We start from the raw sequence: 57671 nt of genomic DNA on the forward strand, positions 1-57671 counted from the left end.
GCTTTCTCGCTCATCTACCGCCTTCCGAACGGATGCTTGCGGTGGCCTTCCTTTGCCTTGTGGCTCTCATGCGCCCGCTCCTTGGCATCCGCCTTCGCGCTCTTCGCCTGCCTCCGCTCGAGGATGCTCCTGAGTGCCTCTTCATCCTCTTCGGTAAGGTCGTCAGGCACGGTCACACGCACGACGACGACAAGCGAGCCTCTTGCCTGGCTTCCCTGGCGCGGCATGCCGTAGCGCGGGATGCGGATCTGCTGGCCATACTGGCAGCCAGAAGGAACATCGACTTCGACCTTCTCGTCTGGAAGGATGCCGCCGATCTCCATCGTGCAGCCAAGCATTGCAGAGATTGCGTCGACATCCTCGGTGCAGTAGAGGTCGTCACCCTGGCGCTGGAAGCGCTCGCTGTCTTCGATATCGATGCTCACGACGAGGTTGCCGCCTGGAGCGCCGCGGAGTCCTGCCTCGCCCTTGTCCTTGATCGTCACGGTCTGGCCCGCATGGATGCCTGCCGGAATCTCGATCTTCACGCTCTCATGCGAAGGCGTCCTGCCCTGCCCCGAGCAGGTCTCGCAGGGGTGGTCGATGACCTGACCCGTGCCGCCGCACTCAGGGCAGACCGTCGTCGACTGCATCTGTCCCAGAATCGTGCGCTGCACGGTCGTGACGTGTCCGGTGCCATGGCACTTCGGGCAGGTCGTGGTCTTGCCGCCTTCGGCAGCGCCGGTGCCGTTGCAGTCGTCGCAGGGTGCGAGCCTCTCGTAGGAGATGGTCTTCGTGCAGCCTTTGGCAGCCTCTTCGAGCGTGATATGGAGCGTGATGCCCATATCGCGGCCGCGCGAGCGCTGCTCGCGGCGGGCCTGGCCGCCACGGCCCTGGCCGCCGAAGAACGAGCTGAAGATATCGTCCATGCCGAAGCCATTGAAGACGTCCGACATGTCCACGTAGTCGGATCCGAAGCCAGAAGGCCCGTCAGGCGTGCCATAGCGGTCATAGTTCGCGCGCTTTGTCTCGTCAGACAGGATGGTGTAGGCCTCGTTGACTTCCTTGAAGCGTGCTTCGGCATCCGGTGCCTTGTTCACGTCTGGATGCAGCTCGCGCGCCTTCTTCAGGAATGCACGCTTGATGGTACGGGCGTCAGCATCATGCTCGACCCCGAGAATCTCGTAGTAATCCTTGTTCGAACTCACACTCACCATACTCCCACAGCACAAAGCGAGGGGCGCGCTTGCGCCCCTCTGTAACTACCATGCAAGGTGTACCCACCAAAGCCGTGCGTCTTGCACGCGATAGGATACCTATCATTCGCTTCTATCAGTAGTGCGGCACCATACGCGATCCATAGCCCGAAGCGCCGAGGCTTGCCGTGCACGAGACCATGGCCGTGATGAAGATGGCAATGAAGAGGCCCTGCACCGCCCCGTTCATCATCGCAGATCCCGCATTCTTCCACCACGTCTTGCCGTGGCCCGTGACGCCGCCCGAGGCAGCAAAGATGAAGCCGATGAGAGCAAGCACGACAATGAATATCCAGAGGCCGGAAAGCACGTCCATGAGGGCGCCGAAGACAAGGAACGGGATATCGAAGCCGAGCACCTGGAAGCCCATGGCCTGACGCGGCGTCAGGCGCTCTGCTGGCACGCCGACGCGGCAGACGAAGTCTCCTGATGTCTCGCCATTCGTGCCGGCGTTGCCCATGCCCTTGATACGGACCTCGTCCCCGTCATGCGATCCTGCCGGGATATCGACGACGAGCTCGGATGCCGTGAGGACGCGGCCCGAGCCTCCGCAGTCCGGGCAGGGGTCGACCACGACCTTGCCTGTGCCTTCGCACTCGGGGCAGACCATGTCCATCACGCCGAAGCCGAAGAGGCTCCCCAGATCGAGGTCGATGTGTCCTGTGCCGTGGCAGGTCGGGCAAGTCTCTGGATGCTCTGCAGCAATGGAGCCGGTACCGTGGCAGTGCGTGCAGCTCGTGTAGTGCTGGTAAGTCACGCCACGCTTGACGCCGCGCTTTGCCTGCTCGGGGTCGAGCTCGATATGGTAGACGAAATCGGCACCTGCCTGCGGGTTGAATGCACGCGACCTCTTGCTCTGCGTGCGCCTGCCCGAATAGCCATAGTTCATGCCGCCAAAAGGCCAGCCGCCCCAGCCGGCGAAGGGGTCGGTGCCATAGGGGCTGGCATATCCCTGTGTGCCAGGGGCAGCTCCCTGCGAGAACATGGAGCCGGAGCGCATCGCGTCATAGCGCTTGCGCTTCTCCGGATCGGAGAGCACGGCGTAGGCTTCGGAGACTTCCTTGAAGCGCTCCTCTGCGTCAGGCGCCTTGTTCACATCGGGGTGGAGCTTGCGCGCCTTCTGCTGGAACGCCTTCCTGATCTCATCAGTCGATGCATCCTTCGAGACCCCGAGGATTGCGTAGTAGTCCTTTTCGTTCATGGATGCCATGGCTAGGCTCCTTGCTCAGTAATTCTCTCATCGATATGCACATGGCCTGATTGTATCCACGAAGGAGGCCATAAAGACACGGAACGGCAAAGCTTTGCAGCTTCAGGGCCTATAAAACAGCTTCTCTACACCGCAAGCGTGCGTGTCGGAGCCGCTCCCGCAAGATCCCAGAAGAGCTCGAAGAGCTCGTTTCCAAGAAGCCAGCCCCGTTCTGTGACCGCCAGGCCCTCTCCCAGAAGCCCTTCTTCCTGGGCCGTCTGGATAGCACGATCGAGCGTTCCTCCAAGCTCTGCACGTGCAGCAGCAAGGAGGCTTGCGTCAATCGGCTCGGACATGCGCGCCGCCAGCATGAGGTCCTCGGCGAGCGCCTGGCGCCGGTCGAGAAGCTCGATCGAGAAGTGGAGGCGCTGCAAATGCCCTTCTGCATAGTCCGGCCTTGTGGAGGTATTCCTGAGCCGCACGCGATAGATATCATCTGCGATATCGGGAAGCTGCGGCAGGCACGTGCGCAGCCGCCTATAGGCTGCTCGCGAAAGCATTCCAGAAGCGCCGGTGCCAATGCCGAGATAGTTCCTGCCGGTCCAGTAGGCCTTGTTGTGGCGGCACTCATGGCCCGCCTTCGCATAGCTGGCGACTTCGTAGCGGTGGAATCCGTGCGTGCAGAGGGTCTTCTCTGCACGCTCCATGCGCCTGGCCTGGATGTCGGGATCGTTCCAGGAAGGGAGCTCCTCGCCGCCATAGCGCCGCCCGAAGGCCGTTCCCTCCTCGATCATCAGAGGATAGACGCTCACGTGGGAGACGCCCTGTGCAAGCACATCGCAGACGCTCCTCTGGAAGATCTCGTCGGTCTCCCCAGGAAGTGCGCACATGAGGTCGGCTGAGACTGAAAGTCCCGCCGATACGGCTGAGGAAAGCGCCTGGAGCGCCTCTTCAGCGCTATGGATCCTCCCGAGTGCCGCCAGCACTCCGTCGTCTGTTGACTGGACGCCGAGCGAGATGCGCGTAAGCCCTGCTTCCTTGAGGGATGAGACGAAATCCGCTGTGAGGGAATCGGGGTTGGCCTCTGATGTGAGCTCCAAGACGCCGAAAGATGAGAGCCGCTCCACGATGGGCAGAAGGCGTGCACCGAGATAGCTCGGCGTCCCGCCGCCGATGTAGGCTGTCTCGGTCCCCTCGAGAAGTCCCGCCTCTTCGAGACAGGAGAGCTCATGCAGGACAGAAGCGGCATAGGCATTCATGAGAGGATCCTCTGCACGCGTCGCCCAGGAGGCAAAGTCGCAGTAGGCGCACTTCCTCGCACAGAACGGGATATGCACATAGAGGGCAGACGCCGCATCTGCCTCTGTGTGCTCTTCCCAGACACTGCTCTCACGCACGGTCTTGGCCTGCTTCTGGGATCGTGGCACCTGCCGCCTCGATGAGCTCGAGGTATTCCTCTGCGCTCCGGCAGTGCATGGCACGCTCGCGCCATGCGGCTGCATTCGGAAGCCCCTTGAGATACCAGCCGGCAAGGCTCCTTGCCCGCGCAAGATGCGCATCCGTTGCCTCCAGGAGGCGCACATGGAGCGAGAATGCGGCAAGACGCTCCTCAAGGCTGTGCGTCGGTGCAGCATCCTCTTCAGCATCGCGGAAGATCCAGGGGTTGCCGTAGGATCCGCGTGCAACCATCACCGCAGCGCAGCCACAATCCGAAAGCATCCTGCGTGCCGCTTGTGCTGCAAGCACATCGCCTGAGCCGATGACCGGAACCGAGACAGCAGCTGCCACATCGGCAACGGTCTCCCAGGAAGCCTTGCCGCGGTAGAGCTGCTTGGCATACCTGCCATGAACCGCAATCGCAGAGACTCCTACCTCCTCCATAGCCCGTGCAAACGGCACGGCAAGCTCCTCGCCCATATCGAATCCGCGGCGGATCTTGGCAGTGACGGGCACTTCCGTGTGCTCGCACACTGCACGGACGATCTTGGCCGCCGTTTCAGGGTCGCGCATGAGGGCAGAGCCTTCGCCCTTGCGCGTCACCTTCGGCACCGGGCAGGCCATATTGATATCGATGAGGGCAAGCTTTGATCCGAGCCGCTCGCTTACAGCCTCTGCCGCCTCTGCGAACTGGTCTGGCTTCGAGCCGAAGAGCTGCACCGCGATATCGGGCTCTGCCTCTTCGGGCACGACAAGCTCCCACGTCTTCTCTCCGCCGTAGTGGATGCCTGCGACAGAGACCATCTCGGTATAGGCAAGGCCGGCACCGCCTGCGCGTGCCATGAGCCTCCAGGCCGCATCCGTGACTCCTGCCATGGGAGCCATGAGGAAAGGATGGGACGCGAGGCGCTCGCGCAGGCTCTCCCCTTCTGCAAAAGGCTCGATATGGGAGGAGAGGCCGGCAGATGCTGCCCTATCTTCCAGAAGCTCTTGCGGTCTCATGCTCATTCGTCGTCCACCTTGAGGACGGCGAGGAAGGCTTCCTGCGGCACTTCGACCGTGCCGATGGCCTTCATGCGCTTCTTGCCTTCCTTCTGCTTCTCGAGGAGCTTCCTCTTGCGCGTGATGTCGCCGCCGTAGCACTTGGCAAGGACGTCCTTGCGGACTGCCTTCACGGTCGAGCGGCTGATGATCTTGTTGCCGATGGCACCCTGGATAGGCACCTCGAACTGCTGGCGCGGGATGATCTCCTTGAGCTTGTCGCAGAGCCCTCGTGCAAGGTCGTAGGCCTTGTCCCTGTGGACGATGAAGGAAAGGGCGTCGACCTCCTCCCCTGCAAGCAGGATATCGAGCTTCACGAGGTCGGAAGTGCGGTAGTCGCCGATCTCATAGTCGAGCGAGGCATAGCCCTTCGTCCTGCTCTTGAGCTGGTCGAAGAAGTCGAGGATGAGCTCTGCCAAAGGAATATCGAAGTGGAGCTCGACCGACTTCTCGGAGAGATAGACCATGTCCTGCGTCGTGCCTCTATGGTCGACGACAAGCTGCATGACAGGACCCATGTACTCGGGCGGGACGATGACCTTGGCCTTGAGGTAGGGCTCCTCGATGTGGTCGATGCGGGTCGGTTCGGGCAGGTCCTGCGGGCTCGTGATCTTCTCCATCGTGCCGTCCGTCTTGAAGACGTGGTATTCGACAGAGGGGCTTGTCGCTATGAGCGAAAGGCCGAACTCGCGCTCGAGGCGCTCCTTCACGACCTCCATATGGAGCAGGCCCAAAAAGCCGACACGGAAGCCGAAGCCCAATGCGACGGAGTTTTCCGGCGACCAGGTCAGGGAGGGGTCGTTCACCTTCAGCTTCTCGAGGGCATCGCGCAGGTTCTCGTAGTCCTTCGTGTCGATCGGGAAGAGGCCCGTGAAGACCATGGGCTTTGCCTCGTGGTAGCCAGGGCAGGCCTCGGCGCAGGGATTGTCTGCATCGGTGATCGTATCGCCCGTGCGCACCATCTCGGGGTCCTTGAGACCCGTCACGACGTAGCCCACCTCGCCGACAGAGAGCTCATCGAGCGGCGTCTCGAGCGGACGCTTGCAGCCGACACCGTCTGCCAGGAACTCGTCTCCGATCGCCATCATCTTGAGATGGTCGCCCTTGCGGATGTGCCCATCGAAGACGCGCACCGTCGCGACGACACCACGGTACTCGTCGAAGTAGGAGTCGAGGATGAGAGCCTTCAAGGGCGCATTCTCATCTCCCTTCGGAGGAGAGATCAGGTAGACGATCGCCTCGAGCAGGTCATGGATGCCCTCTCCTGTCTTGCCGGACACGAGCACGGCATCCTCTGCAGGAATCGCAAGGTCGTCCTCGATCTCCTGCTTGACTTCCTCAGGGTGCGCCGACGGAAGGTCGATCTTGTTGATGCACGGCACGATATCGAGCCCGGCATTCATGGCAAGCGTCGCATTCGAGACGGTCTGTGCCTCGACGCCCTGCGTCGCATCGACGACGAGCACGGCTCCCTCGCAGGCAGCAAGCGAGCGCGAGACCTCATAGGTGAAGTCCACGTGTCCCGGCGTATCGATCAGGTTGAAGAGATACGTCTCACCGTCATCTGCGTCATACATGACGCGCACGGCGTTCGACTTGATCGTGATGCCGCGCTCCTGCTCGATGTCCATGGAGTCAAGCATCTGCGAGGTGAGATCGCGCTCCTCGACCGTATGGGTCAGCTCGAGGATGCGGTCCGATATCGTCGACTTGCCGTGGTCGATGTGCGCGACGATGGAGAAATTGCGGATATGGGAGGTATCTATGCTCATACGTCCTTCATGCCCTGCCTGGGCCCAGCATGGCTGCAGCATCATCTGCTGCGATTATCTGGGCAGCTATGGATATTTCCAGATGTCAGGGCACATTCTAGCAAAGTGCACGTGATAGCTCGCTCGAGAGTCTGCTATACTCTCGTGGTTGACCTCGCCGTGTCCGGGTGCGGAACCCCACTTCCGACCCAAAGAGAGGCCTCATCTCAAAGCACTGAAAGGAACCGCACCGTGGCAAACATCAAGTCGCAGAAGAAGCGCATCAAGCAGGCAGAGAAGGCCCGCGTCCGCAACCAGGCAGTCCGCTCCGAGCTCAAGACCTACGTCAAGAAGGTCCGCGAGGCTGTGGCAGCAGGCGACGCCGAGGCTGCACAGACCGCTGCCTACGCAGCGAACCGCAAGCTCGACAAGGCTGCATCCAAGGGTGTCATTCACAAGAACCAGGCTGCCCAGCGCAAGTCGGGCGTCCAGAAGCTCGTGAATACCCTCCAGAAGTAAGCTTCTTCATTCCAGGCAATGCAAAGGCCCCGGTGCGTGCTGGCACCGGGGCCTTTCTTTTGGACACTAGCCCTGGGCGATGCCGATGACAAGGCGTACCATTGCATCCCTGGGATCGGCTCCGCTCTTGAGGCCGGAATCTGCCTTGGCACAGGACTTCAAGGCAGAGACGAGCTCTTCGATCGTGAACCTCCTCGCCCAGCCCCTGAGATTCTTCACCTGCCAGTCCTGCTTTCCGAGCTCTGCGGCAAGGCTTGCTCCGCTTCCCCGCTCATCGAGACACTTCGCACAGATGAGCTCGCGTATCCTGCCCTCGAGATAGCTCAGAGATCCGATATAGCTTCCCTGGTCCATGCCGGAAAGCAGCTCAAGCGCGCCCTTCACGTTGCGGGCCGACACCGCATCGGCAAGCTCCCAGGGCTTGATGCCCTCCGTGCGCACGATATGCGCTTCGACGTCCCGAAGCGTCACATGTCCTGGCTCGGATGCCAGATTGCCGAGCTGGGAGATCTCGTTTCTGAGCAGCATGAGCGAGGTGCCGGAGCGCTTCACGAGCTCCTCTGCCGCATCGCGGTCGAGCGTGATGCCTAGCTGGGGTGCCACCTTCTGAACGAGCTCTCCTGCAAGCTGCCAGGGCTTCGGCGGCGTGCAGTCGATGACAGAATGCGCACCTGCTGCCTTCACGGCCTTGCAGAGCGCAGAGCGCGTGAAGCCCGATCCCTTGGGAAGGGCACCCACAACGAGCATGAGCACGGTCGTCGGGTTCGGATTCTTGAGATAGGAGACAAGCATCTCCTGAACGGGCTTGGCGAGCCTGTCTGCCTCCGAGACGATCACAAGACGGAAGGCATCGCCTGCAGGCATCGCATCGAGGCTTGCCTTGAGCGTATCGGGCTCAGCCACAGATCCGGCTGCAAGCTCGTCGAGATTGAAGGCAGCAAGGCCTGGATCGAGCTTTGCCTTCATGCGCCGTATTGCCTCTTCGCGCTTGATCTCGTTCGTGCCGATGACAAGATAGACCGGCAGGAGCGTACTCGCCTTTCCCATGGCTCCCCTTTCTGCTCTTCTCCATTCTGACGGAATCAGCGCTCCGTGTACACCACATAGCCTTCCTCACGGGGACGTATCTCGACCGTGCCGACATCCTTCGTGCAGAGGAAGCGTGTGCCTGTCCCTTCGAGCGTCTCGATGCACTGCTCCGTCGGGTGGCCATATTTGTTGCTCTCGCCGGCAGAGGCCACGGCCAGCTCGGGCGCAAGCTCCCGTGCCTCGCCTGCATCGATCGAAATCTCCGATCCATGGTGCCCTACCTTCAGGACATCGATGTCGCCGACCTCATCTGCAAACTGCCTGAGCTCGTCTTCCTCTCCATCGCCCGTCAGAAGTGCTCTGAAGGTGCCGCCTCCTTCTGGATGCTCGAGCACGAGCTCGATGGAGTCGCCGTTCTCCTCCCCTGTGACATCCGTCTTTGGCCAGACCATACGCATCGTGAAGCCGCCAGCATGGAGCACAGAGCCTGCAGAGATCTCCTCTGCATCCTTTCCGGTCAGCTCCTCTATCTCTCCTCTGAGCGTCTCGCTCATGGAGCCCTTGACGCCCTCGGCGACATAGACCGTGCCGACCGGAGCGACGCTTCCCAGATCCTTCACCCCGCCTGTGTGGTCGTCATGCAGGTGCGTGAGCACCACCGCATCGATATGGAGCACATGCGACTTCTCGAGCGCCTCTGCGACCGCGCCTTCAGGTCCCGTGTCAATGAGAACCGCCGCGGCTCCTTCCTGCACGAGAATCGCATCTCCCTGGCCGACATCAAGGATGGAAAGCCGTGCCGGCGCGAAGAAGCGCCAGGAGACGATGAGGCAGGCAAGCCCGAAGGCGCAGGCGATAGCGGAACGCCGGAGCCAGGCCGAAGAGAGCTCGGGCCAGGCAGCAAGCCAGAGCGCAAGAAATGCCAGGACGACAATCTCTGGCACCGCTGTCGTAGCTGCAACCGAGATGCTTGCATAGGGCAGATGGGCAAGGAACCTGACGGCAGCAAGCGAGAATCCGGCAAAGAGATCCGCTCCTGCCATAAGCAGATGCGAGAGCCATGGGAGCGGGAGCATTGCAAAGGCGAGAAGCGCCAGTGCGATCATGCAGGAGAACGGAAGCGCAAGGACAAGATTTGCGAGAGGCGCCACGAGCGAGAATGTCCCGAAGACTTCTGAGGTGAGTGCCGCTGTGACAAGCTGGGCGGCAAGCGTCGCTGCAAGAAGCGCAAGCACATTCTGGCGCAGCTTTCCCAAGGCGCGCATGAGGCGTCTCGGCACACGATGGAGCCAGGGAAGCTCAGGCACGAGGAGCGTGAGCGCGTAGGCCAGATAGGATGCAAAGAGGCAGAGCCCGCAGACCGCGTAGACGCTCAGGAGAAAGCCGATATCGGCAGCGGATGCAGGAGATGCCCAGACGAGGATGAGGCCCACGAGAGAGACCGCTGAGAGCGCATGGCTCCTTCTGCCGGCAAGCACCGCTCCTGATGCAGCGCAGGCCATGAGCCAGGCACGCATCGCAGAGACCGGCAAGCCGCAGAGAACGACAAAGATGCCGGTGAGGGTGATGGAGAGCACGATGCGCCACTTCGGCGAGAGCCGGAGCCACCCGAGGACGACCGCCAGGGCAGAGGCTATGACAGCAAGATGTCCACCCGAGACAGCGACAAGATGCGAGACGCCGCAGGCAGAGAAGAGATCGGAGAGCCCCTCTTCCTGGAGCGGCGCCTTGAAGCCCAGGACCGACCCCACTTCGAGCGCCCGCTCCGGCGTATCCGATCCAAGAAACGCGTCTTTGCCTGCGGTACGAATATGCTCTACCAGTGCGCGCAGTCCTTGAGGCTCATCCCTGCCGGTGATGCGTACCATCTTGACCGTGCAGCAGATGCCCTGTGCAAACGAGCTTCTCCCATAGTCATCGTCCGCAAGCGGCTTAACGCGCCCGATGCAGCGCACACGCTCCCCCGCTGTGAGCTCCCGCGAGCCAACAAGCCAGACATCGCCGACAGTGTGCCCATCCTCCTCGGCCGCAGCGCGGCAGCGCCAGCCGCTCGTCCCTTTCGAGCTGTCTCCCTCGACGACGAAGACAAGCTTCGAGGCGCTTGTTGCCTGAAGTGCCTCTGCCGCATCCTCCGTCCTGGCACAGAAGGCAGCAGAGGAGATGAGCGCCACGAGCGTGCAGGCAAGAACTGCTGCCGCAAGCATCTTCTGCCTGCGCAGGAACAGGAGCGCACCTACGACGAGCGATACGGCTACAGCTGCCTCCACCTCTGCACCTATGCCGTCCCACGGCAGGCACAAGAGCGCGAGCCTCGAGGCATAGATGGCAGAGAGCAGCGCCAGAAGCGTTTCAGGCAGAAATGGCCGCTCAGGCGGCTTCTGCTCCCTATACACAGATGTTCGCCTCGAGCTTCGCGTACTTCTTCTCGCCTATGCCGGAGACACGCATGAGGTCCTCCTTCGAGCTGAAGGCGCCATGCTCTTCCCTGTCCTGCACGATTGCCTTGGCAGTCGATTCGCCGACGCCAGGAAGCGTCTCGAGCTCCTCGGCTGTGGCGGTATTGATGTTCACGAGGCCCGAAGATGCAGAATCGGAGGAAGAGGACGCCAAGGTGCTGGATGTGCCCGAAGAGCCGGCAGCAGAAGTGGAGCCTGAGGCAGTGCCAGCCGCTGAGGCAGCAGAGGAGGATGCCTCTCCTTCCTTCGGCACATGGATCTTCATGCCATCCTTGACAGCCTGCGCGAGATTGACGCTTGCGGTGTCTGCATCGTCCAGAAGCCCGCCTGCTGCCTCGACCGCATCCTTCACGCGCTCGGTCGTGCCGGCAATGTCGTAGACGCCAGGATGTGCCACCGCTCCGTCGATATCTACAAGCACCGGACTTGGTGCCTTATCCTCCGAGCTGGCATCCGTGCTTGCAGATGCTGCATCTTTCGTCTCCTCTGCTGCAGGCGTCGAAGAGCTCACGGCTGCACTCTTGTCCACCGTGAAGGCGGGGGTCCTGATCGCTGCTGCAAGCGCCAGGAAGAGCGCCACCGCAGAGCCTGCCGCGATGAGCGCGCAGGCTGCCTTCCTGTTTCCAAGATTGAGCCGCGGCATCCGTGCCTTGAGCCTCGATGCTGTTCTGTCCTGAAGCCTTCTCTGTGCCATGAAAAAGTCGCCTCCCTCTCCAGACTGGATGAGGAAGGCGATATGACAGACAGGATTGCGTTCTTCGGGCTGCCAGACATCTGGCAAAGATCTTGCGGAAGGTCGCAGAAGGCCAGCTCAGCCCTCTGACACGATGCCCTTCTTCTCCCACTCGGCAGGTGCGAGCTCCTCATGGCGAACACGAAGCTTGCGGGGAGGACGGTAGCTTGGGCACTGGTCGAAGTCCACATACTCGATGTGGTCGACGAGATCCTCGATCATCGCTTCATGATCGAATGAATCCCAGGCCTCATGCACCTCGTCACGCTTTGCATGCGTCTCGGGACGGCGCGGCATGAAGAGCGTGCAGCAGTCAGGAGCCGTCTGGCAGCTGATATCGTAGGTGCCGATCTGCTGTGCGCGCTCGATGATCTCCTGCTTGTCGGATCCGATGAGGGGACGCAGCACCGGCATGGATACGGTCTCATCCACAGCAGCGATGTTCTCGAGCGTCTGTGAGGCGACCTGTCCAAGCGATTCACCCGTGACAAGTGCCTTGGCACCCTCTATGCGAGCTATGCGCTCAGCGACGGAGAACATGACACGGCGGTACGTGATGATGCGGAGCTTCTGGTCGACCGCAAGAGAGATCTCGCGCTGGCGCGCTCCGAAGGGCACCACGTAGAGACGGCCGACGACGCCGGAAGGCGCGAGGGCCTTGACGATATCCTGCGTGAGCCATTCGCTCGTATCGGACACCATGGGCCTGCCGGAGAAGTGGATGGGCACGCAGATGGCGCCACGGCGTCCGAGCATCCAGGTCGCGACCGGCGAGTCGAAGCCAGAGGACAGAAGCGTCACAACCTTGCCGGCAGTGCCGACAGGAAGGCCGCCTGCTCCCCTCTCGGAGACGGCGTAGACATAGACCGAGCCCTGCACGACGTTCACGTGGACCGTGACATCGGGGTTGTGGACGTCGACCTTCTTGTCAGGGAAGGCCTCGCAGAGGGCTGCGCCCACCTGGCGGTTGATATCGAGGGTATGGACCGGATAGTCGGTCGAAGACTTGTGTGCATGGACCTTGAAGGTGGAGAAGCTCCCTGCCTCGCCGAGAGAGACGATGGCAGCCTGGGAGTACTCCGCGAGGTCGCGTGGGCACTCATGGGCAAGCGAGACGCGGGCAACGCCCGGAACCTTGCCGATAAGGTCCTGGTAGTCGCGGGTCGCTCCGCCCTCGAAGGTCACGAGGATATAGCCGCAGATGCGCTTCACGCACTTGAGGGGCGTGTCGCGCAGGGCGCACTTCAGATTCGTCACGAGCTGGTTCTCGAAGATGGAGCGGTTCTTCCCTTTGAGGCCGATCTCGTGGTAGTGGACAAGACAGACGCGTTCGCTCATCAGAAGACCGACTTGTTTGCGCCCTTGATGGCCTCGTCGAAGTCATCCTTCACGAATCCGAGGGTGCCATCCTCGATCTCCTTCATTGCGATGGAGACAGGATCCTCGCCGGAGACGACGGTCGTTATATCGTCGAAGTCCTGGACGTCGACGACACGCAGATGCTGGCCGCGGATCATGTTGTTGATATCGCAGGCACGCTTCGATGCCATCGAGCAGAGCAGGAACGGGTTGTGCTCGGTCTTGTCGAGCAGGTTGTCGATTTCAGGCTTGATGACGGACATTAATGGGAACCTCCATCCATCTCGAACCGGCGCATCACAGAGCCAAGCTCCTGTGCCGCACGGTCAACAGTGTCATTGACGATACGCACATCGTACTGGTCCGCGAGCTCCATCTCGTGGCGGGCATTCTTGAGCCTGAGCTCGATCGATGCCTCATCCTCGGTGCCACGTCCACGCAGGCGCTCCTCGAGCACCTGAAGCGAAGGCGGCTCGATGAAGACGAGCACGGCATCCGGATAGACCTTGCGGACGTTGAGCGCTCCCTGGACATCGATCTCGAGCACGAGCGAATGCCCCTTAGCAAGGAGACGCTTCACTTCGCTCACAAGCGTGCCATAGAGATGCCCATGGACCTCTGCCCACTCGACGAACTCCCCTGCCGCGATGCGGCGGCGGAACTCCTCGTCAGACAGGAAATAATACGATGTGCCGTCGACCTCGCCGGGCCGTGGACTTCTTGTAGTAGCCGAAACCGTCAAGCCCAGGTCCGGGCGCTGCTTGCGGAGCTCCGCAAGCAGCGTGCCCTTTCCTGCGCCCGACGGTCCGGAAATGACAAAAAGTCGTGGTGTCGCGCCCACTACTTGGAGAGCGCTTCGATGAGCTGCTCGCGCTGGCGGGCACCGAGGCCCTTGACGCGGCGCGTGGAGGAGATGCCGAGCTCAGCCATGATCTTGGCTGCCTTGGCCTTGCCATAGCCCGGCAGGGACTCGATGAGAGCGCTCACCTTGAGACGGGCGGCAATAGGATCGTCGGAATCAAGGACCTCCTCAAGCGTGACCTGGCCGGTCTTGATCTTCTCGCGGAGCTCTGCACGTGCGTGGCGCGCGGCAGCTGCCTTCTCCAATGCTTCCTTGCGCTGCTCGTCGGTAAGTTGAGGGAGAGCCATTGTTCCTCCAAACTAGAAACGCATGCAGGCACCTCTTCTAGGTGCCGAAGCTGCTTCAAACCCATCATGCGATACTATAGTCTCGCAATCCATCAGGCATTTTGCAAGTGCAGATATGCCAAACATCGGGCTTTACGCAGGGACTTTACACAACTCCTACGAAATTCGCCCCGCTCTGAAGAAGCTTCTATGCACAGAGCTCAGAGACGATGGCTTCGAAGGCTGCTGCCGGGTCTTCAGCCTGCGTGATCGGACGTCCGACAACGAGCTTCGAGGCACCGGATGCGATAGCAGACGCCGGCGTCGCGATGCGCTTCTGGTCGCCTACGGCAGAGCCTGCGGGGCGCACACCTGGCGTCACGACGAGCGCATCAGGTCCCAGAAGCTCGCGGAGCTCATGAGCCTCCTGCGGAGAGCAGACCATGCCATCGGCTCCTGCACCATAGGCAAGCTTTGCAAGACGTGCAACCTCATTGGCAACAGAATCAGCCACGCCGATCGAGGCAAGGGCTGCCTGGTCCATGCTCGTGAGGACCGAGATCGCGATGATCTTCGTGCGCTCGTCGCGGTCCTTCGCTGCCGCCTCGACACCCTCGCGGGCTGCCTTCACCATCTCGGCACCGCCCAGGGCATGGACCGAGAGGATATCTGCACCTGCACGCGATGCTGCCTCGGCAGCGCCCCTGATCTGGTGCGGAATATCATGGAGCTTGAGGTCCATGAAGACCTTGAGGCCGCGCCTGTGCATCTCGGAGACGATCTCCGGTCCGCAGGCATAGTAGAGGGTCATGCCGACCTTGACCCAGCCCGCATGGCCAGAAAGCGTATCGGCGAGGGCAAGCGCCTCGTCGCGTCCGCAGTCGAGGGCGGTTATCACGGCATTGCGTGCTTCAGCTTCGCTCAGCATCTGCATGCTCCTATCACTTCGTGGATATCTTTGACACCCTGGGACTCTGCCCAGGCTTCGAGCTCGGAAAGAATGCGCGGTGCTGCCACAGGGTCGACGAGGTTGGCTGTGCCGACCGAGACAGCGGTCGCTCCTGCCAGCAGGAACTCTGCCGCATCCTCGCCAGTCATGACGCCACCGACGCCGTTGATCGGAATCTTCACGGCGTGTGCCGCTTCCCAGACCATGCGCACGGCAATAGGATGGATGCAGGGGCCAGAGACGCCAGCCGTCGGCCGCGAGAGCCTGCTCCTGTATGTCCTCACATCTATTGCCATGCCCGGAATCGTGTTGATGAGCGTCAGGGCATCGGCGCCTTCTGCCTCGCAGGCACGGGCGATATCGGCGACATCGTGCGGCGCAAGCTTCACGAGGATCGGCCGCTTCGTATGCGGGCGAAGGGCACGGACGACTTCAGCTGCCGCTTCAGGCGTGGCACCCATGGCAGCGCCCCCGCAGGCGATGTTCGGGCAGGAGATATTGATCTCGAATCCCGCTGCGAAGGGCGCAAGCTCTTCGAAGAGGTCGAGCGCATCGATGTATTCCTGAATCGAGTGTCCTGCGACCTGGCAGATGACACGGCAGCCGCGCTCATCGAGCCCGGCGAGATATTCGCCATACTCCTCGACGAAGCCCTTGACACCCGGGTTCTGGAGCCCGACCGAATTCATGATGCCCGAGGTAATCTCAGCCAAGCGCGGTGCAGGATTTCCTGCCCACGGCTCGGCGGCGACACCCTTGCAGGTGATGGCACCAAGCTCGGATACATCGAAGAAGCTCTCGAACTGGCGGCCATTGCCGAAGGTGCCAGAAGCGGTGCAGATGGGGTTCTGCATATGCACGCCGCCAAGATCGACATCCATCTTGACCTTTGTCATTTCCAGAGCACCTCCTCGGCATCGAACACGGGACCATCCTGGCAGCAGGCACGCACGGTGCCATCTGCCATCTGGACGCTGCACGTGTTGCAGGCACCGAACCCGCAGGTCATCATCCGCTCCATCGAGACCTGGCAAGGAATATGCGCTGCTGCTGCGACCTTCGCGACGCCTGCCATCATGGGCTGGGGCCCGCAGGTCATGACGACGTCGTAGCTATGCTTGCCCACAAGCTTCTCGGCAAGGCCTGTCGTGAAGCCGTGGTAGCCATAGCTTCCATCATCCGTTGCCAGGAACACTTCGCAGAAGCCACCACGGGAAAGCGCGCTCTCATAACCTGCCCCGCCATCATTGCCGCTCAGAGCCTGCGCTCCCTCCTTCCAGAGGAAGCGTTCGCTCTTGGCGCCCATCACGACATCGCAGTCGATGCCGCGTGCCTGGAGCATGCGGGCCGCAGCAAAGACAGGGGGAGCGCCGACGCCGCCGGCAACGAGAAGCGCACGCTTGGCGCCTTCTTGCGGCATCCTCCAGCCATGTCCGAGCGGAGCCAGAAGCGTCGAGCCCTCGCCCGGCTCGAGCGAGCAGAGACGGCGCGTTCCTTCGCCCACAGCAGCTACGATCATGCAGATCCAGCCACGCACCGGATCGGTACGGTAGAAGGAGAGCGGGATGCGCAGGATATGGGAGGGGTCGCCCGGCACGGCGACATTCACGAACATGCCGGGCTTGAGCCCCTGTACGAGCTCACCTTCCGTCTCGAGGCAGATGTCCCAGATATCCTCTGCCGCCTCATGCTTCCAGACAAGCGTGTATGGCGCGAGCTTTGGTCCTGCTGCCGCGCTCATGCGGGCGTCACCACACCGTCAGTGAGCGTGCGCTTGCCGGCGCAGAAGACATCGGATGCGGCACCGGTAAGATGCCAGCCGAGGAAGGCAGAGTTCTTCGCCTTGCCCTGCAGCCAGTCCTCGGTGACCTCGATCTCGGCAGCGGGATCGATAAGGGTAAGGTCTGCCGTGCTTCCTGCCTCGACCTTGACCGGCTCGAGCGTGAGCACCTTCCTCGGGTTCACAGCCATGACCTCGACAAGGCGGCTCCAGCTCATCTTGCCCGGAAGGACGAGCTTCGTGAGCATGAGCGGAAGCGACGTCTCGAGGCCGACGCAGCCGAAGAAGGCAATCTCCCACTCGCAGTCCTTCTCATGCGGTGCGTGCGGTGCATGGTCGGTGACGACGCAGTCGATGGAACCATCGCAGATGCCCTCGACGAGGGCCTCCATGTCGGCCTTCGTGCGCAGGGGCGGATTCATCTTGAGGTTCGTGTTGTAGGTCGGCGTGATGTCATCCTCATTGAGGAACAGGTGATGCGGCGTGACCTCGCAGGTGACAGGAAGTCCTTCCTTCTTGGCAGCGCGTACGAGATCGAGGCCCTTGGCCGTCGAGATATGGCAGACATGGAAGCGGCAGCCCGTGAGCTTTGCAAGCTCGATGTCGCGATAGATCTCAAGCTCCTCGCCGAGTGCCGGCCAGCCGAACATGCCGAGGCGGGTCGATGCCTTGCCTTCGTTGATGACACCGTTCGTCGTGAGCGAGTCGATCTCGCAGTGGGCAAGCACGGCACGGTCGAACTGCGACACATACTCCATGCATGTCCTCATCATGCCGGCGCTCTGCACGCCGTGTCCGTCATCAGAGAAAGCAGCTGCGCCCTCCACGACCATATCGCCAATCTCGGAGAGGGCCTCGCCCTTCTCGCCACGCGTGAGTGCTCCGATCGGGCGGATATGCACAAGTCCTGCATGCTTGCCGCGGTCGATCTGGTAGCGGATCTCGGCTCCTGTATCGGTCACCGGGTCCGTATTCGGCATCGTTGCGACATCCGTGAAGCCGCCATGTGCTGCAGCACGGGAACCGGTATCGATGGTCTCCTTGTACTCGAAGCCAGGATCTCTGAAGTGGACATGCATATCCACGAGGCCCGGCACGAGGTACTTGCCGGACGCATCGATGACCTCAGCGTCAGCAGGCGGCTCGAGGCCCTGGCCGACCTCTGCAATCTTGTCTCCATCGATAAGGACATCGGCTACGCCGTCAAGTCCGACCTGTGGGTCGACCACATGCGCGCCTCTAAGCAGAAATGCCATTGTTCTCTCCTCCCAGGAGCAGGTACATCTCGGCCATGCGGGTAAGGACGCCGGCATTGACCTGGTTCAGGATGCGCGAACGGCTGCAGTCGGCCACATCCGCATTGATCTCCATGCCGCGGTTCATGGGACCCGGATGCATGATGATCGCATCGTCCTTCATGCGGTTCACGCGGGTCATATCGAGGCCGTAGAGGCGGTTGTACTCGCGCCTCGACGGAATGGCAGCACCTTCCATGCGCTCGAGCTGGACACGGAGCATGTAGATGACATCCATATCCTCGATCACATCGTCGAAGTGTGCCGTCTGGGGGCAGCCGAACCAGTCGGGATCGTCGACCTGGAAGGTCGGAGGACCGACGAGCGTGACCTCGGCACCCATGGTCTTGAGAGCGGGTGCCAGAGATCCGCAGACGCGGGAGTGGGCGAGGTCGCCGACGATTGCGACCTTGAGGCCATCGAGGTGTCCGAAGTGCTTCCTCATCGTATAGAGGTCGAGCATGGCCTGGGTCGGATGCTGGTGCTTGCCGTCGCCAGCATTGATGACGACAGCATCGGTATTCTCGGTGATGCGCTGCGGCGTGCCGGCAAGGCGGGCACGGCAGACGAACATGTCGACGTTCATGGCGGAGATCGTCTGGATCGTGTCGGCAAGCGACTCGCCCTTGACGACAGAGGACGTGGATCCGCCCATCGAGAGGGAGTCTGCCGAAAGACGCTTCTCGGCGAGCTCGAACGAGCTCTTCGTGCGCGTCGACGGCTCGAGGAACAGGTTCACGATCGTGCGACCACGAAGTGCCGGGACCTTCTTGATCGTTCGGGAATTGTTGACGGACTCGAATGCCTGGGCGGTATCGAGTATCTGGGTGATATCGTCAGCCGTCAGGCTGTACGTATCGATGAGATTCTTTACAGACAGCATCAGTGAACGCCTCCATCGCTGGGTTCGTCTGCCTTGTTCCAGATCTCCACAGCGGTGTGGGAATCGAGCGGCTCTATGCAGACGCGGACATCCTCTTCACGGGAGGACGGCACATTCTTTCCGACATAGTCGGCACGGATCGGAAGCTCTCTGTGGCCACGATCGACCATCACGGCAAGCTGCACCGACTTTGCGCGGCCGTAGTCCATGAGGGCATTGAGGGCAGAGCGCACCGTGCGGCCCGTGTAGAGCACATCGTCGACGAGGATGATGTCCTTGCCCTCCACGCTGAACGGGATGTTCGTCGCATGGACCACTGGGGCAGAGTTGATGCCGAAATCGTCACGGTAGAAGCTGATGTCGAGCGAGCCGAAGGGCGGCTTCACATGCTCGATGTCCTCGATGGCATCGACAAGACGATGCGCAAGGATCTCGCCGCGGCGGATGATGCCGACGACAGCAATGGTCTTGGCTCCCTCGTTGTGCTCGATGATCTCATGCGCAATGCGCACGATGGCGCGGTCCATGGCCTGAGCATCCATGATGACCGCTTTGGGTTCCTGCTCCATGAGTCTCCCTCCGATAAAGCAAAAGGTGCCCGTCCGCCTGATGGCGGCACAGACACCCCCTCTTTTCGCTTCATGGAGAGATTCCATAAGGAAACCGCTCTTTATGTAGCGCCTTTCGGGCATCTCGTACCGCGCATTAAAGGCTAGAGACAGGATACTCCCTACCTTAGTCCGGCACAACAGAAAACATCATCTTCAGAACGGAAAAGCGTGTCCCATCGCATCGTCCCCATCGCTCTCTATGAAAGGAGCCCCGCAGCAGAAGCTGCAGGGCTCTGTCACATCCATTTCAAGACTGGCTATGCATCCATGTGGAGGTAGCTCTTCCAGAATTCTGCGCTCGTGAGATAGGGCTTTGCCTCGTGGTAGGCCTTAGCAACAGCATCGCCTCTCGTCGCGTAATCTGCCATGAGCGTACGGTAGCGCTCCTTGAGATCTTCCCAACGCTTGCGGTCCATGCGGCGCACATGGGCATGCGTGCCGTCGATATCGTAGGCAACGAGAACGGAATGGCGTGCCGTCATGGCCGACGGATAGGCACCGTGTGAATAGTTCACGGCTACCGGTTTCGGATCGAGCATCCAGTCAGGCAGATCATGCCTGTCATGCGGCACAGACTCTGCAAGCTTCAGCACGATATGGCGCCTTGCTCCTTCGCCGAAGACCCAAGGGTTCGAGCTTGCGGGTGCCTCCTTGCAGGCTTCCTGGTCCTCCTCGGAGAGCTCGGAGATCGGCAGGAGCTTCTCGTTCTTGGCACCCTGGCGCTTGATGATGTCCTCGCCAGAAGCCGTCTCGATGAAGGTCGGACCCTTGAGGTAATCCTCGAGGCCGTCGAGCAGGAGCTCGCATGCCTCATAGTCCATGGCACGCAGATAGATATGGAACGTGCGGTCGAACCTCATCATGAACGTGCGCCAGTAGGGCAGCTCATCCACGGCCATCATGATCATGAAGTTCCTGGTGTACTGGTAGCAGTCGACAGAAGCCCTGAAGCGGCCCTCGAACTGCTCATGCCATACGCATATGCCATCCATTGCCATGTACTTCGGCTGGCAGCGGATGCCGTATTCGACATCGTCGCAGCGCACGAAGACAGGGAGCGGCAGCCCGTTTGCACGTATCGCCTTTGTCGGGATGCAGGAGTACCACCAGGCACCATAGGCACGCGGCACTTCCACGTTGACGGACTCGTTGTGGGCGATGCCTTCGTAGGTATCGACCTCGATCTTCGTGTCCTTGATGCCGTGGTAGCGGCCATCGCGTCCGACCTGTGCTACATCCTCGAACTGGATGTTCGGCTGGCCGATATTGAGCATCGCACCATTGATGAAGGCATCCTGGTAGCGCTCGTTCGCAAGGGAGAGCAATGCATAGGTACGCTTGAAGCTCTCAGGCAGCACGCGCACATCGTCGTCCATGAGAAGGACATGCGTCGCATTCCAGTCGAGCCCCGCAATCATGCCACGGACAAAGCCGCCTGAGCCGCCGACATTCGCATTCGGGATGACCGTGACACCCTCATCTGAGAGCGCCTCCGCATCGAGCGTACGGCCGTTGTCGATCACGAACATATGGAAGCCGGAAGCGATGGGATCCTTCGAGCCCAAGACTTCCTTCTTCACGGCAGCGATATTGCGCGTGATATAGGCTTCCTTCTTGAATGTCGTCGTTGCAAGCGCAAGCCTCACTGGTCTTGGCACATCCTCATCGACTTCGGCAAGATAGCATCCGCCAGCAAGCTTCGTCGTGCCTTCAGAATGAATGGCAAAGCCTTGGATGGCGGCATGCTCCTTTGGAAGCGGCACTTCGACGACCTGTATGCCTTCGGAGGCACCGACCTTGAGGATAGGACGCTCAGAGCGCTTGGGTGCCTTCATGCCGGCAGAAAGACCTGTGGCATAGACCTCGCAGGCATCTCCCGAAAGCTGGAGCTCTAGGGTGACGTCGGTGACAACGGTATAGCGGTGCCACTTCTCTATCGAAAGGCCATTCAGATATGTCGTGAAATCGACCGTCCCCGAAATCTCGAGCGCACCTTCCTCCTTTGCATAGGCTGCCTTGCCTTCTCCATCCCTCCAGTAGAGACCAGGATAGGAAGCAGAGAATTCGTCAGGAGCGATCAGGATGTTGGCGAGCTTGTAGTCGATCATCGGAAACCCGGTTTCTGGAATAGGAGCTACTTGAGATTGCGGTAGGCCTGGCACACCTCATCGACAGGACCGAGCATGCGCTGCTGGCCCTTTTCGATCCAGAGGACCCTCGAGCAGATGCGCTCGACCAGATCGATGGAGTGGGAGACCAGAAGGACCGTCGTGTTGTCGTTCTGTACGAGCTCGTTGATCCTCTTCTCGCACTTCTGCTGGAACAGGAAGTCGCCGACAGAAAGCGTCTCATCGACGATCAGGATGTCAGGATCGGTGATCGTAGCGATTGCAAAGGCGATGCGTGCGACCATGCCGGAGGAGTAGTTCTTGAGCGGCATCTCCATGAAGTCCTTGAGCTCGGCGAATTCCACGATGTTGTCGAACTCCTGGTCGATGAACTCCTTCGAATAGCCGAGGAGGGCACCGTTAAGATAGATGTTCTCCTGAGCCGTGAGCTCCGGGTCGAATCCGGCGCCGAGCTCGATCAGTGGCGCAATCGTGCCATTTACCGTACAGGTACCCTCCGATGCTTCAAGGACGCCAGCGATGATCTTGAGCATCGTCGACTTGCCAGAGCCGTTCGTGCCGACAAGGCCGAATGCCTCGCCCTTGTGCACATCGAACGTGAGGTGGTTGAGGGCACGGAACTCCTTGAAGGAGAGCTCGTGCTTCATGATTGCGATGAAGTATTCCTTGAGGGAGTTGAACTGCTCCGACGCGATATTGAAGATCATCGAGACATCGTCGACACGCACTGCGATATCGTCAGGAAGCTTTGTATCAGCCATGGGTCTCCAATGCCTAGATATAGAGGATGAACTTGTGCTCGTGGCGATGGAATACCACATAGCCGAGCGCGAGCGAAGCGACTGCCCAGATGGCACAGCGGACCACGAGGCTCGCCGTCGGCAGGGTCTGCCAGAGCAGGATGTCACGTATGAACGTGACATAGAGGTAGATCGGATTGAATGCCTCGAAGACCTGCATCCAGTGCGGAAGGATGCTTGCGGGATAGAAGAGCGGCGTAGCATAGGTCCAAGCTGTGAGGACGACGCTCCAGAGATGGATGACATCGCGGAAGAAGACCGCAAGGGCAGACAGCAGGAGCGAGAGTCCGATCGAGAAGACGACGAGCAGGCCAAGCGCGACCGGCAGAAGGAGCGCGAGTGGCGTCAGAGGAATCTGGAAGAAGAGCATGACGATGAAGATGGCAATGAGAGAGAAGACATAGTTCACGGCTGCAGAAAAGACCTTCTGCACGGGGAACACATAGCGGTTGATCTTGACCTTCTTCAGAAGCGATGCTGCGCCGATGATGGACGTCAGTCCCTGGCTTGTCGCATCGCTCATGAGCTGGAAGGCGGTGTTGCCGAGAATGAGGTAGAGCGGATAGCAGCCAATGGAATCGTCTGCATAGCGCATGAACGTGGAGAAGACCGCAGACATGACAATCATCATGAGGAGCGGGTTCAGGACGGACCACGCCACGCCCAAGACCGAGCGACGATACCTGAGCTTGAAGTCCTTGCTCACAAGCTGCTGGATGATGAAGCGGTCGCGCTTCGCAGGAGGATACCAGGCATCCTTGCCCGATATGCGTTTCCCGCTCTTTGTAGCTGCGCTGGTAGCCAAGATGCCTCCGTTGCTACGCATTGTTTAATTACATCAAACTATTGTAAATATGCTAGCACAGCCCCTGTACCCACCGATATGGCCTGTCGGCTGAGTGCACACAAGCTCGACGTTTCTGCAGGCAGCTTATAGAATTCTCGAACACCGAAAGGCAGGAGTGTCGGGTTGCCAGAAACCTGGAGCAGACCATCTATGGCAAAAGAGCCGGACATGAAGTCCGGCTCCGAATTCTCTGGCTCCCCGGGTAGGGTTCGAACCTACGACACACTGATTAACAGTCAGTTGCGCTACCACTGCGCCACCGGGGAATATGTGACTGCGCCGTTGCGCAAGTACTCAGTATAGGGATTCTCAGATTCGATGCAACAACTATTTCAGAAATTCTCGAGAGCCCTGCGATTGCCTTGCCCTGGGTGGATTGAATTTGTAAGCGCAACACTGCAATCCGAAGCGCAACGGTTGCAGCAAGTCCTGCAAAATGTGCCGGAAGCGTTGCGGCAAGGCGTGCAATTCGGCCTTCCGGAGCATCCGGGACGCCGGATGGCATGCATTCCGGCCATGGCAATATCGGCCCCCTCTCCAGGATTGCACGACTTCATGCAACGGAGGGGGCCGGACGGATTCGCTGCTGCCGGCTCCGGCCGACGTATTCCTTTCGTCCGCTGCCTCCGGCTGCGCACCGCAGGCAGCGCATGCGGCTATGCTACCTCAGATATGCATGCGGGACGAGCGCGGGCCTGAGCACCACGCGCTCCGCAGGGATGCGCACGATCCCGAGCCTTCCGAGCGCCCCTTCCGGCAGGAGCGACCCCAGCTCGCCGAAGGGGCATCCGCCTATCGACGCGAGCGGATACGAGTTGACATGGCTGCAGGCGAGAGCCACGTCTGCGTCCGTGAGCGCGTCCATGTCCACATGCCCCTTCGGGAATATCCGCCTCAGCTGCTCGTGGTTGCGCTCGGCCTCGGACTTCTGGTTGGACTCCTGCGGGTCGCACCAGAAGACGCGGCATCTCCTCTCCCCGGGCTCGAGGCAGCTGCGCTCCATGCCCTCCCGGTCGTCGAACTCCGTGCCCCTGTCGAGGAGCATGATGCCGAACGCCGCCTCGAAGGCCGCACGCGACCCCAGCGCCCTCTCGATGCGGTCGAGCGCCGCGACGGTGGCCGAAGGGTCCGCATGCCTCTTCCTGAGATAGAGCTGGAAGTGCCTCGCCACGATGTGCAGCGTGAGGATGTCGTGGGCATCCTGCTGCCTGCCGCAGACGGAGTCTCCCTGCACGACCCTGGCCCTCTCCTCCAGGGGCAGCGCCAGGAAGTCGGAGTACTCGTGCCCGGACCTGTCGATGCGCGGCCTGCCCTGGTCCCTCTTCCTCTTCCTGGGCCTGAGCCTCGCCTTCCTCGGCAGCTCGACGCTGGATATGTCCAGGATCCCGTCCGCCTGGTAGTTGTAGAGCGAGCGCAGGCAGACGCCGAGCCCGTCCCCGAGCTCGGTGCAGATCGCCTCGAAGCTCCATCCCTGCCCTACCAGGGGCGCCACCACCGCATTCAGCCGCTCGAGCTCGTCGGCGGTGAGGTCTATGCCCTCGCGGCTCGAGGCGAGCCTGGCATCGTGCGCCGCCTGCGCCTCCTCTGCGCGGTACCTGCTCCTTGGATAGCTGCACGTCTGCCGCTTCCTGCACCCTTCGGGGCAGACGTAGGGCCATCTCTCCGTCACGGGGCACATCAGCAGCTCGAAGTCCGGGCATGCATCTATGCAGCTCCTCGTCCTGCAGTCCCTGCAGCGCACTGCCCGGCTGCTGCATCCTGCGCATGCAGTGCCCACCCTCGGGCACTCCTTCCTGCGCGCGCAGCGCACCGACAGGTTCGCTCCCGGCGCCCTCTTCTTCTCCTTCAGGGTCCTGTTCGCCTTCACCTCCCTCGTCACGGTGGAGGGGCTCACGCCTGCCTCCCGGGCTATCTTCCGTGCGGAATCGCCTCTCCGTATGCCTTCCTCGATGATCACCCTGCTATCCTTGTCCATGTGCTTCCTCTTGCCGTCTCTCATCGCTGTCTCCCTTCCGGCGGGAGCCAGCAGCAGCAAAAGGGATGCTAGAGGAAAGCGGGGGCAGGATGGATGCGGAATCCGTCCTGCCCCCAATTTCTTCTGTGGCCGCTGCACGACTTGGTGCAACAGGATTGCTTTTCGAAATTCAATTCACGTTGCCTTGCCCTGAGATTGCACTGAGGAAGCAGCACTTCAATGCTGTCGTCCCTGGCAGCTATACTGACACAAATCCGCTCCATCCTCTTGGCAGATAGGAGGCTTCCATGCATGTCCTTGTCATTCCCGATGTCCACCTGAAGCCCTGGATGTTCGATGCAGCTGATGCGGCAATAAAGCAGGAGCCTCCTGATGCAATCGTGCAGCTCGGAGACCTGCCTGATGACTGGGGCATGCAGCGACGCCCTGAGGCATACGATGCCCTCTATGAGCGTGCAGAAGCCTTCCTTGCTGCCCATCACGATGCTTACTGGTGCTATGGAAACCATGACATGTCGTACTTCTGGATGCGCCTGAGTCCGGCATGGCAAAAGGCAATGTGCTCAGGCATGTGCAGGAGCGCTCCCGCGCATTCTGGGACAAGGTGCCTCAAGACCGCAAGGCATTTGTCCATCGCATCGACAATGTCTGCTTCTCGCACGCCGGCATCCTCCAAGACTTCATCGAGGACGAAGGCCTCGCTTCCGCATCTACGGATGATGCTCTTGCCGCTATCAACCAGATGGGCAGAGACGAGCTCTGGCAGGAGTTCTCTCCCCTCTGGGCTCGTCCTCAGGGAATGGCAGATCTCGATATCCTCTACCGCCCCCAGGAGCTCTTCCAGGTTGTCGGACATACCCCGGTGAAGTACGTTCGCGAAGAAGGAAATCTCCTGAGCTGCGATGTCTTCTCCACCTATTCGTGGGGAGGCCCCATCGGCACCGAAGAGTTCTCGCTCGTCGACACCAAGAGCTGGACCTTCAGGACAATCAAAGCTGGAGAGCTGAGATAGAAAAAAGAGAGCCTGTCATCTGACAGGCTCTCGGACAGTTCTGGCTCCCCGGGTAGGGTTCGAACCTACGACACACTGATTAACAGTCAGTTGCGCTACCACTGCGCCACCGGGGAATGTGTTGCTCTCAAAGCGCACTAGCTAGTATACGGAAAGCTCGTTTCAATGCAAGCGTGCATTTCGAAGAATCTGTGCTATGCAATGCTTCAGCAACATTCTGCACACGCGCTCTCCGCATTTTGGTGGCTACTCCGCAAAGTTCCTCCAGGCAAGGCTCACCGAACCGACGCCGAGATGAAGCGAGACAACTGGTCCTCCATCACGCACATGGATCGTCGTCTCAGGAAGCTCGCGCCTCACCTCATGCACAAGCTCTTCGACCGCCTCATGCGCCTCGCCGTATCCTGTGACGGTCACGGAGTTCTTCCGTGCTTCTTCCGGAATCTCGGCTATGAGGGCACGGGCTGTGCCGCGCATGCCGTGGGCGACGCAGACATCCTTGATGCCGCCCTCCTGGAGCTCCATGACAAGGAAGCGGTCAAGGTTCGAAGGAACGGCGCGCCTTGTGGCACCGAGACGCCCCGATTTCCTGAGAACCTCGAGATCCGGCACTGTGAAATCGATGCCCTGACGTGCACGCTCCGCTTCGAGCTTCTCACCGACCGTCTCCAGGCCATAGCCCAGGCTCACGAGCTTGCGTGCCTGGCGTACGAGGAACTCGAGCCCGCCCGAAGTCGTCCAGGAGTCGATGATGCGCATGCGCTCCGGTGCCTCTCCTTCACGGATGAGCTGCTCACGTGCGTGCACAGCGCTCCTGTAGGTGCCAGAGAGCCTCGAAGAGATTGTGAGGCAGAGCACCGAGAAATCAGCATCGAGGAGGCGCCTGAATTCGTCAGCAAACTCGTCCTGGTAGACCGCTTCTGTCATGAGCAGCCTGCCATTCCGGAATAGAGAGTCGTAGTCGCCATTCTCGTTCCGGAAGGTCTCCGCATAGCGGACACCGTCGACGTTGTAGTGCATGGGCACCATCGTGACGCCGAGCTCCTCTGCGCGGGTACGCGAGAGCGTGCAGGAGGAATCGCAGACGATTGCAACCGGACGCTGTGGCAGATCGGCTCCGCCTGTCGTGAGGGCGCCCAGACCTGCCGTGAGCCCTGTGGTCTTCTCCATCAGCTGTCTCTCCTTCCGATGGCACGGTATTTCTCGTAGCGAGCATCGACAAGCTCGTCTTCTGACATGCCTTCGAGCTCCTGCACCTCGTCCGCAAGGCACTTCCTGAAGCGCTCTGCGAACTCCTCGGTGCCGAAGCCTTCGGCGTCGACGATACCGTCGATGATGCCCAGATCCTTGAGGAAGGGCGCCGTGATGCCGAGAGCCTCGGCAGCATCGGCTGCGCGCTTCGCTGTCTTGAAGAGGATCGTCGAGCAGCCCTCAGGGCTCACGACCGAATAGACAGCATCAGAGAGCATGAGGACACGGTCTGAGACGGCAAGGCCCAAGGCACCGCCCGAGCCGCCCTCGCCCATGATGACGGTGATCTCAGGGGTCCTGAGAGCGCCCATTGCGACAAGGTTGTCTGCGATGGCGGCGCCCTGGCCGCGCTCTTCTGCCTCCATGCCTGGATAGGCACCGGACGTATCGACAAGGCAGATCACGGGGCGATGGAACTTCTCCGCTTCCTTCATGAGACGGAGCGCCTTGCGGTAGCCTTCAGGCTCAGGCGAGCCATAGTTTCTGGCCACCCGTTCCTTGATGCCGCGTCCGCGATCGGTTGCAATGACCGTGACAGGATTTCCATCGAGCGTGGCAAGGCCGGTCACGATGGCAGCATCGTCTCCGAACTCATGATCCCCGTGGAGCTCGATGAAGCCCTCGAAGGTCATGTCCATGATGGAGGGAACAGACGGCCTGTCGGCATTCCTCACGCGCTTCACAAGGTCGTAGGCAGAGGCATCTGCAGCAGCCGGCTTCTCGAGATGGTGCGGAAGCGGCCAGCGTGCCTCCTCGGGGAAGGCAGCCGCACACTTCGGTGCCTCGCGTGTGCCCCACGCCTCCTTGTCATGAAGCCAGAGCAGATAGCCGAGCGTGGAGGGAATCTTCTTGCGCTCGACGACCATGTCGCAGAAGCCATGTGCAAGGACGAACTCCGAGCGCTGGAAGCCCTGGGGCAGCTTCTTGTGCGTCGTCTGCTCGACGACACGCGGACCTGCGAAGGCGACGAGCGCGTCAGGCTCTGCAATCGTGATGTCTGCCTCCATTGCGAAGGAAGCCGTGACGCCGCCCGAGGTGGGATCGGTAAGGACACAGATATAGAGGAGGCCCGCTGCACTGTGCCGGCGTACAGCATTCGAGACCTTGGCCATCTGCATGAGGGAGGTGAGGCCCTCCTGCATGCGGGCACCGCCCGATACCGTGAAGCCGACAACAGGCAGGCCTTCCTCTGTCGCCCGCTCGAAGCAGCGGCAGATCTTCTCGCCGACAGCAGCTCCCATGGAACCCATCATGAAGTCGCCGTTCATGATGAAGAGGGCACAGGGCTCGCCCTGGATCGTCGCCCTGCCGCAGATGGCGGCCTCCTTCTCCCCTCCCGACTTCTGGCGTGCAGCGGCAAGCTTCTCTTTGTAGTCCGGGAAGGAGAGGATGTCCTTCGCCTCCATATCGGCGTCCCACTCTTCGAAGGAGCCTTGATCTGCCGTGAGGGCAAGCCTTCTCCTTGCGCCGATGCGCATGTGCTTGCCGCAGCGCGGGCACACATCGAGGTTCTGCTTCAGCACCCCGGCATCGATAGCATGACGGCAATGCGGGCAGCGCACGAGAATCGTGCGCTCCGGAATATCGATCGGCACTTCGGTGACGGGCCCTTCAAGCTCGTTCAGAGACTTCTGGCGTTCACTCATAGAGGTGCTCCATCAGATTTGTATGGTAGTTGCCCGACAGGAATTCGGGATTGCCGAGGATATCGAGCTGAAGATCGGCATTGTAGCTGACACCCTCGATCACAAGCTCTCCCAGAGCAGAGCGCATCTTGCGTATCGCCTCTTCGCGCGTCGGCGAATAGACGATGAGCTTGCCGAGGAGCGAGTCGTAGTAGGGCGGCACCGATGAGCCTACATAGAGGGCAGAGTCGAAGCGCACCCAGGGGCCATTCGGCGTGTGAAGCATCGTGATGTCTCCTGCAGACGGAAGGAAATCGGGCGTCTCGGCATTGATGCGACACTCGATTGCATGTCCCACGGCGTTGATGTTCTCCTGCTTCCAGTTCGAGAGGTCTGCTCCTGCAGCGACACGGAGCTGCCACTTGACAAGGTCGATGCCCGTCACGAATTCCGTCACCGGATGCTCGACCTGGAGCCTCGTGTTCATCTCCATGAACCAGAACTCGCCGGTATCGCTGAAGAGGAACTCGATCGTTCCCAGCCCTTCGTAGCCGACCTTCTTTGCAAGATTGCGGGCACACTCGAACATGTGCTCGCGGATCTCAGACGTGAGCGCCGGACAGGGACTCGGGCTCTCTTCGAGGAGCTTCTGGTTCCTGCGCTGCACGGAGCACTCGCGCTCGCCGAGTGAGAACACGTTGCCGTGGCCATCTGCGAGGATCTGCACCTCGATATGGTGTGCCGGAGAGATGAATTTCTCCATGTAGCATTCGCCGTCGCCGAAGGCGTTCTGTGCCTCGGCATGTGCCTGCTCGAAGGCAGCGGGAGCATCTTCTGGCTTGAGCACCTTCCTGATGCCACGTCCGCCACCACCTGCACGTGCCTTCACAAGCACAGGGCAGCCGATGCGCCTGGCCTCCTCTTCTGCCTGCGCAGAAGACTCGAGCAGGTCGCAGCCTGGCACGATGGGAACGCCAGCCGATCTCGCTGTGCGGCGTGCCTGATCCTTGTCTCCCATGAGCTCCATGATCTCAGGCGAAGGCCCGATGAAGACAAGGCCATGCTCGCGGCACTCGCGGGCAAATGAGGCATTCTCGGAGAGGAAGCCATAGCCTGGATGTATTGCCGAAGCACCCGACTCGAGCGCGACCGTGATGATCGCATTCGTGTTCAGATAGGACTCGGAGGCACGCGGGCCGCCGATGCAGTAGGCCTCGTCAGCAAGCGTCACATGGAGCGCCGTGGCATCGGCCGTCGAGTAGATGGCGACCGTCTTGACGCCCATCTCCTTGCAGGCGCGGATGATGCGGACGGCGACCTCTCCCCTGTTCGCGATCAGTATCTTCTCGAACATGGTCTATGCGTCCTTCTTCGGGACGAGCGCAAACGACATGTCAGCCACGCAGGCAACCGTGTCGCCGACCTTTGCCACGCCGTGGGCGAAGTGGAACATGCCATGGCTCCTCGTGAGCTCGCACTCGAGGGTCACGGTATCGCCCGGCCTCACCTGGTGCTTGAAACGCACCTTGTCGAGGCTCGTATAGAACGGCGTCGCCTGTTCCTTGTCGATGCCATCTGCCAGAAGGACGCAGCAGTTCTGCGCCAGCATCTCGCAGAGAATGACACCGGGAACGACCGGGTAGTCAGGGAAGTGCCCCTGGAGGAAGAACTCGTCGCCCTTGATCGTGATATGTCCCACGGCCTTGCCATCCTGGACTTCGGCATCGTCCAGAAGCAGCATCGGCGGCCTGTGCGGCAGGATCTTCTCCAGCTCTGTCTTGTTCATGCCATCTCCCTAGTAGATCTTCATGAGGACCGAGCCGTACTCGACGAGCTCGCCGTCGGAGACCGTGATATCGATGACCTCGCCGTCGCAGTCAGCCGTGACTTCCTTCATTTCCTTCATGGCCTCGATGACGCAGAGGACATCGCCCTTCTTGACCTTCGAGCCGACCTGCACAAAAGGCTTGGCACCCGGTGCGGGAGCCGCATAGAAGACGCCGACCATGGGAGCCTTGACAGCGGTGACCTTCGACATGTCGAGCGGCTCCTCGCCTTCAGGCTCGGATGCATCCGCTGCAGGAAGCGGTGCTGCCTCAGATGCAGGGGCTACCTCTGCGGGTGCCGCAGCGGACGTCACCTCTGCGGAAGCCGCTCCTGCCATGACCGGTGCCGGGAAGGCTTCAGGACGCTCGAGCTCGATGGCAGAGTCGCCCTCTTCGATACGGACACGGGCAAGCCCGCGCTTCTGCATGAGCTCGGCTACCGCATCGATCCTCTTCGTTGTGGTATCCATGCCTTACGCCTCCTCATACTTCCTGAGCGCGATCACGGCATTGTGGCCGCCAAAGCCCAGCGAAGTCGAAAGCGCCCATGTGGCATCGAATTCCTGTGCCTTGTTCGGCGTGTAGTCGAGATCGCAGGCAGGATCCGGCGTCTTGTAGTTGATGGTCGGCGGGATGATGCCGTGCTCGAGCGCATACGCGCTTGCCATGGCCTCGACCGCGCCGGTGGCACCGAGCATGTGGCCCGTCATCGACTTTGTGGACGAAATATGGGCAGCATAGGCTGCCTCCTCGCCAAGTGCCTGCTTGATGCCCTTCGTCTCGGAGGAGTCATTGAGCTTCGTCGAGGTGCCGTGGGCGTTGATATAGAGGCCCTCCTTGGGGTCGAGCCCTGCCTCTGCCACAGCCTCCTTGATGGCACGCGTGATGCCGGATGCGTCGGGATCGGGCGAGGTGATGTGGTAGGCATCGGCCGTGTTGCCGTAGCCTGCGACCTCGGCCACGATGTGGGCGCCACGGGCCTTTGCATGCTCGAGCTCCTCGAGGACAATCACGCAGGCGCCTTCGCCCATGACAAAGCCATTGCGGTCTGCATCGAAAGGACGGCAGGCCGTCTCGGGATCGGGGTTCGTCGAGAGCGCACGGGCATTCATGAAGCCAGCGATGGAGACCGGCACGATTGCCGCTTCGGCACCGCCTGCAAGGATAGCGTCGGCTGCTCCTGCCTTGATGGCATGGAAAGCCTCGCCGATCGCGTTCGTCGACGTGGCGCAGGCCGTCACGACCGGAAGCGTCGGTCCCTTGGCATTCTGCCTGATCGAGACCTCGCCCGATGCCATGTTCGCGATGATCATCGGCACGAAGAACGGCGAGATCTTGCGCGGGCCACCCTTGAGCATGCGCTCGACCTGCTCCTCGATGGTGCCGATGCCGCCGATGCCCGATCCGATATAGACGCCGAGGCGCTCAGGCTCGATGGCGCCTTCAGCATCGAGGCCGGAGTCCTTCATGGCCTCGTCAGAGGCGACGAGCGCAAACTGCGTGAAGCGGTCGTGGTGCTTTGCCTCTGCCTTGCCGAGCACGGCTTCAGCGTCGAAGCCCCTGACCTCGGCTGCGACCTTGACGCGGAAATCCGCCGTATCGAAGGCCGTGATCTCGCCGATGCCGCTCTTGCCGGCAACCAGGGCATCCCAGCTCTCGTGGGCAGTGAGACCGACGGGCGTGATAGCGCCGATGCCGGTAATGACAACTCTGCGGTTCATATTGTTCCTTCCTTTGCAGGAAGCTGCGCTACATGCACAGCCCGCCATCGATCCGGATAGTCTCTCCCGTCACATAGGATGCTGCATCCGATGCGAGGAAAGCGATCACCTGGGCAACCTCATCTGCTGTGCCGAGACGCTTGAGAGGAATCTGCGCCTCATAGCTGGCGCGCGTCGCCTCGGGCAGCTTCTCTGTCATCGCGGTCTCGATGAAGCCCGGTGCCACGGCATTGCACGTGACGCCCTTGCCGGCAAGCTCTCTTGCCACCGTCTTCGTGAGGCCGATGAGACCTGCCTTCGAGGCTGCATAGTTCGCCTGCCCGATATTGCCGGAAAGTCCCACGACCGATGCCACATTCACGATGCGGCCGCCCTTCTGGCGGACGAAGCCGCGCATGAGGGCACGAATCATGTGGAACGCACCCTTGAGGTTCACGTCGATCACGGCGTCGAAGTCCTCGTCCTTCATGCGGGCAAGGAGCGTATCGCGCGTGATGCCAGCGTCGTTCACGAGAGCCCAGACAGAGCCGAAGTCCTCCTGCACCTGCTTTGCGGTCGCATTCGCTTCGTCTGCATCGGCAACATTGCAGCGATATGCCTTCGCGGTCGCGCCCGCCTCCTTCAGGAGGCTGACGCATTCTTCAGCCGCTGCCTCGTTTCCGGCATAGACGATTGCGATGTCGTAGCCGCCTTTGGCAAGCTCCAGCGCCGTGGCGCGTCCGATGCCGCGCGAGCCTCCGGTCACAAGCGCGACACGGCGCCAAGCATCGCGCTCGAGCGTGCCCGTCTTTGCTTCTGCCATCAGATGAGCCCCTTTCCAGCCACGAGGGCATGTGCCTCTTCGGCAGCCGCGGGCGTCTCGACACAGACGGCATCCACGCCTTCGAGCGTCCTCTTCACGAGACCTGTGAGCGTGTGTCCCGGCCCGACCTCGATGAACGTATCGATACCGGCATCCTGCATGGCATGGAGCTCAGCGGTCCACTTCACGGGATTCGAGACCTGCTCGGAGAGGAGCGCAGCGATCTCAGCCACATCCTCCGGATAGGTCTCCCCTGTCCTGTTTGCTAAGACAGGGAGCTTCGGCGCATGGACAGGATTCGTCTCGAGATAGGCGGCGAGCGCCTCGGTGGCCTCAGCCATGTAGGGGCTGTGGAAGGCTCCGGAGACGGCAACCTTCATGCTCCTGCCGCCTGCTGCCTTGACAAGGCCATCGAGCTTCTCGCAGGCCTCGGCAGAGCCTGCAACGACGGTCTGCTGCGGCGAGTTGTAGTTCACAGGCCATGCCTCGCCTGCCTCGTGGGCAAGCTCTTCCACCTTTGCGGCATCGAGCTTGAGGACAGCGCGCATGGCGCCAGGATGCTTGGCCGTGCAGTCTGCCATGGCCTGGGCGCGGACCTCGATGAGGCGCGTGCCCTCCTCGAGCGAGAAGGCGCCGGCAAAGGTCAGCGCTGCAACCTCGCCGAGCGAGTGCCCTGCCACCACATTCGGATGCACGCCAAGGTCCTCGAGCGCAGCTGCGGCCGCAAGGTCCGTTGCAAAGACGCAGGGCTGGGTGTTGATGGTCTGGCCAAGTTCCTCCTTCGTGCCTTCGAAGCACTGGGAGGCAGTGCCCGGACGCACCGCATCCACGCCATCGAAGACCTTCTTGGCAGCCTCAGAGGAATCGAAGAGGGCCTTGCCCATGCCGGGCTTCTGCGAGCCCTGGCCTGCAAACAGGAATGCTACGCCAGCCACTTCGTTGCCCCCTTGAGCACCTCTTCGCAGCCCTGCATGAGATCGTCGACGATCTCTGCTGCAGACTGCTCCTTCTTCACCATGCCAGCGACTTCGCCGCACATGAAGGAGCCTTCTTCATAGTTGCCGTCCTTGGCAGCCTTCCTGAGCGAGCCGGCGCCCATCTTGCCAAGCTCTTCAGCCGTGGCGCCTTCCTTCTCGGCACGCAGGAACTTCTGCGAGAACGGAGTCTTGAGGCAGCGCACGGCGCCGTTGATGGAGCGGCCGGTCACGATTGTCGAGAGGTCATTGGCCTTGAGGACACGCTTCTTGTATTCGTCAGAAACCGTGCACTCGTTGGCCACAAGGAAGCGGGTGCCGACCTGGACGCCGCAGGCGCCCAGCATGAAGGCAGCTGCCATCTGGCGGCCATCGGCGATGCCGCCGGCTGCGATGACCGGAATCTTCACGGCATCCACGACCTGCGGCACGAGTGCCATCGTCGAGACGTCGCCGACGTGTCCGCCGGACTCTCCGCCTTCGGCGACGATTGCGGATGCGCCGACACGCTCGAGGAGACGTGCAAGCGCCACCGAGGAGACGACCGGTATGACCTTGATGCCGGCCGCCTGCCACGTCTTCATGTACTTGCTCGGATTGCCCGCGCCTGTCACGACGACAGGGACCTTCTCCTCGGCCACAACCTGGGCCACCTCGTCGGCGAAGGGGCTCTGCAGCATGATGTTGACGCCGAAGGGCTTTGCCGTGCGGGTGCGGCAGTCGCGGATCTCGTTCCTGAGCCAGTCGGCATTGGCATTCATCGCGGAGATGATGCCGAGGCCTCCGGCATTCGATACGGCAGCGGCGAGGCTTGCATCTGCAATCCATGCCATGCCGCCCTGGAAGATCGGCTTCTCGATGCCTGTCAGGTCGCAGAGAGGAGTCTTGATCATACGCGTTTCATCCTTTCCTGCTGGGTACTCTTTAGAGCTGAGCCTCGACGAGGTCGACGAACTCCTGGATCGTCTGGGGGTTGGCCTCAGGGTCGATCTCAATGCCGAACTCGTCCTCGCATGCCATGACCGCCTCGACAGTGCTCATGGAATCGAGGCCGACCTCGGCGAGCTTCGTCTCGGGCTTGAGCTCGACGTCGTCGAGGCCCTCCTGGTCCTTGAGGATTGCGACGACGCGATCGAACGTTGACTCTGCCATGATGTTTCTCCTTCTCTTTCTGCGCCGAAGCGCGTATCTCATGCGCCGAAGGCGCCTGATAGCGTTATGCGTCCTGTTCCTTATTCCAGCGGATCAGGGTCGTGCCGATGTCGAGGCCGGCACCGAAGCCGCAGATGAGGACAAGCTCTCCTGCATGGAGGCTCCCCTCACGGGACATGCGGTCGAGCGCAAGCGGTATGCAGGCACTCGAGATGTTGCCGGTCTCCTGTATGGTATGGGCCATCTTGGAAGGGTCGATGCCGCACCTCTTGGCAACAGCATCGAGTATCCTCTCGTTGGCCTGATGGAAGACGAAATGGTCGATATCGGAAAGCGCAATGCCTGACTCGCCCTCGAGGGCCTTGAGCTCCTCCTCGATGCTCGAGACGGCAAAATGGAAGATCTTGCGTCCTTTCATGAGAAGCTTCGAAGGCTGGGCATCTTCGGTGCTGCCAAAGGGAGATGTGCCCTGAAGTCCTGGCACATCGAGCGAGGCAACATCGGGCTTTGTGACAAGATGGCTCCAGATAGGGCTCTTGCCTCCTGCCTCAACGACAGCAGCTGCCGCTCCATCTCCGAAGAGCACGCAGGTGCTGCGGTCCTCCCAGTCGAGAAGGCGGCTCATCTTCTCCGCAGAGACGACAAGCGCTCGTCTCGCACGTCCGCGGCAGAACCAGCCATCTGCCGTATCGAGCGCAAAGACGAATCCAGCACAGGCTGCCGAGACATCGAAGGCAGGGCAGCTGGCACCAAGGCGCTCGGCTATGGCACAGGCCTCTGCAGGCATCAGATGGTCGCCTGAGGTCGTGGAGCAGATGATGAGGTCGATGTCCTTCGCCTCTATGCCGGCATCGGCCAGAGCGTGCTCAGATGCCTCTGCGGCAAGGTCGTCGAGCGACTCGTCCGTGCAGACATAGCGGGTCTTGATGCCGGTACGGGTGGAAATCCACTCGTCTGAGGTATCGAGGAACTCGGAAAGGTCGTCGTTCGTGACCTTCCTTTTCGGAAGTGCCGATCCGGTGCCGACAATCGTGAATGCCACGCTAGCTCCTTCCTGCAAAAGGCGCCCGCGCGACTGCCTGCACGGCAGCGCGTTCAGCTTCTGTATAGGCATGTTCGAGACGACTGATGCCCTGGAGAAGCACACGGCGCTCCTCTGTGGACTGGCCACGGGAAATCTCGGCTGCCATCTTTCGGTTGAATATTGCATGGATGCGGTAGACGCATTCTCCCTTGCGGGTCAGCGTCACATCGATGCGGCGCGCATCGTCTGCACTCCGCTTCCTCGCGATATAGCCCTTCGCTTCGAGCCTCTTCACGATAGCGGTCGCGGAGGGACGCTTGATGCCGAGAGCGTCTGCAATCTCGGACATGCTGAGAGCCCGGCGAGCGACGAGCATGGCCTTGCCGACCGTCGAGAGCAGGTTCAGCTCGGAGTTCGTGAGGTCCATCCCATGGGAGCGGTAGACGCAGTCCTCGAGGCGGATGATGGCCTCGAACGTGCTGCTCAGAAGGCGTGATATCTCGCTGATGAAGGCCGAGTCGTCTTGTACGTCGATGTCCGGCGCTCCGTCTTCAGGAAGCTCGCCGCGCGTTTCCACGTCCATCTTTCCTCCTCCTGGTTTCAGAGCTGCAATACCAGTCTCGGAACAGTTATTTAGTCTAACTAATCATTTTCGGATGTGAAGCGTCACAAGGCTCTGCGCGGCATGTCCACATATCTGCCAATCAATGGCACGTACGGAGCGATGCCTCTTCCGGAAGAAAGATGCGCACAGAGCCATCCCCAAGAGCGATCTGCGCCCTTCCCCAGGAGTCGATGCCGGAGAATCTTCCCTCAGCCAGAAGCATGCCAGCTGGATCTATGGCAAAGACATCATCCCCGATATAGGCGAGCTTGCGCTCGAAGCGCTCTCTGATGGGAGCAAGCGGCCCTGTTTCAGGGCTTGCCTTTCTGGCCCAGACACGCGAGGCCGAGACGATGGATGCATCCAGGCTTATGGCAAGCGCGCCGAAGCCTTCCCTCAGAAGGTCTGGCACCTCATCAGCGAAGGCATCTTCAAGATAGGCAGCAGGCAGGGGCTTCGCCATCCCGTCGTGCACGCGCGAGGGCACGATCTTTTCCTGAGCTGGACGCACGAGGTTGAGCCCTATGCCTGCAGCTGCATGCCACGCGCCTCCGCTCTCCTGCCGCGACTCGACGAGGATGCCGCCAAGCTTCGCAAGCGAGCCATCAGCCTTCTTCAGCACAAGATCGTTCGGCCATTTGAGGCAGAGGCCTTCTGCTCCAAGACCTCCGAGCGTTTCCAGGACAGCAAGTGCCGTCACAGCAGGAAGCCCCGACGAGACACATTCATCTGTCCTTGGCCGCAGGAGCACCGTGATGTAGAGGCCCCCTGGAGGCGAGACCCAGCTATGCCCCCGGCGCCCGCGTCCCGTCGTCTGCCTCTTCGCACAGACCGCCGTGCCTTCAGGAGCGCCTTCAGCAGCAAGCCCCAGCACATCGTCGTTCGTGGATCCCGTCGCCTCGACAATCTGCACAAGCTCCGAGAAATCGGAAGACGCCTCTACCGCTCTCCCCGCTCCGTCCATCCTGCCTCCCGCCATCCGCCAATTTTACAAGCTGATTCTAGCGCGAGCCGCCATATCTCCTCACATCACAGCAAAAGGCAGGCACCGACACGGCACCTGCCTAAAACTTCTTTTCTGGCTCTTCCTGCTTCTGCTTCTTCTCGAAGCGCTTCGAGCAGTCGCAAGTGACCTCTTCCACCGAATCGGCGATAGCCTGTGCAAGGGACTCGACTCCTCGTCCCCTCGAATCCGGAAGCGACGAGGACATCGAGAGGCGCTCGTTCAAGACCTCCATGTCCTTCATGTTCTCGTCGATGCAGTCCTCCATGAGGTCGCCGACCGGGCAGGCCCACGATCCGTTCTCCACCAGCGCGATATGGCGGTTCTGGAGGTTCAGCATCTTCATCTCGGAGAGCAGGCTCTCCATGACAGGGCAGATGCTCAGGTTGTATGTCGGCGAGGCGAGAACGATGTGCGAGAGGCGGAACATATCGGCAATCAGGTAGGATGCCTGCGTCATCGAGGCATCGCAGAGCTTCATGTTCGTGACGCCGCGCTTGCAGAGCTCGGAAGCAAGGCACTGCACGGCATTCTCGGCGTTGCCCTACATCGAGGCATAGGCAACAAGCATGCCCTTCTCCTCGGGTGCATAGCTTGCCCAGCGGTTCAGCTTGCCGATGTAGCGCATGATGTCTTCAGCCGTGCGGTAGAGAGGACCGTGGAGCGGAGCCACTATCCTGATCTTGTCGAGGACGCCTGCCGCCTTCTTGAGCAGAAGCTGGACATGCAGGCCATACTTGCCGACGATATTGCAGTGGTAGCGCCGGGCCTCTTCGAGGAACTCCCGTTCCCAGTCGCACTCGTCTGCCCAGAGCCTGCCATCGATAGCCATGAAGCTGCCGAAGGCATCGGCGGAGAAGAGGACGCCGTCCGTGAGGTCGAGCGCGACCATGACCTCAGGCCAGTGGACCATCGGTGCCTCGATGAAGATCACTTCATGCCTGCCGAAAGAGAGCGAGTCTCCCTCCTGTACCTGGAGCTGGCTATGGGAGTCGATATCGTAGCCGAAGCTGTGCATGAGCATGAACGACTTCTCGGTCGACACGATCTGGCAATTCGGATAGAGGGCGAGCACCTCGACCATCGAGGCGCAGTGGTCGGGCTCCAGGTGGTTCACGACAATGCAGTCGAGGTCGCGTAAAAGGGATGGGAATCCTGCCGCAATCATTGGCATAGCCGCCTCCACGAGCACCGGAAGCCACCAGATGCGGACAGCCTGCCCGCCATTCCCGAGCGCTCCTTGCAGCAAGGCTTTCCAGACGCCCCAGATATGACAAGAGCGCAGCAGGCCTGAATCCTGCTGCGCTCTTGCAGCATCATTTCTTCCCGCTGTTCCCGCCCCGGTGCTTCCACCCTATCGGGAAGACGAAGACAAAGGGAATCACCAAGGGGATGCCCATAGATATGCCCGAACTCGGGAAGATGAGCTGGACGACCAGGGCAATGAGGATAGCAAGGAGGATGCAGATGATGAGATCCTCGACTATCCGCTCGATATGGTCCCTGTCCATTGCTCCCTCCTCCATGAAAAAAGGCAGCTGCATGCCTGCAGCTGCCTGGACGTGCATTCTGTGCCTACTCTTCCATGTAGTCCTTGAGACGTCCCGAACGGGAAGGATGGCGGAGCTTGGCAAGCGTCTTGCTCTCGATCTGGCGGATGCGCTCGCGCGTGACGCCGAACTCGCGTCCGACCTCCTCGAGCGTGCGCGGATGGCCATCTTCGAGGCCGAAGCGCAGCTTGATGACCTTGCGTTCGCGGTCTGCAAGGCCGTCGAGGACCTGGTCAAGCTGCTCTCGGAGCATCGACTCGGAAGCTGCCTCAGGAGGAGCGACAGCGCCGGAATCCTCAATGAAGTCGCCGAGCTGGGAGTCCTCTTCCTCGCCGATAGGCGTCTCGAGCGAGACCGGCTCCTGGGAGATCTTCTGGATCTCGCGGACACGGTCTGCCGACATGTCCATCTCCTTGCCGATCTCTTCCGGTGTCGGATCGCGACCCAGATCCTGCAGGAGCTGGCGCTGGACACGGACGAGCTTGTTGATGGTCTCGACCATGTGGACCGGAATGCGGATCGTGCGTGCCTGGTCGGCGATAGCGCGGGTGATGGCCTGACGAATCCACCACGTCGCGTACGTCGAGAACTTGAAGCCCTTCGTGTAGTCGAACTTCTCGACAGCACGGATGAGGCCAAGGTTGCCTTCCTGGATGAGGTCAAGGAAGAGCATGCCGCGGCCGACATAGCGCTTTGCGATGGAGACGACGAGACGCAGGTTGGCTGAGATCAGCTGCTGCTTTGCGTCGAGACCTACCTGCTCGATGCGCATGAGACGGCGCATCTCGGCACGCGTGAGCTCGATATCGCCATTCTCGGCAGCCTCGAGCTTCTCCGTTGCCTCGGCACCGGCTTCGATCTTCATAGCAAGATGGACCTCTTCGTCAGCAGTCAGAAGGTCGACCTTGCCGATCTCCTTGAGGTACATCCTGACCGGGTCGCCCGTGAGCATGACCGTAGAGGTATCAGCTCTGCGGTTGCGGCTGCGGGTCGAGCGCTTCTTCGAGGTCTTGCCCTTCGTGGCAGTGGAGCGCAGCGCGGCATTGACTTCCTTTGCCTCGCTTGCGCGGGATTCGTCCTCATCCTCGTCGAGGCCGTCTTCGAGATCGTCCTCGTAGCTGTCCGAATCGAGGTCGTCGTCCATGCCGTCCATCGAGCTTCCATCGACATTCGGCATTGCCGCATCGTCGCTCGCGATATCTACGCCCTTGGAGCGCAGCACGTCATAGAGATCCGACAGTTCTTCGGAATCGACATCAATATCACGGGTTGCGACCTGGATATCATCCTCAGATACCGTTCCGTCATTCTTGGACGATTTCGTCACAAGGGCATCGACGGCCTGCATCAGTTCGGGGGACAGCTTGATATCCTCTTTCGACTTCTTTGTAGCCACGTATTTCCTTTCGACGCACAATCGTTACTACTTTACCCGTTATTGAGCGTCTGCAGACGCAGAAAGTCTGTCTGACAGCTCCTGCACATGCCGCTGTAGCTGCGTCGCTTCGACGAAGAGCTCCTTCGTGCGGTCGGAGAGCGCATCAGGCGTGCTTCTGAGCTCGGTCCTGATGGCACGGATCTTGCGCTTCGTGGAATAGAGCTCGACGGTATCGACGAGAAAAGCCATCTTCTGCCCCGCCGTCATCCCTTCAGCCGAGGCAAGCCTGCCGCCACCCAGAAGCTGTGCCGCTTCGGGATAGACAGAGGTCGCCGCTGCCACGACATCCTGAGGCGCTGCATCCTCAGGCGTCGCGAGCATCGCCCATGCCATCGCCTCGTGTCTCGAGTCCGCCCAGGAAAAGCCTGCAATCCTCTGCGAGTAGGCCCGCGCTTCCTTCGGATAGGCGGCAGTCAGGGCAAGAAGCTCGCGCTCCGCATCGATCTGGCGGCGCTCGTCCGAGGAGAGTGCAGCCGGTACCGGCGCCGCTGCTCCGTAGGCATCATCTGGCACGTATTCCGCTTGCTCCTCCTCGTAGTAGTCCGCATCGTCGTAGCTGGGCCCGTCATAGGTCGGTATCTGCTCCTGCTCGGGACGCGCGGTCCTGCGTGCGGCAGGTGCCTGCGCCGTCTCCCTCGGCAGCGGCTTTCTACGAATCGTCCGCTTCGTCTCTTCGGGATCCATGCCAAGAGCATCTGCAAGCTGCAGGGCATAGGAGTCGATCAGGGGCGAGTCCTTGAGCGGAGCCAGAAGTCCCGCGAGGTCGTCGAGCGCCTTCACGCGGACACCCGGAATCGTGAGGTCGTAGCCTTCGAGCCGCTTTGCGAACACGAAATCGATGAGAGGACGCGCGCCTGCGAGCTGCTTTTCCATCTCCTCTTTCTGATGCGACGCAAGAAACTCCATCGGGTCCTGGTTGTTCGGCAGCACGACGCAGAGAAGCTCGGCTGTCGTCTTGTCCACATACTGGACTGCGCGCTCGGCAGCACGCTGACCCGCCGCATCGCCGTCGAACATGCAGATGATGCGCTTCACGCGCAGCCGCTCGAGCGTCTTCACATGGTCGAGCGAGAATGCCGTGCCAAGCGCTGCAACCGCATTCCTGAACCCTGCCTCGTGGAGGGCAATGACATCGGTATATCCTTCGCACACGATTGCCGTGCCCGTCTCCACCATCGCATCGCGTGCCTTGTCTATCGCGAAGAGGTGCTTCCTCTTGTTGAAGACCGGCGTATCGCCGGTATTGATGTATTTCGCGATTCCGTCATGCTTCGTCGCTTCGAGGATCCTGCCGCCAAAGGCAATCGTGCGTCCCTGCTCATCGTGGATGGGAAACATGACACGGTCGAAGAAGCGGTCGGAGATCCTCCCCGAGCGTTCGCGCCCGAGGTCTGCCGCCACAATCTCCTGGTTCGTGAAGCCCTTCGAGCGCAGATGTGCCGCAAGCATGCCATGCCCCGGCGCAAAGCCGAGGTTCCAGGAACGGCAGATGGCAGAGCCGAAGCCGCGTCCGGAGAAATAGCTCCTCGCCGCAGCAGGACCCTCCCCCTTGCCGCGCATGAGCATCGTCGTGTAGAAGCTCTCTGCCTCGGCCAGGCAGGCAAGGAGCCGCTGCCTCTTCGGGCCATGGTGTGCCGTCTTCTCTTCGGTGAGCTCTATGCCGGCACGGTCTGCAAGATAGCGGATGGCATCGGGGAACTCGAGGTTCTCCCTGCGCTGGACATAGCTGAACACATCGCCGCCGGCACCGCAGCCGAAGCAGTGCCAGAGGCCAGTCTGGGGATTCACCTTGAACGACGGAGACTTCTCATGATGGAACGGGCAGCAGCCCCAAAATTCCTGGCCACGCTGCTTCAGCACGACGGTCTCGCCGACAAGCTGGACGATATCGGTCGCCTGCCTGACGCGCTCCTTGTCTTCGTCGGTTATCAACAGATCGCCCCCTCGCTGTCGGCACTCAGGTTCACATGTACCCACTCGATGTTCCCGCGAACCACTGCTTCGAGTTCCGCCATCGAAGAGAACCTGCGCTGTGCCCTGAGCCAGCGGCAGAAGACGACCTGCACCTCCCGCCCATAGATATCGCCGGAAAAGCCGAGGAGATGCGCTTCGAGGAAGTTGGGCCGCTTGGTTTCCTCGAAGCTCTTGGGAGCGCCGACATTGATAGCGGAGGCATAGGGCACGCCTTCCACGACGACATATCCCCCATAGACGCCTTCAGCGGGCATGGCAGAAAGCGGCTCGCACTGGACGTTCGCCGTCGCAAAGCCCATGCCGGTGCCTTCGCCGCGGCCGTGCATGACTAAGCCACGGACGTAATGGCAGCGGCAAAGAAGCTCTGCCGCCTCATCGAGCGCGCCCTGCGCGAGAAGATGCCGAATTCTTGTCGCGCTCACAGGCTCCGTGCCTCCGAGAGCCAGATCCTGCGGCACGATATCGATTCCGCGGCTTCCGAGAATCTCCTGGAGCGTTGAGATATCACCTGCGCCACGTGCGCCGAAGCGGAAGTTCGTGCCGACATGCACGGATACGGGATGAAGCGCTTCCTCGATGCGTGTGCAGAAAGCAGCAGGAGCAAGGCCTGCAAGCTCGGGCGTGAAGTGCATGACAAGGACGGCATCTGCACCGAGAGAAAAAAGGCCCCGTACGCGGTCAGAGACAGAGAGGAGCCTCGCTTCAGGACGCAATCCTACGACTTCGGAAGGATCGGGGTCGAAGGTCACGACGACAGAGGGAAGCTCGCGGCTGCAGGCATCTGCGACAAGGCGGGCAATCAGGGCCCTGTGCCCTAGATGCAGGCCATCGAAGGCGCCGAGCGCAATGACCGATGAGGAGGAGAGCTTTTGGGAGGCTGCCTTGCGCAGATAGAGCGTTCCCAGCTCATGCGCACGTGGCTCGGGCAGCCTGCCTTGTCCGAAGGTGGCTGCATCGACAAGCGCCTGCTTTGCCGCTGCATCGAGCGGCAGCGCGAAGCCGCCACACTGCTCCTGCATATTCTCTCTCCTTGTCTCTAGCGGACGCCTGATATGCCCGCCGGGAAATTCGCGACCGTCTTGAGACGGTCGTTCACACATTCCCACACACCGTATACCTTGCCGGATGAGACCATCGCACAGCGCTCCCCTTCCTTGAGGTCGACACTGCCGAGGGGAAGCGTCTTTCCCTGGAGGAGCTTCTCGAGCTCAGAGTCTGTGACAGCACGCTTCGGCAGGCCGAGAGCACGCACCGGATCTGCCGCAAGGGAAAGGATGCCATCGGCGCCTGCCTCGGCAATCTCCTCGAGCGTATGCGCATTCTTCAGCGTGAGGTTTCCGGATGAAAGGCGCCGGAGCGCCCCGAGGTGCGCGGCACTCCCCAGAGAGCGTCCCAGGTCGCGGGCAATGCTCCTGATATAGGTGCCCTTCGATACCATGAACGCGCAGTCCCAGAAGAGCCCTTCGTCGTCCTCGCCGACTGCAAGGAGCAGGGCCTGGTATATCTCTATCCGGCGCGAAGCAAGCTCGACCGCCTCGCCTTCGCGGGCGAGCGCATAGGCACGCTTGCCGTCGATCGAGATGGCAGAGTATGCTGGCGGCACCTGATCCTGCACACCGACAAGGCCAGCCAGGGCTAGGCGTGCTTCCTCCTCATCGAAGAGACGCTTCGGCATCTCGGCCTCGCGCACGGTCTTGCCTTCGCGGTCATCGGTATCGGTCTCGCGGCCAAACGAGATGCGGGCCTCATAGGACTTCTGGTCCTGCGTCAGCATGCCCATAAGGCGAGTGCCCTGGCCGACGCCGATGACAAGAAGGCCAGAGGCTGCAGGGTCGAGCGTGCCGGCATGGCCTACACGGCGCTCGCCCAAGGCATAGCGCACCTTCGACACCGCATCATGGCTTGTGATGCCTTCTGGCTTGTCGACAGCCAGAAGAAGATTCAGTCCGCTCTGTCCGCGCTTCACTCGCTCACCCCGCCCATGGCAGGAGCGCAGGGCTCGTCCGTGAGCAGTGCCTTGAGGCGCGGCAACACGACAGAGAGCGCCTCGTCGAGGTCGCCCTTCAGCGTGAAGCCTGCAGCAGCCTTGTGGCCGCCTCCCCCGAGCTCGCGCGCGACGACCGAGATATCGTAGTCGCTCTTCGAGCGCAGGTTGCCACGGACGCCGCCGCCAGGAAGCTCCTTCAGGAACAGCGCCACCTCAGCCCCGTCGACGCTTCTCACGACGTCTATGAGCCCGTCGCACTCGTCGAGCTGGGCACCGGTACGCTCGAGGTCGTCCACTGTGGAGTAGCTGTAGGAGATGCGCCCACCCAAAAACGTCTTGATCCGCGACATGACCATAGCCTCGAGATGCAGGTACTGCAGACGGAAGCTCTGGTAGACATGAAGCGACACATTCGAGGGGTTCGCACCGGAATCGACGAGATAGGAGGCGATATCGAAGGCCTCCGGATTCGCGTTCTGGTACTGGAAGCGCCCGGTATCGGTCATGATGGCGCAGAAGAGGCAGTCGGCAATCTCCGGCGTCATCTCCGCCTCGATATGCTGTGCGAACTCGGCGATGATGACACCGGTGGCAGCAGCATCGGGACGCACGACGTGCACATCGCCAAACGGCTTCTCGGAAGGGTGATGGTCGATCTCTGCAACCTTCGGTGCGCGCCTGAGCACAGCCTCTGCCTCATTCAGGCGCGACGGTGCCGGCAGATCGACGCTGATGAAGAGGTCTGGTGCCCCTTCATAGTCCTTGGCCTGCACGAAGCCATCGGCACCCGGCAGGAAGGCATAGATTCTCGGCACCGGATCGGCATCTGCCAAGAGATTCGTGACCGTCTTTTCAGGCCAGCGCCTCCGAAGGATGTGGGCCAAGGCAAGGCCCGAGCCCAGGGCGTCTCCGTCCGGGCTCGTATGGGCGCAGACACAGATCGTCTGCGCCTCCTCAATCAGGGAGACGAGGGCCGCAAACGATGCGGCCTGCGTCTTCATATCGTCGTACTGCACAGTCCCTCTATTCGGCTTCGGTCTCGGATGGCTGGATCGGGTAGCCATCCTCGTCCTTCTCGACCGCGAGCGTCGGCGGAACGTTCTTGAGGGCGCGGGCGATCTGCTCGGCCTCGTCGGTCGTCGTATCGATGCGGAACTCGATCTCGGGCGTCACCCTCCAGGCAACAGCGTGCCCGAAGAGCGAGCGGATGCGGCCCTTTGCGCGGTCGAGCGCCGCCATGACCTCCTCGTAGCGGTCTGCATCGCAGGACACGTAGACACGCATGAAGGACTTGTCGATCGCGACCTCGGCGCCCGTCACGGTGACGAGCGCGAGATCGGGGTCGGAGATCTCGAACAGAAGGATGTCTGCAATCTTCTCGCGCGCCTGTTCGTTTATGCGGCGGGAATTCCTGTTCTGCTTCATGGCTTGACCTTACTCGGTACGGGCAACCTCGACGATCTTGTAGGATTCGATCGTGTCGCCCACATGGATATCCTGATAGTTCTCGAGCGAGATGCCGCACTCGTAGCCGGCCTTGACGCTCTTGACCTCGTCCTTGTAGCGGCGAAGGGATGCAATCGTGCCATCGTAGACGACGATGCCGTTCCTGACCAGGCGGACCTGGTCGGTGGCAGAAACCTCGCCTTCCTGGACCATGCAGCCGGCTGCGATGCCGACCTTCGGAACCTTGTAGGTCTGGCGCACCTCGATCGTGGCGGTCTGCTTCTCCTCCTCCGTCGGCTTGAGCATGCCGATGCGCGCTGCATCGATCTCCTCGATAGCCTTGTAGATGACGGAGTAGGTACGGATCTCGACGCCGTCCTTCTCGGCAGCCTGGCGGGCCTTTGCATCAGGACGGACACCGAAGCCGATGATGATGGCATTGGAGGCGTCTGCGAGGATGACATCGGTCTCGTTGATGGCACCGACGGCCGTGTGGATCACGTTGATGCGGACCTCGGACTGATCGAGCTTCGAGAGAGCATCGACAAGTGCCTCGATGGAGCCCTGGACATCTGCCTTGATGATGAGGTTGAGCTCCTTGACGTCCTGCTCCTCCATCGTGTCGAAGAGATTCTCGAGCGTGACGTGCTTGGCCTTGTTCTGCTCCTCGATGCGGGCCTTGAGCTGGCGCTGCTCGGCGAGCTGGCGTGCATCGCGCTCGTCGTCGAAGACGCGGAACTCGTCGCCTGCATTCGGGATCGACTGGAGGCCCAGAATCTCGACAGGGTCGGACGGCTTGGCTTCAGCCACATTGTTGCCGTGCTGGTCAAGCATGGCACGGACGCGTCCGTAGGCCGTACCTGCCACGACAGCATCGCCGACATGCAGCGTGCCCCTGTTCACAAGGATCGTGGCAACAGAGCCGCGGCCGCGGTCGAGCTTTGCCTCGAGGACATAGCCGGATGCGAACGTATTCGGGTTCGCCTTGAGCTCGAGGTAGTCAGCCTCGAGCAGTACTGCCTCGAGCAGGTCCTCGATGCCGATCTTCTTCTTGGCGGAGATGTTCACGAACATGTTCTGGCCGCCCCACTCCTCGGGGATGATGCCATATTCCGTGAGCTCCTGGCGCACCTTGTCCGGATTTGCGCCCGGCTTGTCGATCTTGTTGACGGCGACGATGATAGGAACGTTTGCCGCCTTTGCATGGTTGATGGACTCGATGGTCTGGGGCATGACGCCGTCGTCAGCGGCGACGATCAGGATGACGATATCCGTGACCTTGGCGCCACGGGCACGCATGGCCGTGAACGTTGCATGGCCCGGTGTATCGATGAACGTGATCGTGCGGCCATGGATCTTGACCTGAGAGGCGCCGATGGCCTGCGTGATGCCGCCAGCCTCGCCTGCTGCGACGCCGGTATGGCGGATTGCATCGAGGAGCGACGTCTTGCCGTGGTCGACGTGTCCCATGACGGTGACGACAGGAGGCCTCGGAACGAGATCCTTCGGATCGTCGTAGAAGCTGAAGGAGTTCTCCTCCTCCTTGGTCATGACCTTGGCGTCGCGGCCAAGGTCGTCGGCGATGAGCTCGATCTGGTCATCTGTCATGCTCTGCGTCATCGTCAGCGGCGTTCCGAGAAGGAACAGACGCTTGATGATGTCATTTGCAGGGACCTTGAGGAGCTCTGCAAGCTCGGCCACGGTCGAGCCTTGCGGAACCTTGATCGTATCGAGCTGGGAGAGGTCCTGGTCGTTCTTCACAGCCTCCTCGATACGCTTCTCCTCGGCAGCCTCGGCAGCCTGCTTGACACGGCGCTCCTTGCGGCGCTTGCGGCGGCCGGTCGATTCGCGCGAGGCTTCCTCGACAGCGGCGCGGGCTTCTTCGAGCACGTGCTCGCGGTTGTATTCCTCGGCAGCACGTGCCATGCGGGTGTAGCGGTCTTCCCCGTCATTCTGCCTGTGGCTGTGCTTCTGGTTCCTGCGGCGGTTCTCGCCACGGCTGTCGGGCTTGCCCTCGCCAGCAGGCGCTGCCTGGGCAGCATTCCTCCTGACTTCGTCCATCGAGAAGCCACGGCGCTCGTTGCGCTCATGGCGCTCATCGTTGTGCTCTTCGCCGCGACCACCACGATCGGAACGCTCGTTACGGCCGCCACGGTCGGAGGAGTTCCTGCGCTCGGGGCGCTGGCGCTTCCTGGCAGCACGCTCTTCGGCTTCCTGCTTCTTGCGTGCCTCCTTCTCCTCTTCCTGCTGCTTCAGGACCTTCTCCTGCTGGGCGATCTGGTCGAGCAGGCTCGTGAAGGACGGCACGCTCTTCGGAGCCGTGTCCCTGACGCGGTTCTTCTCTGCCTCTTCCTTGGCCTTGCGCTCCTGTTCGGCGCGCTCCTCCTCGGCCTTCTTGCGGGCAGCCTCGGCCTCGCGGCGGCGCTGCTCCTCGACAGCGCGCTCCTGCGCACGGCGCTTCTCGGCAGCCACACGCTCGCGCTCTGCCTCCTCGGCAGCCTTGCGCTCCTCTTCCTTCTTTGCCTCTTCCTCGGCCTTCTTCTGGGCCTCGATCTCGGCGGCACGGGCCTCGAGGATCGGCTTGAGCTTCTTGCGGACAAGGTTCACGTAGACGTCCTCAAGCGTCGAGGACGGCGACTTTGCCGGTATCTTCATCTGATCGAGATAGTCGAGCATCTCCTTGCTCGACATCCCGTATTCCTTTGCCAAATCATGTACGCGGGTCTTTGCCATGTAACCAACCTTCCTAGATGCGACGGGTATGATGCGACGTTCCGTCGCATTGTCAGATCAGCGAATCGGGATCGTCAGTGACCTCGGCGTCCATGAGCTTCTCGTGGATGCCGCAGTACTTCGATCCCGGACGGGCCATGTTGCGGCAGCGCATGCCGTCAGGGCTCACATACTCGCAGCGATGGCCTTCCTCGCCCTCGTCTGCAATCAGCGCGTCCTCCTCATGCTGCACAGCCGGGATATGCGTCCCGTTCAGGATGCTCTTTGCGAGCGACTCGTTCTTGATATCGATATGGTAGCCCGTGAGGCGAGCTGCCAGGCGTGCGTTCTGGCCTTCCTTGCCGATAGCGAGGGAGAGCTGGTCGTCCGGCACGATGACCGTGCAGTAGTTGGACTCGGGGTCGACAAGCACGCGCGAGACCTTGGCAGGCGACAGGGCGTTTGCGACACGCTTTGCCGGATCTTCGTCCCAGAGCACGACGTCGACGCGCTCGCCGCGGAGCTCGGAGACGACCGTGCGGACACGGCTGCCCTTCGGGCCGACGCAGGCGCCGACAGGATCGAGGTGCTCGTCGACAGAGGAGACAGCGACCTTAGAGCGGATGCCCGGCTCGCGGGCGACGGAGTTCACCTTCACGACCTTGTCGTAGACCTCAGGCACCTCGAGCTCGAAGAGCTTCGCGATGAGGTTCGGGTGCGTACGGGAAATCACGATGGCCGGACGCTGGCGCTCGCCGCGCGTCGGCTGCACCGTGCTGTTCGGGTCGCGCACGTCGACGATGATGGCCTTGATGCGCTGATTGTGCGCATAGTGCTCGCCGACCGGACGCTCGTTGCGCTCGTCAGGATGGCGATGGAGATCGAAGTGCGGAAGCTCTGCCTCGACGCCCTCGCGGATCTTCACGATCGTGAAGTCAGGTGTGGACTGGAGCACCGTACCGGTGATGATGTCGCCGATACGGTCGGAGAACTCCTCATAGATCTGCTGGCGGGCAGCATTGCGCACGATGTTGTTGATCTCAGCCTTTGCCTGCTGGGCAGCAAGACGGCTCGTGTCCTTCGGCGTGACGTCGATCTCGTCGAACTCCTCGAACTCGCCGGTCTCGTCGTTCCAGGACTCGTCCTTCGGCTCGAGGCGGTAGACGTAGATCCTGCCGGTCTGTCGGTCGATTGTGACCTTTGCGCCCCAATCGAGGTGCAGGATGTCGGCGTAGCTCTTTGCGAGCGACTGCTCGAGGCGGTCGAGCAGATAGAGCTCGTCGATGTGCTTTTCCTTGCAGAGCGCCATGAGCGCTTCCATCATTTCAGATGCCATATCTCATTCCTCCTTGGCGGCCTAGTTCTTGCCGCCACGCTTCTTTCCAGCAGTATCGAAATCGGGCTTGATCGTGCACTTGGCGATCTCATCGAGCGAGAAGCGCTGCTCCCCTTCGTCGGTATCGATCGTGACTGCGCCATCCTCGAAGCCCTTGAGGACGCCCGTCCAGCGCTTTCTGCCTTCAGCCCTGTCCAGCTTGATCTGGACGGTCTCGCCTGCGAAGCGCTCGAAGTCATGCGGACGCCTGAGCGGCCTCGACATGCCCGGCGACGAGATCTCGAGCGTATAGGCCCCCGGGAAAGGATCGAGCTCGTCCACGACCTCGTTGATCCAGCCGCCCTGTGCCGTCACCTCGTCGAGCGTGATCGGCTCTGCATCCTCGTCTGCGTGATCGATCCTGATGCAGACGATCGGAGCGGTCTTTGCACCCTCGACGCTCACGTCCACGATATCGATCGCATGCGCAGGCGCTGCCTTCTCGAGGGCATCGATGATGTCCTGTTCCTGTGCGCTCTTCGACACAGCCATCCCCTCCTTCGGCCTATCGGCCCTACATAACAAAGGAAGCGGGGCGAAAACTCCACCCCACTTCCTCTACGATTGAACTTTGACAGTGGTAGTTTAATACGAGTGTCACCCATCGTCAAACCTGCACATTTTTCTGAGAGGGAACTCCATGACTCTCCAGCAGCTCCGCTATCTCATCGCCGTGGCCGAGCACGGCTCCATCAATGCAGCGGCAAGAAACCTCTATACTGCCCAGTCGAATGTCTCCTGCGCGATGCGCGACCTCGAAGAGGAGTTCGGCTTCGAAATCTTCACCCGCTCGAACAGGGGCGTCGAGCTCACGGCGGAAGGCACGGAGCTTCTGGGCTATGCCCGCCAGGTCATTGAGCAGGCAGACATGCTCGAGGAGCGCTTCATCCAGGGGTCTGCCCCGCAGGAGCGCCTTGCCGTATCTGCCCAGCATTACGCCTTCTCCGTGCAGGCCTTCGTCGACGTCGTGAAGAGCTGCTCAAGCCCCGAATACGACTTTGTCATGCGCGAGACCGCGACAGGCGCGATCATCTCCGATGTCCGCGACTTCAGGAGCGAGATCGGCATCCTCTATCTCGATGGCTTCAATAGGCCGGTCCTCGAGAAGGCATTCGAGGATGCACGGCTCGACTTCCATCCCCTCTTCGATGCGCCGGTCCACGTCTTCGTGGGCGAGCAGCATCCTCTGGCGGGGAAGGATCTCATCCAGCCCGAAGACCTCGAGCCCTATCCGCGCTACTCCTTCGAGCAGGGAACGGAGAACTCTTTCTATTATTCTGAAGAGCCGCTTTCACAGCTTCCACACAGAAAGACCATCCGCTACTCCGATCGCGGCACGCTCACGAGCCTTCTTACCCACTTCGACGGCTATACGCTCTCCACAGGCGTGCTCTCGGACGAGATGCAGTCAGGCATCGCCTCGGTACCTCTCGCAGGAGCGCCTACCATGCGTGTCGGCTATGTGATCCACCGTGAGAGGCGTCCGAGCGCCCTGCTCTCCCGCTACATCGAGCGCCTGCGCGAGATCATCCGCACGAACAGCTCGGAGTGCACCTACCTCGAAGACGATGCCGGCACGCGCTAGCGCCTGCATCCCGGCAGGCACATTCCATAGACATCAGAAGGGCTCCGCACCGTTTTCAGTGCGGAGCCCTTTCTCGAATCTCGTTGAGCCCTCAGGCTAGATAGCGACGATGTTCACGAGCTTACCTGGAACGACGATGACCTTCTTGATCGTCTTGCCTTCGAGGTAGCTGGCGACAGCCTGCTTCGCCGCCTCCTCGACCACGTCCTTCGATGCATCGGCAGCGACCTCGGCGTGGCCGCGGACCTTGCCCTTGACCTGGACAGCGATCGAGACGGTCTGGCTCTGGGCCTGCTTCTCGTCGAACTCAGGCCAGGGAACGTTGTAGACGGAATCCGTCTCGCCGAGCGCGGCATGCCAGAGCTCTTCGGACCAGTGCGGAGCGATCGGCGCCATCATGCGGACAATCGCAGAAGCGCAGGCGCAGCCAAGCGCTGCATCGCCCGTGCCATTGGGGTGCCCGTTCACATACTTCGATGCTGCATTCACAAGCTCCATGATGGCAGAGATGGCCGTGTTGAACTGTGTGCGGTCGAAGTCCTGCGTGCACTTGATGCCGAGACGGTTGAGCTCGCGGTTGAGCTCCTTGCCGCCCTCGTCGAGCTTGCTGACATTGACAGCGCCAGCTGTCTTCGCATCGGCACCCTCGACGAGCTGCCAGACAATCCTCCAGGCACGCTTGAGGAAGCGGTTGCAGCCTGCAACTGCCTCCTCATCCCAGGAGAAGTCCTTCTCGGGAGGAGCGACGAAGAGGATGGCAAGACGCATCGTATCTGCGCCATACGGCTCGATGACAGAGGAAGGAGGAACGACATTGCCCTTCGACTTCGACATCGTCTCGCCGTTTGCATCCTTGACCATGCCCTGGCAGAGCAGGTTCGTGAACGGCTCGTCGAATTTCACGAGGCCCATGTCGCGCAGGACCTTCGTCCAGAAGCGCGAATAGAGCAGGTGAAGGATAGCGTGCTCGATGCCGCCGATGTAGTTGTCGACCGGCATCCAGCGGTCCACGGCCTCGCTCGAGAACGGCGCCTTGTCGTTGTGGGGGTCGGTATAGCGCATGTAGTACCAGCTCGAGCACGTGAACGTGTCCATCGTGTCCGTGATGCGCTTTGCCGGACGTCCGCACTTCGGGCAGGTCGTCTCATAGAACGGCGCGTACCCTGCAAGCGTCTCGCCAGCACCGAGGTCGAGGTTCTCAGGAAGCCTGACAGGCAGGTCCTCTTCTGGCACAGGCACGTCGCCGCAGACGTCGCAGTGGATCATCGGGATGGGGTTTCCCCAGTAGCGCTGGCGGCTGATGAGCCAGTCGCGCAGGCGGTACTGCACCTTCGTGCGGCCGCAGTTGTGCTCCTCGAGCCAGGACACGATAGCATCGACGGCTTCGGAGTGCTTGCCGCCCTTCATGCCCGTGAACTCGCCGGACTGCACGAGGTAGCCCTCTGCTGCCATCGCAGAATCCCAGTCGACGTTCGTGACGACGAGGTCGCGCTGGTCCTTGAGCTCGTCGTAGAGCGGATCTTCCTTCTCGCAGATGATCGGCGGGATCGGCAGGCCATACTTGCGGGCGAAGTCGAAGTCGCGCTGGTCGCCGCAGGGAACGCCCATGACGGCACCGGTGCCGTAGTCCATGAGGACATAGTCGGCAACCCAGATGGGAGCCGGCTTGCCATTGATCGGGTTGATCACATAGCGGCCCGTGAAGATGCCGTGCTTCTCGCGCGCCGTGCCCTGGCGGTCGACTGAAGAGACCTTCTCCGTTGCGGCCTTGAGCGCCTTGAACTCTTCTTCATGCTCTGTGCCAGCCACGAGCTCTGCAGCAAGGTCGCTCTCGGGCGGAAGCACCATGAACGACACGCCGAAGAGCGTATCGGCACGGGTCGTGAAGACCGTGATCGTGCGGTCCGTCGGAGTGACGCCGTCGGTGTCGGCGAGCTTGAAGTCGATCTCTGCACCCTCGGAGCGGCCGATCCAGTTGCGCTGCTGTGCCTTCACGTTCTCGGGCCAGCCAGTCAGCTTGTCGAGGTCGTCCAGGAGCTCTTGGGCGTAATCGGTGATCTTGAGGTACCACTGGGAGAGGTTGCGCTTCTCCGGGATGGAGCCGCACCTCCAGCAGCGGCCCTCGACGACCTGCTCGTTGGCCAGGACCGTCTTGCACGTCGGGCACCAGTTCACCGGGCTCGTCGCACGGTAGGCAAGGCCGCGCTTCCACATCTGGATGAACATCCACTGGCCCCAGCGGTAATACTCGGGGTCGCAGGTGTTGAACATGCGGTCATAGTCGTAGGAGAAACCCATGCGCTTCATGGTCTTCACGGCCTGGGCGATGTTCTGGTATGTCCACTTTGCAGCCTGCGTATGGTGCTTGATGGCAGCATTCTCTGCCGGCAGGCCGAAGGCATCGAAGCCCATCGGGTGCAGCACGTCGTAGCCGCGCATGCGTGCCTGGCGTGCCATTGCATCGCCGATCGTATAGTTCCTGGCATGGCCCATGTGGAGGTCTCCCGAAGGATACGGGAACATCTCGAGCACATATTTCTTCGGCTTGGCGGGATCGGTATCCGTCTTGTAGAGATCCTCTTCCTCCCAGGTGCGCTGCCACTTGGTCTCGATGGCCTGGGCATCGTACTCCGGGATGGCAGACATCTCGTTCGTGCTGTCACTCATCCTGAGCGCTCCTTCTAACGCGGAAGCAGGTAACGGACTCTGATTATAACGGCTCAGCATTTCCATGCGCTTAAACATCTCGTCCCCATATGGACACGAGGCCGACACGGGCATGTATACCTCGTGGTATGAAGCGTGCGAACTGCTGAAATGGCTCCATAAACGTCACAATGAGTGGGTCTGGCCACAAAGAGAGGAAGGCAATCCTTGCTCCGCTTTGAAGAATATGCGCGTCCGCGCTCGCCCGAAGAGGCGCTCGCGCTCCTCGAGGAACATCCCCATGCCACCGTGCTCGGTGGCATGATGTGGCTCCGCCTCCAGGACAGGACCGTCCCCTATGCGATCGACCTTGCATCGGCGGGCCTTGACTATGTGAAGCACGTCGACGGAAAGATCCTTATCGGTGCCATGGCGAGCATCGAGCGTGCACGCACCGACGAAGCATTTGCACACCTTACCGCAGGCGCCTTTGCAGAGGCGACGGAGGGCATTGTCGGCACCCAGTTCAGGAACCAGGCAACCGTCGGCGGCTCCGTCTTTTCCCGCATGGGCTTCTCCGATGTGCTCTGCTGTCTTCTTCCCTTCGATGCCGAGGTCACGCTCGCAAAGGCTGGCACGTTGCCGCTTGCCGAGTTTGCCCGCATGGGCACCGTGCACGATGTGCTCACAGAGGTTTCGCTATCAGATACGCCGGCACGCGCCGCCTTCGAAGGCGTGAGGCTCTCTGCCACGGACTTCAGCGCCCTCAATGTCTGCGCCGTCTGGCAGGATGGCTCCTGGCGCCTCGCCGTAGGATCGCTTCCGAAGCGTGCACAGCTTGTCGACCTCTCGTCCTGCACGCTCTCAGAGCACCCATCGAATGACGAGCTCGACCGGGTGGAAGAGCTTGTCGCAGCACTTCCCTTCGGATCCGATATGCGTGGCTCTGCCTCCTGGAGAAAGGCGGCAGCGCGCAAGCTGGCACGCCGTGCCATCGAGCATGCAGCCGCTAATCCGCTTTCATCTGAAACCTCTGAGATCAGAGAGGATGCACGATGAGCGAAAGCATCGAGATTGCCTTCACCCTCAATGGACGCCCCGTCACGACCAAGGCAGACCCGGCCGAGACGCTCCTCTCCTGGCTCAGGAAGCATGGAATCAAGAGCGTGAAGTGCGCCTGCGAGACGACGAACTGCGGCCTCTGCACCGTGCTTGTCGACGGCTCGCCCGAACTCTCCTGCGCCCTCATCATGTCCCGTGTCTCGGGTCATGAGGTGCTGACGCTCGAAGGCATGGGCAGGGAGCGCAAGGAGCTTGCAGAGTGCCTTGCCGCAGAAGGAGCAGACCAGTGCGGCTTCTGCGCCCCAGGCCTCGAGATGGCCGTGCTTGCGCTCGACCGCACGAATCCTGATGCCACCGACCATGAGATGAGGAGCTTCCTCGCAAACAATCTCTGCCGCTGCACAGGCTACACATCCCAGATGCGTGCCATCAGGCGCTTCCTCGGCCGTGACCGCGCTGCAGGAGCAGAGATCTCCCAAGGCTCTGCCGAAGCAGAGGCGGCCGTCGGGCAGGTGCGCAAAGCCGCTGCCGAGATCGAGACGCCAGACCGTGGAAAGACGCTCTCCTCTGCCGTCGTGAAGAAGGATGCAGAGGCGCTCCTCGCAGGACGTCCCGTCTATACCGACGACCTTGCACCGGATGATGCCTACATCGTGCGTCTCGTGCGCTCCTCTGTCCCCCATGGCCGCGTGCTTTCCGTCGATACGGAAAAAGCGCTTGCAATCCCGGGCGTTGTTGCCATCTATACCTCGAAGGATGTTCCTCATCACCGCTTCACGCTTGCAGGGCAGAGCTACCTCGAGATGAGTCCCTATGACACGTGCATCCTGGACGACACCGTGCGCTACATCGGAGATGAGGTCGCTATCGTCGTCGCCGAGAACAAGGTCGCAGCAGAACTTGCCATGCACGCCGTGAAGGTGAAATACGAGAAGCTGCCCTACGTGCTCGATGTCTGCGAATCCCTCGACAATCCCTGCATCATCCACGACGAGGACGACTGGGCCTTCGGCGGCGACAAGACCGGAGACCCGAAGCGCAATCTCGTCGCGACAGGCGGCCATGAATACGGCGATGTGGATGCAGGCTTCGAAGCAGCCGATGTCGTGCTCGAGCATACCTATCATACGCAGGCAGCCGAACAGTCGATGATGGAGACATTCCGCTGCTATGCAACGACCGATGCCTTCGGCCGCATCACGATTGTGAGCTCGACGCAGGTCCCCTTCCATATCCGCCGCCAGGTGGCGACAGCCTTGGGCATCCCCCAGAGCCGCGTCCGTGTCGTGAAGCCCCGCGTCGGCGGCGGCTTCGGCGCGAAGCAGTCAGGTTCCTGCGAGGTCTACGCTGCCTTTGCAGCCATACAGACCGGACACCCCTGCAAATGCATCCTGACACGCCAAGAGACGCTCTCGGCCACGAACTCCCGCCACGAGATGTATCTCACGGTGAAAATCGGTGCGAAGCGTGACGGCACACTCACAGCAATAGATCTTCATGTCCTCTCCAATGCCGGTGCCTATGGCTACCATGGCTCGACGACCGTGACACTTGCGGCAGGAAAGACCCTGCCCATCTACAACCAGGTGCCGAGCCGCTTTGCCTACAACGTCTGCTACACCGACACGATGCCGGGAGGCGCCTTCCGTGGCTATGGCGCGACACAGGGCTGCTTTGCCGTCGAGTCTGCCGTGAACGAGATGGCAGATACCCTCGGCATGGACCCTGCCGAAATCCGCCTCAAGAACCTCGTCAC

Annotated in this window: 54 protein-coding genes, 2 tRNA genes and 1 pseudogene (2 of these 57 only partly in view); 6 read left to right on the top strand and 51 right to left on the bottom strand. The window is 61.1% G+C overall.

What is annotated here, in order from left to right; genetic code table 11:
* The 6 genes from mtaB to lepA form a co-directional block, all read right to left on the bottom strand.
* Positions 1-14, bottom strand: the start of a protein-coding gene (mtaB, locus tag VXJ24_RS01045) for a tRNA (N(6)-L-threonylcarbamoyladenosine(37)-C(2))-methylthiotransferase MtaB (RefSeq protein ID WP_330971065.1). Its footprint begins 1252 nt before the window's first position; the window shows 14 of its 1266 coding nt (coding positions 1-14); its start codon is at positions 12-14; its stop codon lies beyond the left edge, outside the window.
* On the bottom strand, positions 15-1187 hold the full coding sequence (dnaJ, locus tag VXJ24_RS01050) for a molecular chaperone DnaJ (protein WP_330971066.1): 1173 nt from the start codon (positions 1185-1187) through the stop codon (positions 15-17). It lies immediately after the preceding gene.
* A 124-nt stretch (positions 1188-1311) separates the two neighbouring features.
* Positions 1312-2445 (bottom strand): DnaJ domain-containing protein, encoded by a 1134-nt coding sequence (locus tag VXJ24_RS01055; RefSeq protein WP_330971067.1) that lies wholly within the window; start codon positions 2443-2445, stop codon positions 1312-1314.
* Between the two features lie 125 nt (positions 2446-2570).
* On the bottom strand, positions 2571-3821 hold the full coding sequence (gene hemW, locus VXJ24_RS01060) for a radical SAM family heme chaperone HemW (protein ID WP_330971068.1): 1251 nt from the start codon (positions 3819-3821) through the stop codon (positions 2571-2573).
* Positions 3814-4869, bottom strand: a complete 1056-nt coding sequence (gene dusB / locus VXJ24_RS01065) for a tRNA dihydrouridine synthase DusB (RefSeq protein ID WP_330971069.1) — start codon at positions 4867-4869, stop codon at positions 3814-3816. Before dusB ends, hemW begins: the two co-directional genes overlap by 8 nt.
* The gene (gene lepA / locus VXJ24_RS01070) at positions 4866-6674 is read right to left on the bottom strand and encodes a translation elongation factor 4 (protein WP_330971070.1); all 1809 of its coding nucleotides are present in this window, start codon (positions 6672-6674) and stop codon (positions 4866-4868) included. The genes dusB and lepA overlap by 4 nt, the downstream gene beginning before the upstream one ends.
* 231 nt (positions 6675-6905) lie before the next feature.
* Here lepA and rpsT point away from each other — a divergent pair, with 231 nt between their 5' ends.
* Positions 6906-7172, top strand: coding sequence for a 30S ribosomal protein S20 (gene rpsT / locus VXJ24_RS01075; RefSeq protein WP_330971071.1), 267 nt, complete (start codon positions 6906-6908; stop codon positions 7170-7172).
* A gap of 66 nt (positions 7173-7238) precedes the next feature.
* Here rpsT and holA read toward each other — a convergent pair whose 3' ends face one another.
* The 18 genes from holA to VXJ24_RS01165 all read right to left on the bottom strand — a co-directional run bounded on the left by holA (position 7239) and on the right by VXJ24_RS01165 (position 25146).
* Complete coding sequence (holA, locus tag VXJ24_RS01080; RefSeq protein WP_330971072.1) at positions 7239-8219, bottom strand: DNA polymerase III subunit delta; 981 nt, start codon at positions 8217-8219, stop codon at positions 7239-7241.
* 35 nt (positions 8220-8254) lie between these two features.
* On the bottom strand, positions 8255-10594 hold the full coding sequence (locus VXJ24_RS01085) for a DNA internalization-related competence protein ComEC/Rec2 (protein ID WP_330971073.1): 2340 nt from the start codon (positions 10592-10594) through the stop codon (positions 8255-8257).
* The gene (locus VXJ24_RS01090) at positions 10587-11351 is read right to left on the bottom strand and encodes a helix-hairpin-helix domain-containing protein (RefSeq protein ID WP_330971074.1); all 765 of its coding nucleotides are present in this window, start codon (positions 11349-11351) and stop codon (positions 10587-10589) included. Before VXJ24_RS01090 ends, VXJ24_RS01085 begins: the two co-directional genes overlap by 8 nt.
* Before the next feature lie 117 nt (positions 11352-11468).
* Positions 11469-12728: a tRNA uracil 4-sulfurtransferase ThiI gene (gene thiI / locus VXJ24_RS01095; RefSeq protein ID WP_330971075.1), complete on the bottom strand. Its 1260-nt coding sequence runs from the start codon at positions 12726-12728 to the stop codon at positions 11469-11471.
* Positions 12728-13012: a DNA-directed RNA polymerase subunit omega gene (locus VXJ24_RS01100; protein ID WP_330971076.1), complete on the bottom strand. Its 285-nt coding sequence runs from the start codon at positions 13010-13012 to the stop codon at positions 12728-12730. The genes thiI and VXJ24_RS01100 overlap by 1 nt, the downstream gene beginning before the upstream one ends.
* Complete coding sequence (gene gmk, locus VXJ24_RS01105) at positions 13012-13590, bottom strand: guanylate kinase (protein ID WP_330971077.1); 579 nt, start codon at positions 13588-13590, stop codon at positions 13012-13014. The genes VXJ24_RS01100 and gmk overlap by 1 nt, the downstream gene beginning before the upstream one ends.
* Positions 13590-13898: an integration host factor, actinobacterial type gene (mihF, locus tag VXJ24_RS01110; protein ID WP_330971078.1), complete on the bottom strand. Its 309-nt coding sequence runs from the start codon at positions 13896-13898 to the stop codon at positions 13590-13592. The genes gmk and mihF overlap by 1 nt, the downstream gene beginning before the upstream one ends.
* Before the next feature lie 187 nt (positions 13899-14085).
* Entirely contained in the window at positions 14086-14805 is a 720-nt protein-coding gene (gene pyrF / locus VXJ24_RS01115) for an orotidine-5'-phosphate decarboxylase (protein ID WP_330971079.1), read from the bottom strand.
* Positions 14799-15722: a dihydroorotate dehydrogenase gene (locus VXJ24_RS01120; RefSeq protein WP_330971080.1), complete on the bottom strand. Its 924-nt coding sequence runs from the start codon at positions 15720-15722 to the stop codon at positions 14799-14801. Before VXJ24_RS01120 ends, pyrF begins: the two co-directional genes overlap by 7 nt.
* A complete protein-coding gene (locus tag VXJ24_RS01125) occupies positions 15719-16567 on the bottom strand; it encodes an iron-sulfur cluster-binding protein (protein ID WP_330971081.1) in 849 nt (282 codons plus the stop codon). Before VXJ24_RS01125 ends, VXJ24_RS01120 begins: the two co-directional genes overlap by 4 nt.
* Entirely contained in the window at positions 16564-17862 is a 1299-nt protein-coding gene (locus VXJ24_RS01130; protein ID WP_330971082.1) for a dihydroorotase, read from the bottom strand. The genes VXJ24_RS01125 and VXJ24_RS01130 overlap by 4 nt, the downstream gene beginning before the upstream one ends.
* A complete protein-coding gene (locus tag VXJ24_RS01135; protein WP_330971083.1) occupies positions 17846-18784 on the bottom strand; it encodes an aspartate carbamoyltransferase catalytic subunit in 939 nt (312 codons plus the stop codon). Before VXJ24_RS01135 ends, VXJ24_RS01130 begins: the two co-directional genes overlap by 17 nt.
* Entirely contained in the window at positions 18784-19353 is a 570-nt protein-coding gene (pyrR, locus tag VXJ24_RS01140) for a bifunctional pyr operon transcriptional regulator/uracil phosphoribosyltransferase PyrR (protein ID WP_330971084.1), read from the bottom strand. The genes VXJ24_RS01135 and pyrR overlap by 1 nt, the downstream gene beginning before the upstream one ends.
* 299 nt (positions 19354-19652) lie before the next feature.
* The gene (locus VXJ24_RS01145) at positions 19653-21503 is read right to left on the bottom strand and encodes a glycosyltransferase family protein (RefSeq protein ID WP_330971085.1); all 1851 of its coding nucleotides are present in this window, start codon (positions 21501-21503) and stop codon (positions 19653-19655) included.
* A 26-nt stretch (positions 21504-21529) separates the two neighbouring features.
* Positions 21530-22285 carry an ABC transporter ATP-binding protein gene (locus VXJ24_RS01150; RefSeq protein ID WP_330971086.1) on the bottom strand — a complete coding sequence of 252 codons (756 nt, stop codon included), beginning with the start codon at positions 22283-22285 and terminating at the stop codon, positions 21530-21532.
* A gap of 13 nt (positions 22286-22298) precedes the next feature.
* Positions 22299-23129, bottom strand: coding sequence for an ABC transporter permease (locus VXJ24_RS01155; protein ID WP_330971087.1), 831 nt, complete (start codon positions 23127-23129; stop codon positions 22299-22301).
* A gap of 233 nt (positions 23130-23362) precedes the next feature.
* Positions 23363-23437 (bottom strand) — tRNA-Asn (locus VXJ24_RS01160).
* Positions 23438-23832: 395 nt separating this feature from the next.
* The gene (locus VXJ24_RS01165) at positions 23833-25146 is read right to left on the bottom strand and encodes a helix-turn-helix domain-containing protein (RefSeq protein ID WP_330971088.1); all 1314 of its coding nucleotides are present in this window, start codon (positions 25144-25146) and stop codon (positions 23833-23835) included.
* Between the two features lie 287 nt (positions 25147-25433).
* On the opposite strand from VXJ24_RS01165, the pseudogene VXJ24_RS11470 reads away from it, so the two are divergent.
* Both VXJ24_RS11470 and VXJ24_RS01170 read left to right on the top strand, forming a co-directional pair.
* Positions 25434-25661, top strand: a pseudogene (locus tag VXJ24_RS11470) (metallophosphoesterase); the annotation flags it as partial.
* Between the two features lie 29 nt (positions 25662-25690).
* Positions 25691-26158, top strand: a complete 468-nt coding sequence (locus tag VXJ24_RS01170; RefSeq protein ID WP_330971089.1) for a hypothetical protein — start codon at positions 25691-25693, stop codon at positions 26156-26158.
* A gap of 41 nt (positions 26159-26199) precedes the next feature.
* On the opposite strand, the gene VXJ24_RS01175 is transcribed toward VXJ24_RS01170, so the two are convergent.
* The 26 genes from VXJ24_RS01175 to rimP all read right to left on the bottom strand — a co-directional run bounded on the left by VXJ24_RS01175 (position 26200) and on the right by rimP (position 51108).
* Positions 26200-26274, bottom strand: a tRNA-Asn gene (locus tag VXJ24_RS01175).
* 130 nt (positions 26275-26404) lie between these two features.
* The gene (locus VXJ24_RS01180; protein ID WP_304137769.1) at positions 26405-27328 is read right to left on the bottom strand and encodes a DegV family protein; all 924 of its coding nucleotides are present in this window, start codon (positions 27326-27328) and stop codon (positions 26405-26407) included.
* A complete protein-coding gene (locus VXJ24_RS01185) occupies positions 27328-29055 on the bottom strand; it encodes an acetyl-CoA carboxylase carboxyltransferase subunit alpha/beta (RefSeq protein ID WP_330971090.1) in 1728 nt (575 codons plus the stop codon). The genes VXJ24_RS01180 and VXJ24_RS01185 overlap by 1 nt, the downstream gene beginning before the upstream one ends.
* Positions 29048-30388, bottom strand: coding sequence for an acetyl-CoA carboxylase biotin carboxylase subunit (locus VXJ24_RS01190; protein WP_330971091.1), 1341 nt, complete (start codon positions 30386-30388; stop codon positions 29048-29050). Before VXJ24_RS01190 ends, VXJ24_RS01185 begins: the two co-directional genes overlap by 8 nt.
* Before the next feature lie 3 nt (positions 30389-30391).
* A complete protein-coding gene (fabZ, locus tag VXJ24_RS01195; protein WP_330971092.1) occupies positions 30392-30820 on the bottom strand; it encodes a 3-hydroxyacyl-ACP dehydratase FabZ in 429 nt (142 codons plus the stop codon).
* A gap of 9 nt (positions 30821-30829) precedes the next feature.
* Positions 30830-31330, bottom strand: coding sequence for an acetyl-CoA carboxylase biotin carboxyl carrier protein (accB, locus tag VXJ24_RS01200; protein WP_330971093.1), 501 nt, complete (start codon positions 31328-31330; stop codon positions 30830-30832).
* A 3-nt stretch (positions 31331-31333) separates the two neighbouring features.
* A complete protein-coding gene (gene fabF / locus VXJ24_RS01205; protein ID WP_330971094.1) occupies positions 31334-32581 on the bottom strand; it encodes a beta-ketoacyl-ACP synthase II in 1248 nt (415 codons plus the stop codon).
* 28 nt (positions 32582-32609) lie between these two features.
* Positions 32610-33383 carry a 3-oxoacyl-[acyl-carrier-protein] reductase gene (gene fabG / locus VXJ24_RS01210; protein WP_330971095.1) on the bottom strand — a complete coding sequence of 258 codons (774 nt, stop codon included), beginning with the start codon at positions 33381-33383 and terminating at the stop codon, positions 32610-32612.
* Positions 33383-34318 carry an ACP S-malonyltransferase gene (locus VXJ24_RS01215; RefSeq protein ID WP_330971096.1) on the bottom strand — a complete coding sequence of 312 codons (936 nt, stop codon included), beginning with the start codon at positions 34316-34318 and terminating at the stop codon, positions 33383-33385. The genes fabG and VXJ24_RS01215 overlap by 1 nt, the downstream gene beginning before the upstream one ends.
* Positions 34306-35250 carry an enoyl-[acyl-carrier-protein] reductase FabK gene (gene fabK, locus VXJ24_RS01220; protein WP_330971097.1) on the bottom strand — a complete coding sequence of 315 codons (945 nt, stop codon included), beginning with the start codon at positions 35248-35250 and terminating at the stop codon, positions 34306-34308. The genes VXJ24_RS01215 and fabK overlap by 13 nt, the downstream gene beginning before the upstream one ends.
* A 31-nt stretch (positions 35251-35281) precedes the next feature.
* Positions 35282-35509, bottom strand: a complete 228-nt coding sequence (locus tag VXJ24_RS01225) for a phosphopantetheine-binding protein (protein WP_304137760.1) — start codon at positions 35507-35509, stop codon at positions 35282-35284.
* 64 nt (positions 35510-35573) lie between these two features.
* Positions 35574-36551 carry a 3-oxoacyl-ACP synthase III family protein gene (locus tag VXJ24_RS01230; protein WP_330971098.1) on the bottom strand — a complete coding sequence of 326 codons (978 nt, stop codon included), beginning with the start codon at positions 36549-36551 and terminating at the stop codon, positions 35574-35576.
* A gap of 1 nt (position 36552) precedes the next feature.
* A complete protein-coding gene (locus VXJ24_RS01235) occupies positions 36553-37116 on the bottom strand; it encodes a MarR family winged helix-turn-helix transcriptional regulator (protein ID WP_330971099.1) in 564 nt (187 codons plus the stop codon).
* 121 nt (positions 37117-37237) lie between these two features.
* On the bottom strand, positions 37238-38101 hold the full coding sequence (locus VXJ24_RS01240) for a biotin--[acetyl-CoA-carboxylase] ligase (protein WP_330971100.1): 864 nt from the start codon (positions 38099-38101) through the stop codon (positions 37238-37240).
* Between the two features lie 100 nt (positions 38102-38201).
* Positions 38202-38666, bottom strand: coding sequence for a hypothetical protein (locus VXJ24_RS01245; RefSeq protein ID WP_330971101.1), 465 nt, complete (start codon positions 38664-38666; stop codon positions 38202-38204).
* 18 nt (positions 38667-38684) lie between these two features.
* Positions 38685-39314, bottom strand: a complete 630-nt coding sequence (locus tag VXJ24_RS01250; protein WP_330971102.1) for an FprA family A-type flavoprotein — start codon at positions 39312-39314, stop codon at positions 38685-38687.
* Between the two features lie 142 nt (positions 39315-39456).
* Positions 39457-39651 carry a hypothetical protein gene (locus tag VXJ24_RS01255; protein ID WP_330971103.1) on the bottom strand — a complete coding sequence of 65 codons (195 nt, stop codon included), beginning with the start codon at positions 39649-39651 and terminating at the stop codon, positions 39457-39459.
* A gap of 64 nt (positions 39652-39715) precedes the next feature.
* A complete protein-coding gene (gene rpoD / locus VXJ24_RS01260) occupies positions 39716-41086 on the bottom strand; it encodes an RNA polymerase sigma factor RpoD (protein ID WP_304137752.1) in 1371 nt (456 codons plus the stop codon).
* Between the two features lie 39 nt (positions 41087-41125).
* Positions 41126-43060 (bottom strand): DNA primase, encoded by a 1935-nt coding sequence (gene dnaG / locus VXJ24_RS01265; RefSeq protein WP_330971104.1) that lies wholly within the window; start codon positions 43058-43060, stop codon positions 41126-41128.
* Positions 43057-44121, bottom strand: coding sequence for a riboflavin biosynthesis protein RibF (ribF, locus tag VXJ24_RS01270; protein ID WP_330971105.1), 1065 nt, complete (start codon positions 44119-44121; stop codon positions 43057-43059). The genes dnaG and ribF overlap by 4 nt, the downstream gene beginning before the upstream one ends.
* A gap of 17 nt (positions 44122-44138) precedes the next feature.
* Entirely contained in the window at positions 44139-45068 is a 930-nt protein-coding gene (gene truB, locus VXJ24_RS01275; RefSeq protein WP_330971106.1) for a tRNA pseudouridine(55) synthase TruB, read from the bottom strand.
* Positions 45065-46105 carry a DHH family phosphoesterase gene (locus VXJ24_RS01280; protein ID WP_330971107.1) on the bottom strand — a complete coding sequence of 347 codons (1041 nt, stop codon included), beginning with the start codon at positions 46103-46105 and terminating at the stop codon, positions 45065-45067. Before VXJ24_RS01280 ends, truB begins: the two co-directional genes overlap by 4 nt.
* Positions 46106-46112: 7 nt before the next feature.
* Positions 46113-46514: a 30S ribosome-binding factor RbfA gene (rbfA, locus tag VXJ24_RS01285; RefSeq protein WP_304137748.1), complete on the bottom strand. Its 402-nt coding sequence runs from the start codon at positions 46512-46514 to the stop codon at positions 46113-46115.
* Positions 46515-46523: 9 nt separating this feature from the next.
* Entirely contained in the window at positions 46524-49268 is a 2745-nt protein-coding gene (infB, locus tag VXJ24_RS01290; protein ID WP_330971108.1) for a translation initiation factor IF-2, read from the bottom strand.
* A 52-nt stretch (positions 49269-49320) separates the two neighbouring features.
* Positions 49321-50583 carry a transcription termination factor NusA gene (nusA, locus tag VXJ24_RS01295; RefSeq protein WP_330971109.1) on the bottom strand — a complete coding sequence of 421 codons (1263 nt, stop codon included), beginning with the start codon at positions 50581-50583 and terminating at the stop codon, positions 49321-49323.
* Between the two features lie 21 nt (positions 50584-50604).
* Positions 50605-51108, bottom strand: a complete 504-nt coding sequence (gene rimP / locus VXJ24_RS01300) for a ribosome maturation factor RimP (RefSeq protein WP_304137742.1) — start codon at positions 51106-51108, stop codon at positions 50605-50607.
* A gap of 154 nt (positions 51109-51262) precedes the next feature.
* Between rimP and VXJ24_RS01305 the strand changes: the two genes are divergently transcribed.
* Positions 51263-52207 (top strand): LysR family transcriptional regulator, encoded by a 945-nt coding sequence (locus VXJ24_RS01305; RefSeq protein WP_330971111.1) that lies wholly within the window; start codon positions 51263-51265, stop codon positions 52205-52207.
* A 96-nt stretch (positions 52208-52303) separates the two neighbouring features.
* Here VXJ24_RS01305 and leuS read toward each other — a convergent pair whose 3' ends face one another.
* Positions 52304-54874, bottom strand: coding sequence for a leucine--tRNA ligase (leuS, locus tag VXJ24_RS01310; protein WP_330971112.1), 2571 nt, complete (start codon positions 54872-54874; stop codon positions 52304-52306).
* Positions 54875-55081: 207 nt separating this feature from the next.
* Between leuS and VXJ24_RS01315 the strand changes: the two genes are divergently transcribed.
* A complete protein-coding gene (locus tag VXJ24_RS01315; protein WP_330971113.1) occupies positions 55082-55912 on the top strand; it encodes an FAD binding domain-containing protein in 831 nt (276 codons plus the stop codon).
* Positions 55909-57671, top strand: partial view of a molybdopterin-dependent oxidoreductase gene (locus VXJ24_RS01320; protein ID WP_330971114.1) — the 5' portion only. The gene runs 1069 nt beyond the window's last position; only the first 1763 of its 2832 coding nucleotides appear in the window; the start codon lies at positions 55909-55911; its stop codon lies beyond the right edge, outside the window. The genes VXJ24_RS01315 and VXJ24_RS01320 overlap by 4 nt, the downstream gene beginning before the upstream one ends.

Source organism: Olsenella kribbiana (genome assembly GCF_036408795.1).
Taxonomy (GTDB): domain Bacteria; phylum Actinomycetota; class Coriobacteriia; order Coriobacteriales; family Atopobiaceae; genus Olsenella_L; species Olsenella_L kribbiana.

What these genes read in the sequence shown, in the direction of transcription:
- dusB (WP_330971069.1), bottom strand. Translation starts at nt 4,869, where the DNA reads ATGAGCATGAGACCGCAAGAGCTTCTGGAAGATAGGGCAGCATCTGCC.
- ribF (WP_330971105.1), bottom strand. Translation starts at nt 44,121, where the DNA reads ATGCAGGAGCAGTGTGGCGGCTTCGCGCTGCCGCTCGATGCAGCGGCA.
- VXJ24_RS01090 (WP_330971074.1), bottom strand. Translation starts at nt 11,351, where the DNA reads ATGGCACAGAGAAGGCTTCAGGACAGAACAGCATCGAGGCTCAAGGCA.
- fabF (WP_330971094.1), bottom strand. Translation starts at nt 32,581, where the DNA reads ATGAACCGCAGAGTTGTCATTACCGGCATCGGCGCTATCACGCCCGTC.
- VXJ24_RS01145 (WP_330971085.1), bottom strand. Translation starts at nt 21,503, where the DNA reads ATGATCGACTACAAGCTCGCCAACATCCTGATCGCTCCTGACGAATTC.
- VXJ24_RS01190 (WP_330971091.1), bottom strand. Translation starts at nt 30,388, where the DNA reads ATGTTCGAGAAGATACTGATCGCGAACAGGGGAGAGGTCGCCGTCCGC.
- lepA (WP_330971070.1), bottom strand. Translation starts at nt 6,674, where the DNA reads ATGAGCATAGATACCTCCCATATCCGCAATTTCTCCATCGTCGCGCAC.
- VXJ24_RS01135 (WP_330971083.1), bottom strand. Translation starts at nt 18,784, where the DNA reads ATGCTGTCTGTAAAGAATCTCATCGATACGTACAGCCTGACGGCTGAC.
- accB (WP_330971093.1), bottom strand. Translation starts at nt 31,330, where the DNA reads ATGGATACCACAACGAAGAGGATCGATGCGGTAGCCGAGCTCATGCAG.
- VXJ24_RS01170 (WP_330971089.1), top strand. Translation starts at nt 25,691, where the DNA reads ATGGCAAAAGGCAATGTGCTCAGGCATGTGCAGGAGCGCTCCCGCGCA.
- VXJ24_RS01225 (WP_304137760.1), bottom strand. Translation starts at nt 35,509, where the DNA reads ATGGCAGAGTCAACGTTCGATCGCGTCGTCGCAATCCTCAAGGACCAG.
- VXJ24_RS01165 (WP_330971088.1), bottom strand. Translation starts at nt 25,146, where the DNA reads ATGGACAAGGATAGCAGGGTGATCATCGAGGAAGGCATACGGAGAGGC.
- nusA (WP_330971109.1), bottom strand. Translation starts at nt 50,583, where the DNA reads ATGGCATCTGAAATGATGGAAGCGCTCATGGCGCTCTGCAAGGAAAAG.
- VXJ24_RS01130 (WP_330971082.1), bottom strand. Translation starts at nt 17,862, where the DNA reads ATGGCATTTCTGCTTAGAGGCGCGCATGTGGTCGACCCACAGGTCGGA.
- VXJ24_RS01150 (WP_330971086.1), bottom strand. Translation starts at nt 22,285, where the DNA reads ATGGCTGATACAAAGCTTCCTGACGATATCGCAGTGCGTGTCGACGAT.
- VXJ24_RS01125 (WP_330971081.1), bottom strand. Translation starts at nt 16,567, where the DNA reads ATGAGCGCGGCAGCAGGACCAAAGCTCGCGCCATACACGCTTGTCTGG.
- holA (WP_330971072.1), bottom strand. Translation starts at nt 8,219, where the DNA reads ATGGGAAAGGCGAGTACGCTCCTGCCGGTCTATCTTGTCATCGGCACG.
- VXJ24_RS01240 (WP_330971100.1), bottom strand. Translation starts at nt 38,101, where the DNA reads ATGGACGGAGCGGGGAGAGCGGTAGAGGCGTCTTCCGATTTCTCGGAG.
- VXJ24_RS01180 (WP_304137769.1), bottom strand. Translation starts at nt 27,328, where the DNA reads ATGGAGAAGACCACAGGGCTCACGGCAGGTCTGGGCGCCCTCACGACA.
- VXJ24_RS01100 (WP_330971076.1), bottom strand. Translation starts at nt 13,012, where the DNA reads ATGTCCGTCATCAAGCCTGAAATCGACAACCTGCTCGACAAGACCGAG.
- VXJ24_RS01305 (WP_330971111.1), top strand. Translation starts at nt 51,263, where the DNA reads ATGACTCTCCAGCAGCTCCGCTATCTCATCGCCGTGGCCGAGCACGGC.
- VXJ24_RS01255 (WP_330971103.1), bottom strand. Translation starts at nt 39,651, where the DNA reads ATGGACAGGGACCATATCGAGCGGATAGTCGAGGATCTCATCATCTGC.
- mihF (WP_330971078.1), bottom strand. Translation starts at nt 13,898, where the DNA reads ATGGCTCTCCCTCAACTTACCGACGAGCAGCGCAAGGAAGCATTGGAG.
- fabK (WP_330971097.1), bottom strand. Translation starts at nt 35,250, where the DNA reads ATGATCAAGACTCCTCTCTGCGACCTGACAGGCATCGAGAAGCCGATC.
- rbfA (WP_304137748.1), bottom strand. Translation starts at nt 46,514, where the DNA reads ATGAAGCAGAACAGGAATTCCCGCCGCATAAACGAACAGGCGCGCGAG.
- pyrF (WP_330971079.1), bottom strand. Translation starts at nt 14,805, where the DNA reads ATGCTGAGCGAAGCTGAAGCACGCAATGCCGTGATAACCGCCCTCGAC.
- VXJ24_RS01185 (WP_330971090.1), bottom strand. Translation starts at nt 29,055, where the DNA reads ATGAGTGAACGCCAGAAGTCTCTGAACGAGCTTGAAGGGCCCGTCACC.
- VXJ24_RS01120 (WP_330971080.1), bottom strand. Translation starts at nt 15,722, where the DNA reads ATGACAAAGGTCAAGATGGATGTCGATCTTGGCGGCGTGCATATGCAG.
- pyrR (WP_330971084.1), bottom strand. Translation starts at nt 19,353, where the DNA reads ATGGAGCAGGAACCCAAAGCGGTCATCATGGATGCTCAGGCCATGGAC.
- fabG (WP_330971095.1), bottom strand. Translation starts at nt 33,383, where the DNA reads ATGGCAGAAGCAAAGACGGGCACGCTCGAGCGCGATGCTTGGCGCCGT.
- VXJ24_RS01250 (WP_330971102.1), bottom strand. Translation starts at nt 39,314, where the DNA reads ATGCCAATGATTGCGGCAGGATTCCCATCCCTTTTACGCGACCTCGAC.
- fabZ (WP_330971092.1), bottom strand. Translation starts at nt 30,820, where the DNA reads ATGAACAAGACAGAGCTGGAGAAGATCCTGCCGCACAGGCCGCCGATG.
- VXJ24_RS01235 (WP_330971099.1), bottom strand. Translation starts at nt 37,116, where the DNA reads ATGGACGTGGAAACGCGCGGCGAGCTTCCTGAAGACGGAGCGCCGGAC.
- leuS (WP_330971112.1), bottom strand. Translation starts at nt 54,874, where the DNA reads ATGAGTGACAGCACGAACGAGATGTCTGCCATCCCGGAGTACGATGCC.
- infB (WP_330971108.1), bottom strand. Translation starts at nt 49,268, where the DNA reads ATGGCAAAGACCCGCGTACATGATTTGGCAAAGGAATACGGGATGTCG.
- VXJ24_RS01055 (WP_330971067.1), bottom strand. Translation starts at nt 2,445, where the DNA reads ATGGCATCCATGAACGAAAAGGACTACTACGCAATCCTCGGGGTCTCG.
- thiI (WP_330971075.1), bottom strand. Translation starts at nt 12,728, where the DNA reads ATGAGCGAACGCGTCTGTCTTGTCCACTACCACGAGATCGGCCTCAAA.